Raw genomic sequence first — 57,671 nt, 5'->3', positions numbered from 1 at the left:
GGCACCGAGTCCACGTCCAGCAGCGTCTCCAGCGACGCCAGCTCGCGCGCCGCCTCGATGGGCTGACCCGACAAGGTGTGCTCCACCGCTCGGAAGAGCAGCTCATCCTTCACCGTGCGCATGGCCCCGCGGCTCCTTTCCCCAAGACACCGTCGACTCAACGTAGCGGTGCCCTCCAGGGGCCTCCACCCACGCGGCCCGGCCGTCCGCGTGCTTCGTGAGGAGCCACACACGCGGGAGGGACAAACGGGCAGACCACCGTCTTCGTGTGCACGCCTCTCTTGGACCTTTCGCATAGACATCCGCGCGCGGAGTAGGTGAGGCTGCCCCCCGCATGAGAGCGCACCGGCCGGGTGACAGTTCTCCGCGCCTCCGGTGTTGAAGGATTCCCATGCGTTTTGAGCGCAGCTCCCTCCTGCCACTGCTCATCCTGGTGGCAGTGCCCTTCCTCGCACCGGCACAGGGCCTGCCCGTCCCCACCGCCGAGTCCCGCACCCTCGAAGTCGAGCTCCAATCCACCGACGGCGGCACCACCGTGTCCGCCGAGGACGCCACCCGGCTGGGACTCGCCACCGACGGAGGCGAAGCCACGTTGGTGCCTCCCACGCTGGTGGCGGACTCACCCGCGGCGTGGCCCTCGGGCCTGGAGGGCACGCCCGGGGAGGTGACGTTGGAGTTGCGGGTGGACGAACAGGGCGCCGTGGCCGAGGTGAAGGTCATCACCGCCCCCGGCGAGCCCCGCCTCACCGAGGCCGCGCTCCAGGCGGCACCCGGCCTGCGCTTCACCCCCGCGACACTCGCCGGCGTGCCCGTGTCGGTGCGCCTGCCGTTCATCTACCGCTTCGAGCCGCCCGCCGCGCCCGTCCCCGTCGCCACCGCGCGCCTCACCGGCGAGGTGCGCGCGCGAGGCACGCGCCGGCCCCTCGCCGACGCCACCCTCTTCGTCGACGGCGCCACCGAGCCCTCCGGCACCGTGGATGCGCAAGGTCGCTTCGCCCTGGAGCTGCGCCCCGGCACCCACCGCGTGGAGGCACGCGCGCCAGGACACCAGCCGAGCACCTTCGAGGAGACGCTCTCCGAAGGCCAGTCGCTCCAGGTCATCTACCGGCTCCAGCCCGGCCGCGTGAATCCCTACGAGACGGTGGTGCGCGATGACCGGCCTCGCACGGAGGTGACACGCATCACCCTGCACGAGCAGGAGCTCCGCGAGGTGCCCGGCACGCTGGGCGACCCGTTCCGCGTCGTCATGCTGCTGCCGGGCGTGGGAAGCCTCGCCTCGGGCATCAGCTATCCGGTGGTGCGCGGCAGCCAGCCCGCCGCCACCGGCTTCTTCCTCGACGGCGTGCGCATCCCCATGCTGTACCACCTGATGCTCGGGCCCGCGGTGATTCACCCGGACTTCATCGACACCGTGGACTTCTTCCCGGGCTCGCCGCCGGTGCAGTACGGACGGCTCCTGGGTGGCGCGGTGGAGGGACGGCTGAGCCGACCGCGCGAGGACCGGCTGCACGTCACCGCCTACGCGGACCTGCTCAACAGCGGCGGCTTCATCGAGTACCCCTTCGAGAGCACCGGCACCTCCGTCAGCATCGCGGGCCGCATCAGCTACTCCGCGCTGCTCATCTCCCTCGGCTCCAAGCTGCTCAGTGACGCCGACGCGGAGGGAGTCCACGCCAACTTCTGGGACTATCAGGCGCGCATCGAACAGAAGGTGGGTGAGGGCCGCGTGCGCCTGTTCGCCCTGGGCAGCTCGGACGACGTGGGCTCCACTCCGGCCACCGACTACGCCGGCTCCAGCGGCGGCGCCATCGTGTCCCGCTTCCATCGGGTGGACCTGCGCGGCACCCATCCGCTCGCGGGTGGTGAGGCGGAGGTGGGCCTCACGGTGGGCTCGGACGCGCTCGGCCTCACCGGTCAGGAGTCGGAGCAGTTGCCGAGCGGCGCCATGAACATCCGCGACGTGGGCGAGTACGCGCTGCGCCAGACGACCTTCGCGATGCGGGCCGGCTGGAAGCGCCGCCTCGACGAGACGCTGGAGCTGGCCGTGGGCGGCGACGTGGAGCACCGGCGCGCCGCCACCGACATCACCGGCACCGGCATCCCTCCGGGCACCACGCCCGAGGACCCGACGGACCCCATCAAGAGCCCCTCCTCGCTGGCGACCTTCTCCGGCGCCTACGCGGCGGTGACCTGGGCGCCCACCGAGAAGTGGGTGCTCCAGCCGGGCGTGCGCGTGGACAACTACCACCTGTCTCCGGGCATCAATCACACGGCGGTGGAGCCTCGGCTCACCGTCCGCCACCAACTCCACGACACGCTCGTGCTCAAGGGCGGCGCGGGCGTCTTCCACCAGTCGCCCACCGTGCTGGTGCACCTGCCCGCCGTGGACACCGCCAGCCTCCGCTACGGACTCCAGGAGGGCCTCCAGTTCGACGTGGGCGCGGAGTGGAAGGCCCTGGAGGGCCTGGAGCTGAGCGGCGACGCCTTCTACAACCCGCTCACTCGCGCGGTGGAGCTGGACCTCCAGCAGGTGGTGGAGAACCGCCGCCGCCGGGGACTCGCCGCCCCGGACCCTTCCGCGAGCGGCTACGCGTATGGCTTCGAGCTGATGGCCCGACACCCGCTGGGCCGCGACTGGTTCGGCTGGGTCTCCTACAGCTTCCTCCAGAGCAAGCGCCGCGTGCGCTTCGACCGCTACAGCGACGAGGACCGCGTGGTGAGCACGGAGGAAGGCACGCTGCCCTTCGCCTTCGAGCAGGCCCACGTCATCAACGCCGCGCTCAGCTACAAGTTCGGAAACAACTGGACGGTGGGCACCGTGGTGCACTTCAACACCGGCCGCCCCGAGTCCGGCGAAATCACCACCCTCACCCAGCGCCTGGTGACGACGCCGGAGGGACGCCAGGAATGGGTGCGACAGGACCGGGACAAGGCCGGGCAACTGGACGCGTTCTTCCGCGTGGACCTGCGCGTCGCGAAGTCGTGGGCGATGGAGGACTTCACGCTCGACGCCTACCTGGACATCCTCAACGTCTCCGCCCGGCAGGAAGTGATTGCCTATGAGTATGGCTTTGACCGGCAAGGCAACGCGGAGCGCAAGCCCATGAGCCTGCCCATCATCCTCCCGCTCCTCGGCGTGAAGGGGACCTACTGACATGCGCCACCTGCTCCGCCCCCTCGCCCTGCTCGCGCTCCTCTCGACGGGCTGCGAGCGCAGACCCGAGGACCCCATCTTCGTCCATGGCCGGCTGAAGCACCTGGACGGCTCGCCGAGCGTCGACACGCCGCTGACGCTGGAGCGCAAGGTGCACCTGCGCGCGGGCAACGTCGACCCGGCCGCGGAGGGTCCTTTCGAGCCCTACCTGGAGAGCCGCAGCGGACGCGGAGGGGACTTCACGCTGGAGGTCCTCTACGGCGACGCCATCGACGAGCGCTCCTCCGACTTCGTCCAGTATCGCTTCCGCGTCACCGCGCCGCTGGAGGACGGCCATGGCGTCTTCAGCTCGTTCGTCTTCTACGACGACGCGGAGCTCCCCACGCTGCGACCCTGGGCGCCCCACCTCGCGCTGACCCAGGGCGCGGAGGGCCCCGAGCTGTCCTTCGACGCCGCGCCGCCTCCGCCGCCGCTGCCACCCTCCGCGAAGCTCCCGGAAATCTACTACCCAGACAGTGGCCCGAAATACATCGAGCCCCTCACTCCGCACCCGGTGGTGCAGCTCCATGGACCCGGCGGCCGCGTGTGGGAGGCGCATGACCCCGCGTCGCCCTGGAGGCCCCATCCGTATCTCCTGGAGGACTTCCCGGGCGTGGAGGCCCAGGTGCGCGCGGTGACGCTGGGCTCGTGGAACTTCTATCCGCTCGCCGCGAACAGCAGCAACGTGTCGTACCGCGTGGAGTGGCGGGGCCCTCGCCTGCCCGTTCCCACCGGGACGCTGCGCCCCGTCAGCCGTGGCACCTCCTGCGGGCCGTCTCCCACCGGAGCGCCGTGTCCGTATACGGATGGCTCGCTCCTCCTCGTGCGGACGTCCCCTGAACACGACAACACCGGCGTGAGCGACGTGACACTCGAATGGGAGACCCCCATCCGTCCCCGGCGCGCGGTCATCCGCGATTTGCAGGTGCTGGAGGGCTACGCGCCCGTCATGAACCTCCGCGTGGAGGGCAGCCTGGATGGTGCCGACTGGTCGACGCTCGCGGAGGTTCCCTATCGGAACTTCGACCCGGAAGACCCCCACGGGCCCGTGTTCTTCACCGCGATTGAATCGACGGAGGCGGACAGTCCCTACGGAGACGGACCGTTGGATGTGTTGCGCAAGGCGCGCTTCCTCGACGTGCCGCTCTCGGGGGACGCGCCCGCTCGCCTGGTGCGATTGCAGGTGAAGTCGGAGGACGGGAGTTCCGCCCTCTTCATCTATGCGCTCTCCGAGTTGTCTGTCTTCGAATAGCGCGCGCGTCCCAATCGCCCTGGAGAGCAGGTTGCCGCGTGGGGGACACGTGCTGACGTTCCGCGAGGAAAGCCACACTGCCTTGAAGGAGCAGGCCCTTGCGTACGATTCCCTCGAAGAAGATGTCCCTGTTGTCGGAGACCGAAGCCCGGCTCGTGTTGTCCAGCGCGCCCCGCAACGTCACCGAGCTGTCCACCCGCGAGCTGCGCGGTCGCATCCAACGCGCGCGGCGACTGATGACCAAGTACGAGGACCAGGCGCGCCGTCAGCAGCGTGAGGCCATGGGCCGGCGGCAGCCGACCCGCTCCCGCCGCGCCATGGGCAATGCCAACACCATGCGCAAGGCCACGTACTTCCGTCAGGCCATGATGCGCTTCGAGAAGCGCCTGGCCATGATGGAGCGCCGTGAGGCGATGGAGGCCAAGCGCACCCGTACCATGCGCAAGATGGGCACCGCGCGGAGGGCGACTCGCAAGACGACGTCGGTCCGTCGGGCCACGCGAGTCGTTGGGGGGCGCAAGCCCGTGCGCCGCGCGCGCACCGCTGGCCGCACCGCCACCGCGTCCGTGCGCGCGACGAGGGCCCAGCGCGCCAAAGGGGGTGCGCGCAAGCAGCGGCGCTTTGGCGCCGTCCGTCGCACCGCGCACACCACCTCTCGCAATCGTCGCACCCAGGCCCGGAGCGACAGCCGGCGCTGAAGCCCGCGCGGTCTACGTCAGAGGGGTGGCGGAGATGCTCGCCCACTTCTCACACATCGCATGGTGAGGAGTCAGCGGGCCCACGCGCCGAATGGACCGTCTCCATTCGGGAGTCTGGAGTGAGGCACCGAGCGTCCGCGGCTCGGTGCCTGCCTCATGATGCGCCGGGCCTTCTGAGTCGAGGCCCGCGTGTCAGGCCCGGCGACGCCGCGTCAGCGCGGTGAGCCCCGCGAGCCCCAGCATCAACCACACCGCCATCGCGCCAGGGCCCGAGGCACTGCACCCGCCGCCACTGACGAGCGGCGTCTCCGGGTTCCCCGCATCCGGCACAAAAGGACCGGCATCCGGCTCACCCGTCCCCGCGTCCGGCGTACCCGGTCCCGCATCCGGCGGCTTGGACAACGTGCTCTCCTCCAGGTACGCGCCGCACGCCGGGTCCGCCGTGCCGTCCGCGCGATGCGCCAGCGCGAGCGCATACGCCCCGGCGCCGAAGCCCACCATCGGCACGTTGAACTTGTAGGTGCCGTTCAGCTCGTCGTACGTCTCCGACACCGCCAGGTAGTTCTTCAGCGACTGGTCCGTCACCCACTTCATCACCCGCTCCGCGCGCTCCGGGTTGCCCGCCATCCGGTGCGCCATCGCGCCCCGCAGGCTGACGATGACCCACTCCGCGCTGTCGTACTCGCTGCCCCACGGGCTCATGTCCGCGCCGCCCGTGTGGTCATAGCGGTCATCGTTGCGAGACCAGCCCGCGCCCGCCGGCGACGACAGCCGCAGGTCCAACCCGCGAATCGTCTCCCGCGCAATCTTCCCCGCCGGGTCGAACAGCTCGAACGCGAACGCGTCGAACACCGCCGAGTCCCAGTACCCCCGGCCCGACTTCAGCTCCTCCAGGTTGGAGGCCAGCGCGAAGTTGCCGTCCGTCAGCTTCTCCGCCATGGCCCGGCGGATGGACTCGCCCGCGGCGCGGTAGCGCGTCGCACGCTCGGCGTCGCCCACGCGCTCGGCCAGCACCGCCGCGTCACACAGGCCGCGCGCCGCCGTCAGGCTCGTGTACGCCCAGGCGCGCTGCCGCCCGTTCCAGTGCGTCTCCCAGATGGACGAGTCCGGACGGATGAGCCCCGTCTCCGGGTCGATGAGGGCCACCAGCGCGTCGCCCACCTTCGTCGACACCGTCGGCCAGTACTCGTTTACCAGCGTGAGGTCCCCCGTGGTGCGCTCGTAGTGCCGCAGCGCCCAGAGGAAGAGGCCGAAGCCGTCGAACTCGAGGTTGGGCCCCGCCTCGTTGAAGTCCGTCTCCTCCACGCCGAAGCCGTGGTAGCGCGTGAGCGTGATGATGTACGGCGGCATCGAGTACGGCTGCAGCTCGCGCCAGCTCTGGAACCGGCCGCTGTCCGCGTTCAGGTAGTACGCCAGCGCCTCGCGCGCGTCGCTCCGCATGCCCAGCGTGGCCATCGCCGCCGCCGCGTAGGCGCCGTCCCGAATCCACGCGTAGGTCCACTGGCCCGGAGGAAGGCTCGCCAGCACCGCGCCCTTGCCCGCGTGCTTCACCATGCCCGGCAGCGTCGCCGGCGCGCCATTGGGCGCCTTGAAGCGCGTCAGGCGCGTCTCGCCATCCCGGGTCAGGAACTCGCGCATGAACGTCTCGGACTCGCGGACCTGCGCCATGTGCATCACCACCGCCGACTGGCGCACCAGCGACTCCTCGTTCTCCGCCGTGCCCGTCGGCACCTTCACCGTGTCCGTCTGGAAGGTCGCCCAGCGCGCGACTTCCGCCTCCACCAGCGCCTTCGCATCCAGCGCGCCCACGTAGTCCGACAGCCACTGCCGCGCCGTGGACGTGCCCTCGGGATTGCCGAAGTGCACGAAGGCCACGCCCGCCCACTTCTCCGCGCCCGCCGCGATGTCCCCCAGGTTGAACTGGTACGCCGAGGCCCAGCCCGTCCCCGCCGCCGGCGGCGCCGTGAACTCCTGCAGGTCCTGCTGCCCTCCGCCCTGCACCACGTTGAAGGCGTTGCCCGCGCCCGTCGCCGCCGACAGCCACGCCGCCTTCCGAGTCACCGCCCCCAACGGCCGTCCCACCACCACGCCCGCGAAGCCCTTCTCCACGAAGTCGTTGCCGCTGACCTCCACCGTCTCGCCATTCTCATCCAGGTCCGCCATCACTCCGGGCCGACCGAAGCCGACATGGAAGTTGTGGAGCGAGAACACGCTCACCCCCGTGGACGCCGCCGCGCCCGTGTTGCGCACGCGCACCGCCATCACGAACGAGGCATGCGGAACGGACTGGGGCGCGAAGACATACGTCGTCACCTCCAGCGTCCCCACCCGCTGCACCATCGTCGCCAGGCCCGTGCCGCCCGTCTTCCCAGCCCCCCACGCCGCATAGCCGCTGGCGTCCAGGTCCGCGTCCTGCGTGCTCAGCCAGCGCTGCGTCCCGCCCGAGCGCAGGCCGAAGAACGCGTCGAACAACACGTCGCGCGCGTGCACCACCTGCGGCTGGCTTCGCACGAAGACGTCGTTGCCCAGCGCGTCGATGACGGGCTCCTCCGTCGCGAAGAGGTGCTCGCGGAAGTGCGACACCTTCTTCTGCTCCAAATCCAGCATCACCGCGCCGTGCCCGTTCGACGACGGCAGCTTCAGGAAGGTGCGCTTGACGGCGACCTCGGCGCGCGCATCCGACGTCAGGCCACACAGCAGGGAGGTCAGGAAGAGGGCCACGGCACGCACGACGCTCGAAGTCGCACGGCCAGGGCCATGACACGGGAGGGGGAGACGCTTCATGCGGCGGATTCTGGAGTGCTTCCCGCCCGGGGCCAACCTGGGACCTCCCATCCGGTGCGAACCAAGGGTTCCCGAGGACCCTTCGCACCCGGCCGCGACCCGAGTCAGCCACTCGTGTTACAGGTTCGCGTTTGTCAGAATAAACAGACTTAACAGATTTAGCGGAAATCTCCATCCAGGGCGAGCCTGAGGGTTCGCACAGGAGGTCGCATGTCCCGTGTCCGAGGGTTGCTGCTCTCGTTGTTGCCGTGTCTCGTGCTGGTGACGAGCCCCGCTGGGGCGCAGTCGCCCGGCGCTTTCGTGAACTGGGAGCATCCGCACGTCCACCCGTTGGAGCTGACGCCGGATGGCACGCGCCTGCTCGCGGTGAATACGGCGGACAACCGGCTCCTGGTGTTCTCCGTGGCGAGCGGCACGCCCGTGCTCACCGCCTCCATCCCCGTGGGCCTGGACCCCGTCTCCGTGCGAGCCCGCAGCAACACCGAGGCGTGGGTCGTCAACCACGTCTCCGACAGCGTCAGCATCGTCGACCTCACCACGCTCAACGTGAAGACCACCGTGCCCACGGATGACGAGCCCGCGGACGTCATCTTCGCGGGCTCGCCGCAGCGCGCGTTCATCTCCTGCTCGCAGGTCAACCGCGTGCTGGTGGTGGACACGGCCAATCCGCTCGCGGCGCCCACGCGGCTTGCGTTGCAGGGTGAGGAGCCTCGCGCGCTCGCCGTCAACGCGGCGGGCACGCAGGTCTATGTGGCGTTCTTCGAGTCTGGCAATCGCAGCACGGTGCTCGGGGGTGGCAACGCGATGGGGGGCGGAGGTTTTCCTCCCAACGTGGTGAGCAGCAGCGTGGGGCCCTATGGGGGTGTCAATCCGCCGCCCAACTCGGGCAGCGCATTCAATCCGCCCAGGAAGAGCGGCAATCCGGCGCCTCCTCCCGTGGCCCTCATCGTGAAGAAGAACGCCGGTGGCCAGTGGATGGACGACAACAGCCGTGATTGGACGAGCGTCGTCTCCGGGAGCAACGCGGCGGCTTCGGGGCGCCGCCCGGGCTGGGATTTGCCGGACCGGGACGTGGCCATCATCAACGCGTCCACCCTGGCCGTGACGTATGCGAGCGGGTTGATGAACCTGGACATGGCGCTGGCCGTTCACCCGGGTGGCCATGTCGTCGTGGTGGGCACGGACGCGGTGAATGAGGTCCGCTTCGAGCCCAACATCAATGGCCGCTTCCTGCGCGTCCTGGCCGCGTCATTCGACCCGGCGCTTCCGTCCGTCGTCTCCCGCTTCGACCTCAATCCGCACCTTACGTACACCACGGGCACGGTGCCGCAGGCGACGCGGCAGCTCGCGCTCGGAGACCCTCGGGGGCTCGCGTGGAACGCGGACGGGAGCCGCGTCTACATCACGGGCATGGGCTCCAACAACGTCGCCGTGATGAACGACTCGGGCGGCCGGATTACGCAGGTGATGGTGGGCGAGGGGCCCACGGGCGTGGTGATTTCAGGGACGCGGCTCTACGTGCTCAACAAGTTCGCGGCGAGCGTGTCCGTGGTGGATACGGTTTCGAATACCGAGGTGGCTCGGGTGCCGTTCTTCGACCCGTCTCCGGGTGCCATCAAGGTCGGCCGCAGGCACCTGTATGACACGCACAAGGGCTCTGGCCTGGGGCACGTGTCGTGCGCGTCGTGCCACATCGATGGGCGGTTGGACAGGCTCGCGTGGGATTTGGGAGACCCGGCCGGGGACATGAAGGCCGTGACGGGACAGAACCTGGGCATGAACATCCCCGGGCTGAACACGGGCTTCCAGCCGTGGCACTCGATGAAGGGGCCCATGACGACGCAGACGCTCCAGGACATCATCGGCAAGGAGCCACTGCACTGGCGGGGAGACCGCGCGGGCATCGAGGAGTTCAACGGCGCCTTCCTCAGCCTCCAGGGGGATGACACGCAACTCACCGTCATCGAGATGCAGCAGTTCGAGGACTTCCTCGCCACGCTGACGTATGCCCCGAATCCGTTCCGGAACATCGACAACACACTGCCCACGAGCCTGCCGCTTCCAGGGCATGTCACGACGGGGCGGTTCGGCACGGCGGGGCTGCCGCTGCCCAATGGGAACGCGGTGAACGGGCTGAACATGTATCGGCCGCCGCGGCTGTTGGACTCGGGGGCGTTCGCCTGCTCGACGTGTCACACGCTGCCCACGGGACTGGGCGCGGATGTGCGGTGGACGGGGAGCCAGTTCATTCCCGTCTCCGCGGGCCCGAGCGGCGAGCGTCACACGGGACTCGTGTCCGTGGATGGGTTCACGAACGTGACGATGAAGATTTCGCAGTTGAGGAATCTCTACGAGAAGGTGGGCATGGACTTCACGCAGACGTCGAACATCGCGGGCTTCGGGTTCTCGCACGACGGCAGCGTGGACTCGATTGCGCGCTTCATCACCGAGCCGGTGTTCACGCTCCAGAGCAACCAGGAGGTGGCGGACATGGTGGCGTTCATGCTGGCGTTCTCGGGCTCGGACCTGCCCAAGGGCACGGCGACCACGGTGCTGGAGCCGCCGGGTCCGGACAGCAAGGACACGCACGCGGCGGTGGGGCGGCAGGTGACGCTGACAACCGCGAGCCCCACTCCCGCGCAGGTGAGCACCTTGTCCACGTTCCTCGCGCTGGCGGACAGCGGGAAGGTGGGCCTGGTGGTGAAGGGGAACCAGGGTGGAATTGCTCGCGGGGCCACTTACATGGGTGGAGGCATGTTCCAGACGGACCGGGCGCTGGAGACCGTCGCCGCGTCACTGCTCCAGACGCTGGCGGTTGCTGGGAGTGAGTTGACGTACACGGTGGTGCCGAAGGGCTCGGAGGTGCGGATTGGCATCGACCGGGACTTGGACGGTGCGCTGGACCGTGACGAGTTGGACCGCGGCACCCGACCGGATGATGCGACGAGCAGGTAGGACAGGGTGAGGTGTGCCGTGGACCTGGGGTGATTGGGTCCACGGCGCTGCTTCTCCTGGAGGTCGCTGGGACCCGGCTATCCTTCTTGCGCGGGACGGTGCCAACATCGTTGGCGCTGTGAATCCGCGCAGGGGGGGACATGCAGCGACCGGCAGAAGATGAAAGCGTCGAGGCGGCCGAGGACGCAGGGCCGTTCATGGTCCAATTCCAGGACATGGATACCGGCGCGGTGACGGAGATGCGGCCCGTCTCCAACGACCTCGCCTCACTGCTCGGACGCGCCGTGCTGATTTCCATGGCCCAAGGGTCATCTTCCAATGACCCATCCTCGGGCCAGGCCCACCTGTCCTTCTCGTCGGTCATGGGCGCCATTGGCAGTTCGCGCGACCCAATCTCTGACTGGGTGACGCAGGAGATCGCGCAGTCCGGCACGGACCTGAATCATGTCTTGTCTTCCATACAGCTCTCGACTGAGCAAATCGAGCGCTTCAGATCCATGTCGTCTTCCGCAAGGAAATTGGAGACGCCTCTCACCTGGACGGTCTCGATACGCGAGGCAGTGCAGAAGGCCGAAGATTTCTTTATCAGTACGTCCGTCCCAGCATCTCAGGCCCTGGACGTACGCCACCTCGTCGCGGCGTTTCTGTGGTTGCCCCATTTTCACGACGGCGACTTCCGCGAGATGCGGCTGGACCGTCGGCAACTCCAAGAGCCTTTCGTCCAGTTGGTGTCCTCGCTCTATCCCGAAGAGGCTGAGTACTGGCGGGAGCATCTTCCTCGCGGAAGCCCCACGGAACACACGCAGGCATCCACGCAGCCGACACCACCTCCAGTGTCAGCGTCTCACTTGAGCTGGCTGGACAATGACACACAGCGCACCCTCTATTCTCCTCGCTACGACGCGGATGGTCGAGAGGACGAAGACCTCTTGGACATCGACCGCGACGTCGATGCGCTCAGCGCGTTGATTGCCTCGCGCACCATGGCTCCGCCTCTGTCTCTCGGTGTGTTCGGAGAGTGGGGCTCGGGCAAGTCGTTCTTCATGCACCACCTGCGCAAGCGTGTGGAAGAACTGGCGGACCGGGCAGTGAAGTCCCAGCGTCCCCAGCGGGAAGTCGCCTTCTACAAGAACATCATCCAGATTGAGTTCAACGCCTGGCACTACGCAGAAGGCAACCTGTGGGCCAGCCTCGTCGAGCACATCTTCCGCAACCTCCGAAAGCGACACGACGAGTCCGAGACGGACATCGGCAAGCGACGCGATGACCTGCTCGCACGACTCGCGAAGCGGGAAGCGGAGTTGCTCGCGAAACAGGCCGCAGTCACCGCGAAGGAAGCCGAGGTCGCGCTGGCGCAGCAGAAGGTCGGTGAGCTGGAACAACAGAAGGAATCGAAGCGCGTCGAGTTGGAGCAAGCCCTCTCCGAGAAGCGCACCCTGCTCGAGCTGATGCCCGCCACATTGAAGCTCGAGGAGGGTGTCCAGAAGAGGGCCACCGCATGGCTGGATGAAACCGGCTTCAGCTCGCTGGGACGTACGGCCTTCGAGTTGCGGGATGCTCTCGGCAATGCTCAGGCCGAGCTGCGACGGACTGGCGGATTCATTGCATCCCTCTTGGACACACGAAGCGCGAACAAGCGGCTGCGTCCTCCCGCCATCATCCTGCTCGGCTCCCTCGCCTTGAGCCTGGTGCTTCCGTTCGTGCTCGACTGGTTCGGCAAGCAGAACCTCGCGGGCCTGACTGCCGGACTCACGACGCTGACCGGTCTCGTGACCTCCGGGACCATCTGGCTCCAGCGGCAGACCGCGTGGCTTCGGGAGCGAAGAGAACAGAACGAAGCACGACTGCGCGAAGTCGAGCAGGCCATCGAGACCGAACTCCAGAAGCGACTCAAGCCACTCGATGAGGCCGTACAGGCCGCTCGCGAGCAGGTCGCCTCACTGACCCAGGCGGAGGAACAGCAGCGAGCGTCCATGGCCAAGGCCCAGGACGAAGTCCTCCAACTGAAGCAGGCCATCGCCGAGCTCTCCAGCGCGCGACTGTTGGACAAGTTCATCGAGAACCGCACCGGCAGCGACGACTACCGCAAGCACCTGGGACTCGTCGCGCTCATCCGCAGGGACTTCGAGGAGCTGTCCCGGCTGATGGAGGCGGTGAACCGCGATGAACAGACGGACCCGAACGTCCCCGCCATCAATCGCATCGTCCTCTACATCGATGACCTGGACCGCTGCTCGGAGGACACCGTGGTGAAGGTGCTCCAGGCCGTGCACCTGCTCCTCGCATTCCCGCTGTTCGTCGTCGTGGTGGGCGTGGACTCGCGCTGGGTGGCCCGCTGCCTGAACCACACCTTCAAGGACCTGCTGAAGCAGGAGGATGCGAAGGCGCTGCCCCTGGATGCGATGACGCCGGGAGCAACGGCCTACGACTACCTGGAGAAGATCTTCCAGATTCCCATCTGGCTGCGACCCGTGAGCAACGACCACCGCACGAGTATGGTGCGCGGGTTGCTTGCCCGTCCTTCCTCCGAGGAACACTCGCAGCAGGCCAAGGTCCTGGAGCTGAAGCCCGGGCTCGTCGCGGACAATCGCGGCACCATCGAGGCCCACGCAGCGCGAGACGACAGCACCCAGGGCGCACAGTTCCCGGCGAAGACCGCGCAGGACTCGGGCACCGCGCCACAAGCCGCGTCTGGACACGGCAAGCCGAAGTCCTCCACATCATCCAGCGACACGCGAGACACCTCGAACGAGCAGGAGGACCTCAATCCGCCCAGCCTCATCATCAGTGAGAAGGAGCTGGCCTTCATCGACTGTCTGGGCCCCCTGCTGAGCCCCACGCCTCGTGTGCTCAAGCGCTTCGCGAACACCTATCGACTCATCAAGGCATGTGTTCCGAGTGACGGACAAGCCGAGTTCATGGGCGAGGGACATGAGGGAACCTCTCCGTCCCAGGTGTGCCTGTTGCTGCTGACGCTCGTCACCTCGAAGCCGGAGCTCGCCGAGGAGTTCTTCGCGCTGCTCAAGCTCCACGAACGCGAAAAGGAACGGCTCATGACGCTCGGAGATCTCAGCACCCTTTCCACTGAGCAGGAGCCCATCATCCCGGAGCTGTTCGCCTGGCTCGGCACCATGTCCCCCGCGTTCCAGAGCACTCCGCTCGCTCTGGTCCGGAAGCTCGTCCCCTGGGTCACCCGCTTCAGCTTCAGGTAGGCCCGGGCCTCGCGCACGGAGGCGACTCCGTGCCACAGCGATGTGACACGGCCGGAGTCTCCGTGCGTCATGGGTTTTCCGTACCGAGCCCCCACTGCTCGAATTACCCCGCGCCGCGAATCCAGCGGCCCGTGCGCTGGATTTCGACACGGCCTCCACCCCTGGCTGCGACACCGTGCGTCGCCCGCATCGAGAGGTGTCAACTCCCGGACTCTCCTGGGGTTTCTCCTCGGAGCCCATCGCTGACGACTGCATCCGCGTTCAGCCCGGCGCCACCCCGTGGCGTCAGGACACAAGCGGTTGTCGCCCACGATGTTTCAAGACATGGGACTCATGACGTTCTGTCACATGAACAGCCCTCGGTCGCCCAGGCCGAAGCACGGGGGGGAACCACATGATGTCGCTCGCCAGGTCCACGACGAGTCTCTGGAAGACGCTGAGCTGCTTCCTCCGAGTCCTCATGACGCAGGTGCTCTACGTCGCACCGCTCTTCTGGTTCATGGAGCTGTCCCAGAACGTGGCCTGGCGCTGGATGAACAAGGACTGGGGCTGGTACTACCCCGAGTCCCCGTACCACTGGTTCTCCTTCGGCAGCATGATGCTCTGGGCGGGCTGCGTCGGACTGCTGTGGACCCTGCACTACTTCTGGTTCTACCCGCGCCGCGTCAAGGTGTGGACCCGCGTGGTCGTCGGCGCCATGGTCTGCTGGATGGGCGAGTGGTTCGGCGGCTACATGGCCGCCAACGTCTTCAACCACCCGCTGCAAGTGTGGCCCGGCTCGCCGCTCGTCTACGTCCACTACGCCGCCATCTTCTTCTGGGTCAGCAACGTCATCGTCTACCACCTCGTCACGGTGAACGTGGTCGACCTGACGCCCACCTATGACGCGCCCCCGGACACCGGCGCGCAGGTGGCCTGAGTCTCCGGCAACCCGGCCCTCCAGGGCCATGCGTCGCCGTGGAGTGAACACATGACATGGAGTCCGCGCGAACACCGTGAGGCTGGTGTCTGGCCCCGGTCCGCGCGAGGCAAGGTGAGCGTGGTTCCACGCAACCTGGAGTAGGCCCCATGTTCAACAAGCTGTTCCTGTCCGCCGTGGTGATGTCGGTGAGCGTGCTGGGCGTCCTCGCCACGCAAGACAACGAGGCCGAGCGCATGGAAGGGGAAGAGCCCCTCTGTGTCGCCCTGGCCTCGGCCCCGGCGCTCACGCGTCTGGGCCCCACCGCCGTCTGTCGCCCAGCCTGCGAGAGCGGCCGGCAAGGGTGTCTCGACGCGTGTTCGGGCACCCCCGGGTGCGACTACGCCTGCTACGAGCTCTACGCCAGTTGTTGCGAACGTCCGTAGCGAGGGGGCCTGACTCCAGCCCGGTGGCACCCGTGAAGACGGTGTGCCGCCCGCCCCTGGCTCAGCCCGTGGCCGCCACCGCGGCGCTCCCGCCGTGAGCTTCCAGCGGCAGCTTCAGTCGTGCCCGGCAACCACGTCCCTCGGGACGGTTCTCCAGGCGCAGCGTGCCACCATGCGCCTCCGCAATCTGCCGGCATAGCGCGAGGCCAATGCCGCTGCCCTGCGGCTTCGTGGTGAAGAAGGGCACGAAGAGGTTGCCCGTGTCCGCGAGGCCCGGGCCCTCGTCTTCCACCCAGACCTCCACCGCGCCCGGCGTCAGCACCGCCCACGACACCCAGACCCGTGCGCCCGGGGCCTCGCCCAGCACCGCGTCCACCGCGTTGCGCACCAGGTTGATGAGCAATTGCTCCAACTGGTCCGAGTCCCCACGCACCGCCAGGGCCGGCCCCGCCCGCACCGCCACCGGCCGCCGATGCTCCAGCGCCGCCACCCGCCGCACCCAGCCGTCCACCTCCACCCCCGCCAACACCGGGGGCGGCAGGCGCGCCAGTCGCGCATACGCGGACATGAAGCGCGCCAGCGCCTCGGAGCGCCTCGCGACGATGCCCAGGCCGCTCTTCGCGTCGTCCTCCCAATCCGAGGGACGCGGCTCCATCAACAGCGTGTCGCGCAGCGCCTCCGCGATGGATTGAATTGGCGCCAACGAGTTGTTGATTTCATGACTCAGCACGCGCACCAGCCGGCGCCACGCCTCGCGCTCCTGCTCGCGCAACGCCAGCCGCAGGTCCGCCAGCACCACCAGGTGATGCGGCAGTCCTCCCTGACGGAAGCCACCGCGCCGCAGCTCGTACGGCCCGCCCTCCTCCGCGAAGGAGCGCGACAACCTCCGAGGCGCCGGGCCTTCCAACAGGTCCGACACCCCCAGCGAGCCGGCACCCTTGCCCATCAACTGCGAGCGTGACTGGCCCAGCAACTTCTCACCCGCGCGATTCACCAGCCGCAGCGTGCCCGCGACATCGAAGGCCAGCACCGTGACGTCGATCTCCTCCATCACCTGCTCGAGCAGCGCTCCCGCCTCCAGCGCCCCCAGCCGCTGCTCACGCAAGGTGTCGCCCAGGGCGTTCACCTCCAGGAGCACCTCGCCCAGCGCATCGCCCACCCGCGCGCCACGTCCGCGCGTCGAGTAGTCGCCCTCGCGCAGCGCCGCCAACAGGTTCGCCAGCGCGTGCAGGGGCCGCATCACCCGCTCGCGGACGAGGAGCCCCACGCCCAGGAAGACGCCCACCACCAGCGTCGTCAACGTCCAGCGGACCTTGGACGAGAAGTCTCCCGTCCACACCAGCGCGAGCGAGGCCACTCCCCCGGGCAGGCCCGCCAGCCACGTCAGGGCCAGCACCTGCAGGTCATGTGGCCAGGGCTTGCGCGTACGTCTCACCGGGCTCCCTTGATTCCGTAGTACTGGAGCCGACGGTACAGCGCGCTGCGCGACAGGCCCAGCCCCTTCGCGGCCTCGCTCACGTTGCCCTCGTGCCGCGCCAGCGCGCGCTCGATGAGGTAGCGCTCCACCTCCTCCAGCGTCATCTCCTCCAGCCGCGACATGCCCTCACGCCCCGCCCTGCGCAGGAGCAGGTCCTCCGCCGACACCTCGTCCCCCGCCGCCATCAGCAGCGAGCGCTCCACCGCGTGCTCCAGCTCGCGCACGTTGCCCGGCCACGGATAGGCCAGGAGCGCCTCCAGCGCCCCGGACGTCAGCCGCGCCGCGTTGCGCCCGTAGCGCCTGCCGTGCTCGGCCAGGAAGTGCGACGCGAGCAGGGGGATATCCTCACGACGCTCGCGCAGCGGCGGCAGCGGGACTTCCACCGTGTTGAGGCGGTACAGCAAATCCTCACGGAAGCGGCCCTCGGTCACCGCCTTGGACAGGTCCACGTTGGTGGCGCTCACCACCCGCACGTCCACCCGCCGCGTCTTGGACGAGCCCACCGGATGCAACTCACCCGTCTGGAGCACGCGCAAGAGCTTCGCCTGCTGCGACAGCGGCATGTTCCCAATCTCATCCAGGAACAGCGTGCCACCGTCCGCCAGCTCGAAGCAGCCGATGCGGTCCGCCTTCGCGTCGGTGAACGCGCCCTTCACGTGGCCGAACAGCTCGCTCTCGAAGACGCCCTCGGACAGTCCACCGGAGTTGACCGCCACGAAGGCCCGGTCCGCGCGCGTCGAGGACGCATGAAGCAGCCTCGCCACCACCTCCTTGCCCGTGCCGTGCTCGCCCGTCACCAGCACGTTCGCCCCGGACGGCGCCACGCGCTCAATCATCCGGCGCACCGGCATCATGGCGCGCGACTCGGACACCATGGTGGGCAGGCCACCCTGTCCTCGCCGCAGGTGCTGGTTCTCTTCTTCCAGCCGGCGGCTGCGCTTGAGCGCGCGTCCCAGCTCCAGCTGCGTGCGCAGCGTGGCGAGCAGGCGCGTGTTGTCCCACGGCTTCTGCACGTAGTCGCGCGCGCCACCGCGCATCGCCTCCACCGCGCCCTCTACGCTGCTCCACGCCGTCATCACCACGACGGGCAGCGAGGCGTCCTGCGCGCGGATGCGGCCAAGCAGGTCCATGCCCTCCCGCCCGGACGTGGTGTCCCGCGCGTAGTTCAAGTCCATCAGCACCAGGTCCACGTCCTCGGCTTCCAACGTGGCGAGCGCTCCCGCGGGCGACTGCGCGGTGACGACTGTGTGGCCGTCCCGCTTCAGCAGCAGGCGCAGGGCCTCCAGCACGTCAGCCTGGTCATCCGCGATGAGGATGCGCGAGGGACGCGCGGCGGCGACGGGCGGGGAGACAGGAGCAGGGTTGATGACAGCGACAGCAAGAGGTTCGGACACGGAGGACATCCCGGAAGAAAGAGTGCCAGAAATGAAGAGGCTCAGCCGCGCCGCAGGACGGAGGCGGGGTCCACGCTGGCCGCCCTGCGCGCCGGAAGCCAGCTCGCCAGCCAGGCGGTGCCCAATAGCAGCAGCGAGACAGAAGCCAAGACCGAAACATCCAACGCGCCCATCCCATAGAGCAGGCCCTCCATGATGCGGTGGGCCGCCAGCGCCCCGAGCAGGCCCAGCACCAGCCCCAGGCCCACCCGCCGCAGCGCCTGTCCCACCACCAGTCGCAGGACGTCCGCCGCGCGTGCGCCCAGCGCCATCCGGATGCTCATCTCCTGCGCGCGCTGGGTCACCGAGTAGGACATCACGCCGTAGATGCCCACCGCGGCCAGCACCAGCGCCAGCACGCCGAAGGCCCCCAGCAACACCGCCCGGAAGCGCGGCTGCCCCAGGTCCATGGACAGCCGCTCCTCCAGCGTGGCCGCCTGCGCGAGCGCCACCTGCGAGTCCACCGCGCGCAGCTCCGCGCGCACCACCGTCTCCAGCGCCTGGGGCACGAGGCCCGCCGCCGCCCGCACCGCGAGCTGCCCACCCCCGTACGGCTCCTGCGCCATGGGCCTGTACACCGTGGGCTCATGGCCCGCCTCGATGCCCGCGTATGCGACGTCGCCCACCACGCCCACCACGGTGACCCAGAGCGGGTTGCCGTCCGCGTCGTCACCGCCGAAGGAGACCCGTCGGCCCACCGCGTCCTGGCCGGGGAAGACGTCCCGCGCGAAGCGCTCGCTCACCACCATGACGAGCGGCGCGTTCAGCCCGTCCGAGTCCGCCAGCCCGCGGCCCGCGAGCAGCGGCACACGCAGCGCCTCCAGGAAGCCCGGCGTGGCGGTGTTGACCAGCGCGTTGGGGCGAACCGGCGGGTCCTCGGTCCCCTCCAGCCAGTACCCCGAGCGGCGGATGTCGCCTCCCGCCGGAAGGCTCTGCCCCACGCCCACCGCGGCGACCTCGGGACGCGCGGCCAGACGCCTCGTCAGCTCGCGATGGAAGTTCGCCGCCCGCTCGGTGTCGCCGTAGCGCTCCGTCCCCAGCGACAGCCGCGCCACGAAGACGCCCGATGCATCCACGCCCGGGTCCGCCTGGTGCATCCGCCAGAAGCTCTTGAGCATCAACCCCGCGCCGGTGACGAGCATCAGCGCCAGCGCCACCTCGGCCACCACCAGCACCGCGTGCGTGCGCCCCCGCGACGCCTCCGTCGCGCCCCGTCCCAACACCACGCCCGGAGACAACTGGCTGCGTTGCAGCGCGGGCACCAGCCCCACGCCCACACCCGTCGTCAGCGTCACTCCCAGCGCGAAGAGCAGGACGCGGCCGTGCACCACCACCTCATCCGAGCGCGGCAGCCGGTTGCCTCCGAGCATCAACACCAGGTCCGTGGCCCACAGCGCCAGCAGCACGCCCGCCACGCCGCCCAGGAGCGCCAGCAACACGCTCTCCGTGAGCAACTGCCGCACCAGCCGGCCCCGTCCGGCGCCCAGCGCCACGCGGATGCCCAGCTCCCGCTGACGCGCCGCCGAACGCGCGAGCTGGAGGTGCGCCACGTTGGCCGCCGCCAGCATCAACACCAGCGTCACCGCGCCCAGGAGCACCCACAACAGCAGGCTCACGTTCGACGTGAGCTGCTCGCCATAAGTCACCAGCCACAGCGACAGGTTGCGGTCCAACGCGAGCATCTCCTCGCTCATGGCCTTCAGCTCGTGCCGCGCGGACTCCAGCGTGGCCCCGGGCGCCAGCCGGCCCGCCACGATGAAGGCCCGGTCGCCCCGTTCCAGACGCTCCTCCGACAGCGCCGCGCCCGGCTGACTGTCGAACGGGGCCCAGACCTCCGTGGTGAAGCCGAACGTGGTGAAGGACGGCGGCATCACCCCAATCACCGTGTAGGGCTGTCCATCCAGCGTCAGCGTCTGACCGAGCACGCCAGGACTCCCTCCGGTCTTCTGCCACCGCGCATGGGAGAGCACCACCACGCGGGCCTCACGCTCCTCAGGAGCGAAGGTCCTTCCGAGCACGGGCTTCGTCCCGAAGGCGCCGAAGAAGTCTCCCACCACCCACGCGCCTCGCACCTGCTGCGCGTCCCCTTCGCCGGTGAGGTTGAAGAGGTGGCCCGTGTACGCGCTCAACGAGCGAACCTGCGTCATCCGCTTCGCGAGGTCCTCGTAGCTGGGCAGGCTGTAGCGCGGCGGCACCCGCCGGGGCTGCTCCGAGGACATCACCACCAGTCGCTCCGGCTCCGGGAAGGGCAGCGGACGCAGGAGCACCCCGTCCACCACGCTGAACAGCGCCGTCGTCACCCCGATGCCCAGGGCCAGCACCAGCACCGCCGCCACGGTGAAGACGGGCGACTGGCGCATCGTCCGCAGGGCGTACCGCACGTCCATCGACACGTCGCTCAGCATGGTGTCCCTCCCCTCGCCCTGCTCAGGTCTTCTGGAGCCAGCCGTCCGCGAGCTGGATGATGCGGTGGCCGAAGGCCGCGTTGGCCTCCGAGTGCGTCACCTGGATGATGGTGGTGCCCGCTTTGTTGAGCGTCTGGAACACCTCCATGATGTGCTTCGCCTGCTGTGAGTGGAGGTTGCCCGTCGGCTCGTCCGCCAGCAGGATTTTTGGCGAGGCGATGAGCGCGCGGGCGATTCCCACCAACTGCTGCTGTCCACCGGAGAGCTGCGAGGGGAACAGGTCCTTCTTCCCCACCAACTGGAAGCGGTCCAGCATGTCCCCCACCAGCGCTTCGCGCTCGCCGCGCTTGAGGTTGCGGTAGGACAGCGGCACCTCCAGGTTCTCCGCCACCGTGAGGTTGTCGAGCAGGTGGTACTGCTGGAAGACGAAGCCGATGGTGCGCCGGGACAGCTCGCCGCGCTCCTTCGGCTTCATCGCGTGCACGGCCTGACCGTCCAGCACGTACTCGCCCTTCCACTCGGCGTCGAGCATGCCCAGCACGGCCAGCAGCGTGGACTTGCCCGCGCCGGACGGGCCCATCAGCGTGACGAACTCGCCCGGTTGGATATCCAGGTCGATGTTGCGCAGCACCCAGCTGCGGCCCCCGGCCAGCGGGTAGGACTTCTCGACCTGACGCAAGGAGATGAGAGGTGAGGACATGAGAGGTGCTTTCGTGCTCACTCGGAGCGCAAGGAAACGATGGGGTCCACGCGAGAGGCTCGCCGCGCCGGCAGCCACGTCGCCAGCAACGTCACTCCGCCCAGGAGCACCGCCACCGCCGTGAAGGTCCACGGGTCATACGCCGTCACGCCGTACAACATGCTGCCCAGGAAGCGGGCCAGGCCCAGCGACATCACCAGCCCCACCGCCACGCCCAGCCCCGCCAGCTTCAAGCCCTGTCGCAACACCATCACCAACACGTCGGAGCTGGCCGCCCCCAGCGCCATGCGGATGCCCATCTCCCGCGTGCGCCGCGTCACCGAGTAGCCCACGACGCCGGCGATGCCCAGCGCGGCCAGCAACAGCGCCGTGCCAGCGAACAATCCCATCAACAGGGCCGACAGGCTGCGCGAGCTGATGGACTCGTCCACCAACTGCGTCAGCGGCGCCACGTTGAACAGGGGCACGTCCGCGTCCACCCCGCGCAGCTCCGCTTCGATGGACGCGCGCAGCGCCTCCGGGTCCCCAGCCTCCGCCCGGACCACCAGGCTCAGGTACGACGCGGGCGCCGCGGGCAGCGACCAGTAGGCCGCGGGCCGCGCGGGCGAGGACAGGCCCCACTCGCGCATGTCCTCGACGATTCCCACCACCGTCGACCATTGCTTCATCGGCTCCAGCGACAGCCGCTGGCCCAGCGCGTTGCCCTTCGGCCAGTAAACGTCCGCGAAGCGCCTGTTGATGACGACCTCTGGAATCCCGCCCACCTCGCCGAGGCCCTGGTGCAGGCGGCCCTGGTACAGCTTCACGCCCAGCGTGCTCAGGTAGCCCGGGCTCGCCAGCCGGAACTCCACCGCGGGCAACAGCTCGCCCTTCACCTCGGGCCGGCTCTCGAACTCCAGGCCGCTCGTGGAGATGCCTCCCAGGGGCAGGAGATTCGTGAGCCCCACCGACTCCACGCCGGGCAGGGCCTCCAGGCGCTCCAGCAAGTCCCGCTGGAACGCCAGCTTGCGCGCGGGCTCCGAATAGCGCGCGTCCGGCAGCACCAATTGACCGGTGAGCACCCCCACCGGCTTGAAGCCCGCGTCGACGCCGCGCAGCGCGAGCAGGCTCTTCATGAACAGGCCCGCGCCCACCAGCAGCATCAGCGCGAAGGCCACCTGCGCCACCACCAGCCCCGAGCGCAGCCGCCCTGAGCGCCCGCCCTCCGTGCCGCGCGAGCCCTCGCGCATCGTCGCGTTCAGGTCCACGTGGCTCGACTGGAGCGCGGGCACCAGGCCGAACACCAGGCCGGTGAACACGGAGACGCCCATCGTGAAGAGCACCGACGTCACGTCCAGCTTCACGTGCGACATGCGCGGCAGCCCGTCTCCCATGAAGGCCAGGAGCGCATCCGTGCCCCACAGCGCCAGGAGCAACCCCAGCGCTCCGCCCACCAGCGACAGCACCAGGCTCTCGGTGAGGAACTGCGCCACCAGCCGGCCTCGGCTCGCGCCCAGCGCCGCGCGGATGGACACCTCGCGCTCACGGGCCGCCGCTCGGGCCAGCAGGAGGTTCGCCACGCTGCCGCACGCCACCAGCAGCACGCAGCCCACCGCGCCCAGCAGGAGCCACAGCGTGCCGCGCACGTTGCCCACCAGCTTGTCCTCCAGCGAGGTGACGCGGATGGACCAGCCGATGCCGCTGTAGCGAGGCTCCACCGCCTGCATGTCGCGGGCGACTCGCGCCATGTCCGCGCGCGCCTGCTCCAGCGTCACACCCGGCTTCATCCGCGCCAGAGAGAACAGGTATCGCATGGTGCGCTGCGAGGCATGCTCCGGCGGCGGAGTGAAGGGCACGTAGAGGTCAGTGCTCTCTGGATGCGCCACGCCTCGGGGCAGCACGCCCACCACCGTGTAGGGCTTGCCGTCGAGCTGCATCGTCTTGCCCAGCACCCCCGGGTCCTCCGCGAAGTTCGCGCGCCACACCTTGTGCGTCAGCACCACCACCGGGTCCCCACCGGGTGAGGCCTCCGCCTCGGTGAAGCCTCGCCCCAGCATCGGTGTCACGCCGAGCGTGGTGAACAACGTGGCGGTGCCATGCACCACGCCGAAGCGCTGCGCGGCGCCGCCACCCGTCAGCGTCATGTCCCGCCAGGTGTACGCCGCCACCGAGCTGAAGACGCTCGGCAGGGTGCTGAAGTCCCGGTACTCGGGCGTGGAGATGGAGATGCCCTCCAGGTCCGCCGCCTGGATGTCATTGGACAGGGTGACCAGGCGCTCGGGCTCCGCGAGCGGGGGCGGCGTGAGCAGCACGCCGTTCACCACGCTGAACACCGCGCTGTTGGCGCCGATGCCCAGCGCGAGCGCCAGCACCGCCACCAGCGTGAAGCCCGGGCTCGCGCGCAGCGAGCGCAGGGTGAAGCGAAGGTCTCGAAGGAGCGTTTCCATCCCGTGCCTAGTCCGCCCGGAGGGCGATGATGGGGTCCACGCGCGTCGCACGTCGCGCCGGCAGCCACGTCGCCAGCAACGCCACCGCGCTCAGCAGCGCCGCCACTCCCGCGAAGGTCCACGGGTCATACGCCGTCACGCCGTACAGCAGCGTCCGCAACAGGTGCGCGAGTCCCAGCGACAGCCCCAGGCCCAGCAGCACGCCCAGCCCCGCCAGCTTCACGCCCTGGCGCAGCACCAGCACCAGCACGTCCGACTTCGCCGCGCCCAGCGCCATGCGGATGCCCATCTCCCGCGTGCGCTGCGCCACCGAGTAGCCGATGACGCCCGCCAGCCCGAGCGACGCCAGGAGCAGCGCCGTGCCCCCGAACAGGCCCATCAGCAACGCGGCCAGCCGTCGCGAGCCGATGGACTCGTCCACCAGTCGCGTCAGCGGCGCGACACCGAACAGCGGAACGTTCCGGTCCACCTCGCGCAGCGCCGCCTCGACACCGCCGCGCAGCGACTCCGGGTTGCCCGCCTTGGAGCGGATGGCGAGCGCCAGGTTCGCGCCACCGAGCTGCGCGAGCGAGTAATACGCCATGGGCACCATCGGCTTGTCCAAGGACCACTCGCGCGCGTCCTCGACGATGCCCACCACCGTGGCCCACTGCGCATCGGGACGGTTCAGTCGCAGTCGCTGCCCCAGCGCGTTGCCCTGGGGCCAGTACCCGTCCGCGAAGGTCTTGTTGATGACCACCGCCCACGCCGCGCCCGGACCGTCCGTCTCCTCCAGCAGGCGTCCCTCGCGCAGCTTCAGGCCCAGCGTGCGCGGGTAGTCGGGGCTGACGGTGCGCAGTTGCACCGCGGGCCACACCTCGTCGGGCTCCTTCGTGCGGCCGTCGATGGCGAAGCCGAACGTCATCGAGCGCCCCAGGGGTAGGAGATTCGTGAGGCCCACGGACTCCACGCCGGGCAATGCCTGGAGCCGCCCCAGCAGCTCGCGCTGGAAGGTGCCCTGGCGCTCGGGCGTGTCGTAGCTCGTGCCCGGCAGCGAGAGCTGCGCGGTGAGCACACCCTCCGGCCTGAAGCCCGGGTCCACCGACAGCAGCACCAACAGGCTCCTGCCGAAGAGGCCCGCGCCCACCAGCAGCACCAGCGCGAAGGCCACCTGCCCCACCACCAGCCCCGAGCGAAGCCGTCCCGAGCGCCCCCCCGCCGTGCCTCGAGAATTCCCGCGCATGGCCGCGTTCAGGTCCGCGCGGCTCGCCTGGAGCGCTGGCACCAGCCCGAAGAGCAACCCCGACAACAGACTCACCCCACCGGTGAACAGCAACGAGCGCGTGTCCAGGCTGACGTCCGCCGCGCGCGGCAGGCTCTCTCCCACCAGGGCCAGCAACACGTCCGTGCCCCACATCGCCAGCAGCAACCCGAGCGCGCCACCCACCAGGGACAGCAACAGGCTCTCGGTGAGGAACTGCGCCACCAACCGTCCACGGCCCGCGCCCAGCGCCGCGCGGATGGACACCTCGCGTTCACGGGCCGCCGCGCGCGCCAGCAGGAGGTTGGCCACGCTGCCACACGCCACCAGCAGCACGAAACCCACCGCGCCCAGGAGGAGCCACAGCGTGCCGCGCACGTCGCCCACCACCTCGTCCTCCAGCGACTTCAGGCCGATGGTGCGCTTGCCCTGTGCGTACTTTGGATGCGTCCGCGCCAGCGCCTGGGACACACGGGCCAGATCCGTCGCCGCGGTCTCCATCGTCATGCCGGGCTTCAGCCGCGCGATGACCTCCAGGAAGCGCGTGTCGCGCTTGTCCTCGGAGGCCAGGTCCGCCGAGGGCGCGAAGGGCTTGTAGAGGTCCGTACCCGCCGGGTACGTCACGCCGCGAGGCAGCACGCCCACCACCGTGTACGGCTCGCCGTCAAGCTGGAGCGTGCGCCCCAGCACGCCCGGGTCTTGCGAGAAGTGGGTGCGCCACGTCTGGTGCGTGAGCATCACCACCCTGTCGTTGCCAGCCGTCTCCTCGTCCCGCGTGAAGTCGCGCCCCAGCGCGGGCAGCACGCCCAGCGTCGGGAAGAAGGTCGCGGTGGCCTCCACCACGCGCAGGTGCTGCGGTGTGTCCACGCCCGTCAACGTCACGTCGTCATCGGCGAAGGCGGCGACCGAGGAGAAGACGCTCGGCAGCTCCGCGTACTCCCGGTACTCCACCACCGAGGACGACAGTCCCTTGCGCCCCGCCCGGCCGAAGTCGTTCGACACGTCCATCAGCCGGTCCGGCTCGGCGAAGGGCGGCGGCCTCAAGAGGACGCCATTCACCACGCTGAAGACCGCGCTGTTCGCGCCGATGCCCAGTGCCAGCGCAAGCACCGCCACCAGCGTGAAGCCAGGGCTCTTGCCCAACGTGCGCAGCGCGTACCGCAGGTCCTGAAGGAAGGTCTCCATCGACGCGCGCTCCTACTCGGCCTTCAAGGCGATGATGGGGTCCACCCGCGTCGCGCGGTGCGCTGGCAGCCACGTCGCCCCCAGGGCCACGCCGCCCAACAACGTCGCCACTCCCACGAAGGTCCAGGGGTCGTACACCGTCACGCCGTACAGCAGGGTGCTCAACAGCCGCGCCAGCCCCAGCGAGAGCAGCAGGCCCACCACCACGCCCAGCCCCGCCAGCCGCACGCCCTGGCCCAGGACCAGCGCCAGCACATTCCGCCGCGTCGCGCCCAGCGCCATCCGGATGCCCATCTCCCGCGTGCGCTGCGCCACCGCGTAGCCGATGACGCCGGAAATCCCCAAGGCCGCCAACAGCAGCGCGGTGCCCGCGAACAGCCCCATCAACAGCGCCGACAGTCGCCGCGAGCTGATGGAGTCATCCACCAGCTTCATCATCGGCGTCACGTTGAACAGCGGGAGGTTGCCGTCGAGCGCGCGCACCTCGGACTCGAGCGCCGTGCGAAGCGACTCCGCGTGGATGTCCTTCGCGCGCACCACCAGGTTGATGTTGTTGAGGGACACCTGCGCCGCCGAATAGTACGCCGTCGGGCGCGCGGGCTTGTCCAGGCCCCACTCGCGCACGTCATCCACGACGCCCACCACCGTGGTCCACTGGGAGTTTGTCCGCCGCAATTTCAGGCGTTGCCCCAGCGCCCCTCCTCGCGGCCAGTAGAGGTCCGCGAAGGTCTTGTTGATGACCACCGCCCACGGCGCCTCGGAGCTGTCCGTCGCCTGCAACATGCGCCCATCTCGCAGCCGCACTCGCAACGTGCGCAGGTAGTCCTCGCTGACGAAGCGGGTCTCCACGGCGGGCCACACCGTGTCCGGCGCCCGCGTGCGTCCCTCGATGTCGAAGCCGATGTCCGTCCGGCCGCCCAGGGGCAGCTTGTTCGTCACTCCCGCGGACTCCACGCCGGGCAGCGCGTGGATGCGGCCCAGCAGCTCGCGCGTGAAGGTCTCGCTCCGGCGTGACTCCGAGTAGGTCTCCCGAGGCAGGGCGATGCTCGCGGTGAGCGCTCCTTCCGGCGTGAAGCCCGCCTCCACGTCGCTCAGCGCCAGGAAGCTCTTGCCGAAGAGGCCCGCGCCCACGAGCAACACCAGCGCGAAGGCCACCTGGCCCACCACCAGCCCCGAGCGAAGCCGTCCCGAGCTTCTCCCCGCCGTGCCTCGCGAGCCCTCGCGCATCGTCGCGTTCAGGTCCGCGCGGCTCGCCTGGAGCGCGGGCACCAGTCCGAAGAGCAGTCCCGACAGCAGGCTCACCCCACCGGTGAACACCAGCGAGCGCGCATCCAGGCTGACGTCCGCCGCGCGCGGCAGGCTCTCACCCACCAACGCCAGCAACACGTCCATGCCCCACATCGCCAGCAGCAGCCCGAGCGCGCCGCCCGCCAGGGACAGCAGCAGGCTCTCCGTGAGGAACTGCGCCACCAACCGTCCACGGCCCGCGCCCAGCGCCGCGCGGATGGACACCTCGCGCTCTCGGGCCGCCGCTCGGGCCAACAGGAGATTCGCCACGCTGCCACACGCCACCAAGAGCACGAAGCCCACCGCGCCCAGCAGGAGCCACAGCGTGCCGCGCACGTTGCCCACCACCTCGTCCTCCAGCGACTTCACGGTGATGGCCCAGCCTCCGCCCTGGTAGTCCTTCGCGTGCAAGGCCTCCATCTCCCGAGCCACCCGCGCCAGGTCCGCGCGCGCCGTCTCCAGCGAGATGCCTGGCTTCAGCCGCGCCACCACGCCAAGGAAGTGATTGGCGCGCGCCGCCTGCGAGGACTGCTCCGCGTTCGGAGGAAAGGGCACGTACACATCCGTGCCCACCGGGTACTCCACGCCGGGCGGCAGCACGCCCACCACCGTGTACGCGTGGCCGTCGAGCCGAAGCTCGCGGCCCAACACCTTCGGGTCCCGCGCGTAGCGCGTGCGCCACGTCTTGTCCGTCAGCACCACCACCCGCTCCTGGCCCGGCGTCTCCTCGTCCTGGGTGAAGGCGCGACCGAGCACCGGCGACACGCCCAGCGTGGAGAAGAGCGAGGCCGTGGAGAGCGTCATGTGGAGCCGCTCCGGCACATCGCCCCCGGTGAGCGTGACGTCGTCCTCGACGTAGGCCCCCACCGATGCGAAGACCTTCGGCATCTCGCGGTAGTCCAGGTACTCGGGCACGGACACCGGGATGTCCTTCGCATCCGCCATGAGGTAGTTGCCCCACACATGGACCAGGCGGTCCGGCTCGGCGAAGGGCGGTGGCCTCAACAGCACGCCGTTCACCACGCTGAAGACCGCGCTGTTCGCGCCGATACCCAGCGCGAGCGCCAGCACCGCCACCAGCGTGAAGCCGGGGCTCTTGCCCAGCGTGCGCAGCGCGTACCGCAGGTCCTGAAGGAAGGTCTCCATCGACGCGCGCTCCTACTCGGCCTTCAAGGCGATGATGGGGTCCACCCGCGTCGCGCGGTGCGCCGGCAGCCACGTCGCCCCCAGGGCCACCGCGCTCAACAGCGCCGCCACTCCCGCGAAGGTCCACGGGTCATACGCCGTCACGCCGTACAACATCGTGCTCAGGAGCCGCGCCAGCACCAGCGACAACACCAGGCCCAGACCCACGCCCAACGCCGCCAGCTTCACGCCCTGGCGCAGCACCAGCACCAGCACGTCCGACTTCGCCGCGCCCAGCGCCATCCGGATGCCCATCTCCCGCGTGCGCTGCGCCACCGAGTAGCCAATGACGCCCGAGATTCCGAGCGCCGCCAGGAGCAGCGCCGTGCCCGCGAACAGGCCCATCAACAGCGCCGTCAGCCTGCGCGAGACGATGGACTCGTCCACCAACCGCACCATGGACGTCACCTTGAACAGGGGCAGATTGCCGTCGAGCGCGCGCACCTCGGACTCAATCGCCGTGCGCAAGGACTCCGGCTCGCCCGCCTTCACGCGCACCGCCAGGTAGATGTGGGTGAGGGGCACCTGCAGCGCCGAGTAGTACGCCGTCGGGCGCGCGGGCGTGTCCAGGCCCCACTCGCGCAGGTCGTCGACGATGCCCACCACCGTGGTCCACTGGGCGTCGGACTGATGCAGCTTCACTCGCTGGCCCAGCGCGTCCCCCTTCGGCCAGTAGAGGTCCGCGAACGTCTGATTGATGACCACCGCCCACGCCGCGTCCGGTCCGTCCGTCTCCTGGAGCATGCGCCCGTCGCGCAGCCGCACCTTGAGCGTGCGCAGGTAGTCAGCACTGGCGAAGCGCGACTCCACCGCGGGCCACATCTCCCCCGCCGCCCGCGTCCGCCCCTCCACGTCGAAGCTGATGTTCGTCTTGCCGCCCAGCGGCAACAGGTTCGTCACTCCCGCGGACTCCACGCCGGGCAGCGCCTGGACGCGGCGGAGCAGCTCCTGCTGGAAGGCCCGCTGGTCCTCCGGCTTCGCGTAGCTCGTGGCCGGCAACGCGAGCCGGCCGGTGAGCACTCCCTCCGGCACGAAGCCCGCCTCCACATGGGTCAGCGCCTGGAAGCTCCGGAGGAAGAGACCCGCGCCCACCAGCAGCACCAGCGCGAACGCCACCTGCCCCACCACCAACCCCGCGCGCAGCCGGCCCGCCTTGCCACCCTCCGTCCCGCGAGAGCCCTCGCGCATCGTCGAGCTCAGGTCCACGCGGCTCGCCTGGAGCGCCGGCACGAGCCCGAAGCCGATGCCCGTGAGCACGGAGAGTCCCGCGGTGAAGAGCACCGAGGAGACGTCCAGTCCCACCGCCGCCGCGCGAGGCAGCCCGTCTCCCACCATCGCCACCAGCGCGTCCGTGCCCCAGATGGCCAGGAGCAACCCCAGCCCACCGCCCGCTGCCGCCAGCACCAGGCTCTCGGCGAGGAACTGCGCCACCAGTTGTCCCCGCCCCGCGCCCAGCGCCGCGCGGATGGACACCTCACGCTGACGCGCCGTCGCCCGGGCCAGGAGCAGGTTCGCCACGCTGCTGCACGCCACCAGCAACACGAAGCCCACCGCGCCCAGGAGGAGCCACAGCGTCCCGCGCACCCGGCCCACCACCTCGTCCTCCAGCGACTTCACGGAGATGGTCCAGCCGTAGCCCTTGTAATACTCCTCGTACAGGGTCTCCATCTCCCGCCCCAACCGGTCCATGTCCGCCTGCGCCGCCTCCAGCGTCAGGCCTGGCTTCAGCCGCCCCACCACGCTGAGGAAGCGGTAGCCGCGAGAGACCGCCGACGCCCGCTCCTGAGTGGGCGCCAGGGGCGCGTACAGGTCCGTGTCCGCCGGGTACTCGACGCCGGGCGGCAGCACGCCCACCACCGTGTACGTGTCCCCGTCGAGCCGCAGTTCACGGCCCAGCACGCCCGGGTCCTGCGCGAAGCGCGTGCGCCACGTCTTGTGCGTCAACACGAGCACCTTGTCGCGCCCCAGCGTCTCCTCCTCCTCGGTGAAGCCGCGGCCCAGCACCGGCGCCACGCCCAGCGTGGGGAACAGAGAGGCCGTGGAGAGCGTCATCTGGAGCCGCTCCGGCGCGTCGCCCCCGGTGAGCGTGACGTTGCTCGCATCGAAGGCCGCCAGCGAGCTGAAGGCCCTGGGCATCGTGAGGTAGTCCCGGTACTCGGGCACCGACACGACGATGTCCTTGATGTTCGCCTTGGCGTAGTTGCCCCAGAGGTGGACCAGTCGCTCCGGCTGGGCGAAGGGCGGCGGCTTGAGCAGCACGCCATTCACCACGCTGAAGACCGCGCTGTTCGCGCCGATGCCCAGCGCCAGCGCCAGCACCGCCATCAGCGTGAAGCCCGGGCTCTTGCGCAACGAGCGCACCGCGTAGCGGACATTCTGGAGGAAGGTTTCCACGACGACTCCGGTGATTCAGGACGCACGCCTCCCGAGGGCCGCCCCGCCAGGAGCGACCCGGGCGAGGCCCGCGAGAGGAGAAGGGTTAGCGGCGCTGCTCGTCCTGGACGACTCGACCGTCGAAGAGGCTCACCGTGCGCGTGGCGACTCGCGCGTGCGCCGGGTCGTGCGTCACCATGCAGATGGTGGCCCCGGCCTTGTGCAGCTCGGACAGCAACTGCATCACCGCCTCGCCGTTCTTCGAATCCAGGTTACCGGTGGGCTCGTCCGCCAGGAGGATGAGCGGGTCTCCCGCGACGGCGCGCGCCACGGCGACACGCTGCTGCTGACCGCCGGAGAGCTGCCCCGGCATGTGCCGCGCGCGGTGCGCCATGCCCACCTTGTCCAGCGCCTTCTCCACCCGCTGCTTGCGCTCGGCGGCGGGCATGCCCCGGTACGTCAGGGGCAGCTCCACGTTCTCGAACACCGTCAAATCGCCGATGAGGTTGAAGCTCTGGAAGATGAAGCCGATGTGCCGGTTGCGCACCAGCGCGCGGTCCGACGCGGACAAGTCCAGCACGCTCTTGCCGTCGAGCAGGTACGTGCCCCGCGTCGTCGTGTCGAGCAACCCCAGCACGGCGAGCAGCGTGGACTTGCCGGAGCCCGAGGGACCGACAATCGCCACCCACTCACCCTGGCGGATGTTGAGGTGGATGTTGGAGAGCGCGTGCGTCTCCACCTCCTCCGTCTCGAAGACCTTCGTCAATCCTTCCAGCGTGATGAGGGACTTGCCCGTCTCCACCTTGGCCGCACCCGCCAACACCGCCGCGTCCTCGGAAGCAGGCGTCTCCGCATTGTTGTTCGTCGTCATCATCGCAGCCTCACCCGCTCGACCGCATCCCACGCGGCCATGTCCGACAGCACCACCTGGTCACCTTCCGCGAGGCCCTGCAGCACCTCCACGGCATTCACCGAGCCCCGGCCCAACTGCACCGGCACCCGGACCGCCTCGTCACTGCCCGGCATCAACCGGAAGAGCGACATCGTCCCGTTGGGCTGCGCACCGGCCGGGCGCCCCACCGACAGCACGTTGCCCAACCGCTCAAGCTCCACGGTGCCCTCCACCGTGAGGTCGGGCCGCGCGCCCTTGGGCAGCTCGTCGGGGAGCGACACCTCCACCCGCACCGTGCCCTGGCTCGCCGCCGGCGCCACGCGCGCCACCGTGCCCTCCACCACCCCGTTGCGTGTGTCCACCAGCGCCTTCTGGCCCTGGACGATGTCGCGCGCCTGCGTCTCGGCGATGCGCAGCTCCGCCTTGAGCCGCTCCGGCTTGACGACTTTCGCCAGCAGCACGCCCGGCGTCACCCACTGACCCAGCTCCAGCGGAAGCTCCTGCAGCACTCCATCCTCCCCGGCGAGCACCTTCATGGACTCCACCTGGGTACGACGGAAGCGGGCCACCGCTTTCAAACGTTCCACCTGTCCCTGCAAAGCGACGAGCTGGTCCTTCATGCTGGCGGCGACGACGGACAGCTTCTTGCGCTCCAGCTCCAGCCGGCGCGTCATCTCGCCCGCCCGCTCGCCCGCCTGCCGCGCATCGAGCGCGGGGATGAGGTCCTTCTCGACGAGGGAGGCGTCGGCGGTGGCGCGGCGCTCGGCGTTGGAGGACTCGGCGACGAGGGTGGCGACTGCGGCCTCCTGCGCCAGCCGCTGCGTCTCCAGCGTCATCCGCATCTGGATGTACTCCGCCTCGGCGCTGGCGAGCTGCCGCTCCGCCTCCAGCATCTGGAGCTGCACGTCCGGGTTGGCCAGCTCCATCAGGAGCGTGTCCGCCTTCACCGTCGCGCCCGGCCGCACGTGGATGCGCTCCACCCGGCCCGCCGTGTCCGCCGTCAGCCAGCGGATGTACTCGGGAACCAGCGTGCCCGCGCCCTTCACCTGGCGCACCATGGGGCCGCGCTTCACCGTGTCCAGCCACACCGAGGCCCGGTCCACCGAAGGCGCCGCCGGCCGCAGCCGACCCAGACCCACGGTGACGAGGATGAGCGCGAACGCACCACCAATGGCGAGCAACCAGGGCTTGCGGCGAGGCTTTTTTGCTTTGGGAATGTCCACGGGCCACCTCTAGAGCGAGCCGCGTGCCAACCGTTTCACGCGACCCAACCCCAGGGAATTGCTCGGAACACCCCTACCCCCTCCCCTGGGTGTGCCCGGTTCCGCGAAGTGATGTCCCAGAAGCGGACAACGCTCCGGCCGAGCGGATCAACCCGCCCGGCCTCCAGGCGCCCAGGCCGGGTTCACCGTCAGGGGAACGCGTAGCCCAACAGCTGCTCCGTCACCTGGCCCTCGCAGTTCGACGCGGGGGAGACGAAGTGGTCCTTCCCCTGGCCCAGGTTGCACCGGTACAGCGGCACCGTGCCCGCCACCTGCGTCGTGTGGATGTAGCCCACCGGCCCCAGGGGCAGGAGGCCCTCACAGCCCACGTCCGGGCTGAGCAGGTTGTGGTTGCCCACGCGGCACTCGTACAGCATCCGCGTGCCCGGCACGGCGTCACGCCACAGCCGCCACGAGGACTCCTGCCGGAAGCCCGGAGGCAACAGCCGCGACGACGCCCAGTGGCCTCGCGTGGCGTGGTAGCCCCGGCGAAGCCGCGTGTACGGCAGTTCCTCGAAGCCGCAGGAGAGCTGGGGCGGATTCAAGTCATCGCGGTTGGCCAGCGCCCACGTGCTCCATGACGGCTTCGCGCTTCCATCGACCCGGCGCAGTCCGAGCGCCAGTCCGCCCTCCGCCGCGTTGTCGTGCATGCGGTGGTAGATGTAGCTCTCGATGCCGGGCGTCCCCAGCACGTTGCGGAACGAGTCGCACACGGCCGTCTGCTGCGCGGCCTCCGACGACTGCGGCGTGCCGGAGTGGATGCCGCTCTCCGTGAGCTGGATTTCCCACGCGTGCGGCCGGGTGGGGAACGTCTTGCGCAGCCAGCCCGCCAGCACGCCCAGGTTGCCGTACGTCACGCGCGGATAGTCATCCGCGGAGAACTGGGGACGGAACAAGTCCGGCGCATAGGGATGGTACGCCACGCGCCACGCCCGCGAGCCCACGCGCGCCGCGAAGCCGTTCAAGAAGGTCGTGGCGGACAACGTCGGACTGCTCGCGCCGGGCGCGTCCAGCTCCACGCCGAAGTGGTGCGTCAGCGAGATGAGCACCTTCGCCGCCGACTGCCACGCCATCACCTGGTCATAGGCCGCGTTGTAGCTGGCCGCGTACGTGTCCAGCCACGCCGCCGTGTTGCACGCGCCCGCGCCCTGGCCACAGCCGATGTCGAACCAGTCGTTGGAGTTGACCTCGTTGTGGATGACGAAGTCGGCGACGCGGCCATGGCCGTTGAGCCCGTTGTAGCGCTGCGCGAGCAGGCCCACGAAGCGGCCGTAGTCCGCGGCGTTGTTGGGCGCGCAGAAGATGTCGAAGCCCGCCGCCGCCGGTGTGCACGTGCGCCCCGCGCGCGCCCACGCGGGCACGCCGTACACCACCGCCGTCACCACCACGCCGCGCGCCGTCCACTCGCGGATGGCCGCGTCCACGCTCGCATCCACCGCGAAGCAGTGCCCCGCATACTCCACGCGCCCTCCGGTACACGGCGGCGCCTGCACCGACGGCTCCCACGAGGCCCACACCAGGTTCATCGCCACGCCGCCGGTGTTGTTTCCCGCGAGCTCGTCGTAGCTGGGCCAGAAGTCCGGCTGCACACCCTTCAGGCGATACGCGGTGCGCGTCGGATACGGCAGGTTCGCCTCCGCGAGCGCTGGCGACAACAGCCCCGCCACCAGCAGCGCCACGGCCAATGCCGGCCCCAACGTCCAACGTCCACCACACAGTCCTTCACGCAAGTGACACCTCCCGTGCGCGTCGAGCCTTCCGAGGACCCACTCCCTGTCTCGCGTCCTCAGGCCAACTCAACGAGTTAGTCAGACTATGCAGTTAAAGCCACTCTTTGCCGTCAAAATTGACTCACAGCTTGTCCAGTTTGGAAGTGAGGGAAGTAGTCTGCGCGGCTCATGTCTTCGTCCCTCCTCGAAACCTTCCTGGACCACGCCCACGGCGCGCCGGGGCGGCCGTTCCTCACGTTCGAGCGTGAATCGACTTCCTACGGCGAGCTGGCCGAGCACATCGCGGCCTTCGCGAAGGGCATGCGTCAGCGCGGCCTGCAGCCGGGCGAGCGCGTGGCGCTCTTCCTGGAGAACAGCCCGCGGTTCATCGTCGCCTACCTGGGTGTGCAGCACGCGGGCTGCGTCGTGGTGCTCGTCAACACGGCGTATCGCCAGGTGGAGCTGGCCCACATCCTCGCGGACGCGGAGGTCCACACCTGCGTCACCGGCGCGTCGGGGGTGGCGGAGCTGATTCCGCTCAAGGACCAGCTCCCGTCGCTGCAATGGCTCGTCACCGTGGAGCCGACCACCGTCACGCCGCCGGCCTCGTTGGAGGTCATCGACTTCGACGTGCTGCTGGAGGAGGGCGCGACGTCACCGGTGGCGCTCGCGCTGCCGCGTCCGGAGGACCTGGCGGTGCTGGGCTACACGTCCGGGACGACGGGCCGCTCCAAGGGCGCCATGCTGCTGCACCGCAACCTGCTGGCCAACGTGAAGGCCGTCACCGAGGCGTGGCGCTGGACGGCGGCGGACCGGCTGCTGCTCGCCCTGCCGTTGTTCCACACGCACGGCCTCATGGTGGGCCTGCACGGCACGCTGTACACCGGCTCGAGCCTGGAGCTGCACCGACGCTTCGTGGCCACGGACGCGCTGGCGACGTTGCGCGATGACGCCTCGCTGACGATGTTCTTCGGGGTGCCTACCATGTACGGCAGACTGCTGGAGGAGTCGCGGCGCACGGGCGTGAAGCCCCGCGAGCTGCGCCTGTGGGTCTCCGGCTCCGCGCCCTTGAGTCCCCAGCTCTTCCACGACATCGAGAAGGACTTCGGCACGCGCATCCTCGAGCGCTACGGGATGACGGAGACCATCATGAACACCACCAACCCGTATGACGGCGAGCGCCGTCCGGGCACGGTGGGCTTCCCCTTCCCGGGCCAGGAGGCGCGCGTCGTCGACGTGCGCACGCGCCGCCACCTGCCCCAGGGCGAGATGGGGGAAATCGAGGTCCGCGGCCCCCACGTCTTCGCGGGCTACTGGCGAAGGCCCGATGCCACGTCGGAGTCCTTCGACTCGGAGGGTTGGTTCCGCACCGGAGATTTGGGCGAGCTGGACGCGGACGGCTACCTGCGCATCACCGGGCGGGCGCGCGAGCTCATCATCAGCGGCGGCTTCAACGTGTACCCGCGCGAGGTGGAGGAGGTGCTCGCCACGCACCCGGGCGTGGCCGAGGTCGCCGTGCTGGGCCTTCCGGACGCGGACTATGGCGAGCAGGTGGTGGCCGTCGTGGTACCCCCACCCGGCATGCACGCCCCGGATGCGCAGGCCCTGGTGGATTGGTGTAAGGACAGGCTCGCCAGCTTCAAGAAACCCCGTCGCGTCGTCTTCATGGACTCGCTGCCTCGCAACGCGCTGGGCAAGGTCCAGAAACACCTGCTGAGAGCCCGACTGCGGTGAGACTCCTGGTCCGCAACATTCCGAACACACCGCGCTCAATTCCGTGGCTTGCGCCGGCCCGTGTCCTACCGTCCCGCCCTGGGATGGCGGCAGCCGGAATGGCCCGGCTGAGCAAGACCCCGGGTGGTGACCGTGGACGAAGAGAGGGCGTGAGTCGATGAAGCGGCTGCTCATCGTCGATGACGAGCTGGCCATCGTCGAGGCACTCCAGGACATCCTCTCCGTGGAGGGCTACGGCATCCTCACGGCCTTCAACGGCTCGGAGGGCCTGCAACGGATGGCGGAGGTGCGTCCCGACCTGGTGCTGTTGGACTTGATGATGCCGGTGATGGACGGCCGGGAGATGCTGCGCCGCATGCGCGATGACCCGGCGCTGCGCACCATCCCCGTCGTCGTGATGAGCGCGGGCCGCATCTCCGAGGAGGAGCGCCGCTCCAGCGCGCGCTTCCTGGCCAAGCCCTTCGAACTCGACCTGCTGCTGGAGACCATCTCCGAGCTGCTCGGGGGCCCCAACGGGCCCACGCCGAGCAGCACCGGGACCGCGGGCTGAAAGCCACGCCGTCGGGCTGGAGACTCAGCCCGGCGTCGCGCGGAACAGGGTGTCGCGGTAGTACTGCAGCTCGTTGATGCTGGAGCGCAGGTCCGCGAGCGCGGTGTGCCCGCTGGGCGGCTTTCGCGGCTCCACCAGGTTCGGGTACCAGGCGCGCGTGAGGACCTTGAGGCTCGTCACGTCCACCATGCGGTAGTGCAGGTAGCGCTCCAGCAGCGGCATGTACTGGAACAGGAAGCGGCGGTCGGTGTGGATGGAGTTGCCCGCCAGCACGCCCTCTCCCATCGGACAGTGCTCGGCCACCAGCGCCGTCACCTCCCGCTCCGCCACCCGCAGCGACGTGCTGGAGGCGCGCACCTTCTCGAGCAGGCCGTTGCGCGTGTGCATCTCCCGCACCACGGGCTCCATGCGCAGGAGCACTTCCTCCGGCTGCCAGATGACGCGTTCAATCTCCGCAATCGGGCGCAAATCCGGCCCGGTGATGATGACGCCAATCTCGATGATGGCGCAGGACTCGGGGTCCAACCCGGTCATCTCCAGGTCCAGCCAGACAAAGCGGGGTTCACGCGAGCGCATGCCGATGCCTATACCAGCCCGCGCGCCCATGCGGGGCCTCAATACTCCGCTTCAGACCTCCACTTCGCATTCGGTGGTCCACCGTCCGTCCGCGCTCCGGCGCACCGTCGGTCCGGTCGGCCCGGGCTCCGGGCTCATTCGCGGGCCTCCAGTCGAGGCGCCTCCAGGTGGCGGGTGAACCAGTCCGCCGCGCGGCGCGCCACCTCCTCCAGCGTGCCGGGCTCCTCGAACAGGTGCGTGGCCCCGGGGATGACGATGAGGGACTTGGCGGAGGAAAGCTCGTCGAACGCGTCCTGGTTCAGCTCCAGCACGTCCACGTCCAGGCTGCCCACGAGCAGCAGCGTGGGCGCTCGCACCCGGGCCAGCGCGGGCCCGGCCAGGTCCGGTCTGCCGCCGCGGGACACCACCGACCGCACCGACTCTGGATGCAGCGCCGCCGCCAGCAGCGCCGCCGCCGCGCCCGTGCTGGAGCCGAAGTAGCCCAGCCCCAGCCCGGACAGCTCCGGCTGGGCCTGCGCCCACCGCGTCACCGCGATGAGCCGCCGCGCGAGGAATGGGATATCGAAGCGCAGCTCGCCGGTGCCCGCGTCCATCGCCTCCTCGTCCGCGCCGAGCAAATCGAACAGCAGCGTGCCCAGGCCGGCTTCACGCAGGCCGCGCGCGACGGCGCGGTTGCGCGGACTGAAGCGACTGCTGCCGCTGCCATGCGCGAAGATGACCAGCCCGCGCGCGCCTGGAGGAAGGGCCAGGCTGCCGCCCAGCTCCGCGCGTCCGGAGCGCACCATCACCTCGCGGACCTCCAGGTCCTTCGGGTCGTCCTGACTCATGGGCCGCTCTCCTCGTGTCACGGGTGCACGTCGTCACAACGAAACGGCTTCACGGCCTCACATCCAGGTCCCACCCGAGTCCGCGGACTCCACCACCTCCTGCGAGCGCCAGGGCGGCTCACGGGAGCGCTCGACCAGGCTCCGCAGCTCCACGTCGGGGAACGCGCGGAAGTCGTCATAGGCCTCGGCCACCGTGCGCATCCCCGGCTCGGTCACCACGCAGGCCACCGTGTCCGCCTCGGGCCGCAGCACCGCCAGCCCCTCGGGCGTGGCGACCGGGGTGCCCATCACCAGCCGGGCCGGGTGGAACAGCCGCAGGGCCCTCAGCGCGGCGGCGGCGGAGGCGCCCGTCAGCACGCCGTCATCCACCAGCACCACGGTGCGGCCGCCGAGCCCGGAAAGAGGATGTCCGCGCAGCCGCCGTACCTGCTCGTCCACCACGCTGGCCTCTTCACGGATGAGCGAGTCCACCTCGCCTTTCGGCAGGGGCGCCAGTCGCAGCGCATCCGAGAGGAGGTACTGGCCTCCGCCCTCGGACACCGCGCCCATCGTCAGCACCCGCCCTGGGATGCTCAGGCGCCTGGACACCCAGACGTCCAGCGGGACTTCCAGCGCGCGGGCCACCTCGTACGCCACCCTCAACCCTCCCCGGGCCAGCCCCAGCACGCGGACCTCCGAGCCCCGGTAGGGCAGGAGCACCGCCGCCAGCCGGCGCCCGGCGTCTGCTCTGTCGCGAAAGCGCATCGTCACTCTCCTTGTCCCAAGGGAAAGCACGGCCGGGCCCGCTGGCGGCGAAGGGGCGGGCAACGGCTCTCCCGGAGGCATGTCAGCGGGGGAGGCAGCGAGCGCCGCACCCCCGGGCCACCGGGCGCGCTAGGGTTGGGAGATGGACCCCATCCTCCTCATCGGCACCGCCAGTCCCCGCCTGGGACGGGAGCTCGCCCAGGCCCTGGGTATTGCGCCCACCGATTGCCACTTCGAGCGGTTCCCCGACGGAGAGATGCACCTGGAGGTCCCCGCCTCCGTGCGCGGCCGCACCGTGGTGCTGCTGCAGTCCCTGACACCCCCTGCCGGAGAGCACCTGCTGGAGCTGCTGCTGATGGCGGACGCGTGCTGGCGGGCAGGCGCCGCGCGGCTGGAGGCCGTGGTGCCATACCTGGGCTACGCGCGGCAGGACCGGCGCGCGCGGCCGGGCGAGCCCCTGGGTGGCCGGCTGGTGGCGGACATGCTGTCCCAGGGCCGCTTCGCGCGGGTGATGGTGGTGGACCTGCACAGCCCCGCGCTGGAGGGGTGCTTCGGCGCGCCGCTGGAGCACCTCACGGCGTTGCCGGTGCTGGCGGAGGCGCTGCGGCCGCAGGTGACTGACACGTCGGTGGTGGTGGCGCCGGACCTGGGCGCGGTGAAGCGCGCGGAGGCGCTGGCGCGGCTGTTGGGCCGTCCGTGGGCGGTGATTCACAAGGTGCGGCTGAGCGGCGACGAGGTGCACGCCAGCGGCCTCATGGGCGAGGTGCGCGGCAAGCGGCCCATCCTGGTGGACGACATGGTGTCCACGGGCGGCACCCTCGTCGCGGCGGCCAACACGCTGCTCGCGGCGGGCTGCGCGGAGGACCTGACGGTGGTGACGACGCACGCGCTGCTGGTGGGGCCCGCGGTGGAGCGGCTGGGGGCGCTGCCGGTGCGGCTGCTCGTCGGCACCGACAGCGTGGAGCCTCCCTCGGGGCTGCCGTTCGAGCACCGGGTGGTGACGCTCGCGCCGCTGGTGGCCCGCGCGCTGCGGCCGTGAGCCGGTGGACGAGGTAGGGCGGGTGGGCACACGAGGGCCCGGAGCGGATGCAAGTTGAGTCCTCGTCCGGGGGTGACTCGGTCTAGGCTTGGCCCATGTCCGACACGTTGCTGACGAAGCGGGAAGCGGGGGTCCTCACCCTCACCTTCAACCGACCCGAGAAGAAGAACGCCTTCACGCATGCGATGTACGAGGCGGCCACCGCCGCGCTCAAGCAGGCGGCGACGGACGCCGAGGTCCGCGTGGTGCTGCTCACCGGCGCGGGCAACGTCTTCACCGCGGGCAATGACATCGGCGACTTCATGGAGCACCCGCCCGCGGGCGAGGACAGCGCGGTGTTCCTCTTCCTCAAGGCGCTGGTGGACGCGCCCAAGCCGGTGCTGGCGGCCGTGGACGGCCCCGCGGTGGGCATCGGCACGACGATGCTGCTGCACTGTGACTACGTCGTGGCCAGCGAGCGCGTGCGCTTCCACATGCCCTTCGTCCAGCTCGGCCTGTGCGCGGAAGGCGCCAGCAGCCTGCTGATTCCGCGCATGGCCGGCTACGCGCTGGCCAGCGAGCTGCTCCTCTTCGGAGAGCCGTTCGACGCGGCGACCGCGCTGCGCGCCGGCATCATCAACAAGGTGGTGCCCGCCGAGAGCCTCCAGGAGGTGGCCGCCGAGCGCGCCCGCACCCTGGCCTCCCGTCCCACCGAGGCCGTGCGCGTGACGAAGGAGCTGATTCGCGGACCGCGCCGCGAGGAGACGCACGCCACGCTGGCGCGCGAGGGCGCGAAGTTCATCGAGCGCCTGGGCTCCGAGGAAGCGCAGGAGGCCTTCATGGCCTTCATGTCGCGCGGCAGCAAGAAGTAGCCCCCCGAATCACGCGGGCGGGCCCGGAGCCATCACGGCCCCGGGCTCCCACTTCCGGACGTTCGAGCTTCCGGACGTCCGGGCTTCAGGGACCGGTCAGCGCGTCGTCGGGGCCTGCGGCGGACGCGGCGAGGCGCGGCCGGTGAGGAACGACTCGATGCTGGCCGCCTGCGCCGCCTTCAGCGCGACGCACTGGTCCATCGACTCCAGGAGCTGCGTCAGCATGCGAGGCCCGCCCGGCGCATTCGCGTTGCGCGGCGTGAAGAACTCCTCCACCTCCTTGCGCCGCTCCGGGCTGCAGAAGCCGCCGCCCACGAAGGCCAGCCGGCCCGCCGCGTCCTTCGGCAGGAGCGCCTCGGGCGAGTCACCCACCAGCCGGTCGTAGTTCTCCTTCACGAAGTCGAACGCCACGCCCTGCGTGCGCACGTTCTGCGTGGCGCCGAAGACCATCCACATCGACTCGCGCGGGTCCAACGCCTTGTCGAACACCAGCGGCAGGCCCTGCTTCACCAGCTCCGGGTCCGTGAAGCTGCTCAGCGCCCCGAGCAGGCGCTGACGGATGCCGCGGTCCTTCTCCGTGCGCACCGCCGCGATGAGCTTCTGGTGGAAGGCCGAGTCACCATGCGCCGCGGCGACGGAGAGCACCGCGTCCACCATCTCCGGTTCAATGGCCTGCTTGTTCGCAAGCCACTTGTCCGCGAGCGTCCGGGCCTCCGCGACAATCTTCGGGTCCGCGCCGTCGCGGCCCGCCACCCGCACCACGCGCGGACGAAGCAGGCGCGTGTCCTCGCTCTCGCCCTTGCGCGAGGTGAAGCCCAGCTCCCGGGCGCGGGGCCCGTACGTCTCACGCAGGAAGCGCTCCCTGTCCTTCAGCCGCGCCTCCGGCAGCAGCCGCGCGCTCGACAGCTCCAGCATGTCCATGGAGGTCTCGACGATGACCCGGTCCGGGTCCTGGGCCATGCGGGCCGCCAGCGTCAGCGCCTCGGAGGCCGGCAGCGCTCCGGCCAGGGCCAGCGCCTTCACGTCGCCCAGCAGCGCCACGCGCTCCGAGCGCGACAGCTTCGCCACGCCCGTCTTCAGGAGCTTCGTCGCCGCGTCCCCCGTCAACTGCATGCGGAAGAAGCCCGCGCCCTCCGCGTTGGGGAACACCCAGGCCGGGCACGTCTTCGCCTCCGTCAAGGCCACCTCGGCGCTCTCATTCTCCAGCACCGTGCAGGCGCGTGCGTCCTTGTTGCCCGCCGCGTACTCCACGCACACGGGCACCTTCCACGTCTGCGGCACCGTCGACTGCGAGCCCAGGCGCGGGTAGCGCTTCTGGGTGAGGACCACCTTGGGCTGCCCCGCGCCACACTCCAGCGTCGCGGTGACGAGCGGCGCGCCGCCCTGGTCCAGGAACGTGCCCAGCACGCCCGTCACGTCCTGGCCCGCCTCGGCGGACAGCGCGTCCAGGAAGTCCTTCGCCGTGGCGTTGCCGTGCGCGTGCTTGCGCATGTAGCGCTGGATGCCCTTGCGGAACACCTCACGTCCCAGCCACTCCTCCGTCATGGAGAGGACCGCGGAGCCCTTGCCGTAGGTGATGCCGTCGAAGGCGTTGTGGATGTCGTTGGCCGTGTCGATGGGCTGACGGATGCGGCGCGCGGACAGGAGGCTGTCGGAGTCCAGCGAGCGGCTGCGGTCCTGCACGCGCTCCACCGGCGCGTCCCACGTCGGCTGCCACGTCTCGACGATGCGCGGGGTGACCCAGGACGCGAAGGACTCGTTGAGCCACAAGTCATCCCACCACGCCAGCGTGACGAGGTTGCCGAACCACTGGTGCCCCAGCTCGTGCACCTGCGTCTCCGAGAACCTGCGCTGCCGGTTGAGCGAGTCCTCCGCGGGCCTCGCCAGCATCGTCCGCGAGTTGAACGTCACCAGACCCGGGTGCTCCATGGCGCCACCGAGCAGCGGCACCGCGATGACGTCCAGCTTCTCGTACGCGTAGGGGATGCCGAAGTAGTCCTCCAGCGCGGCGAGGATTTCGGGCGTCACCTTCGCGGCATAGGCGCCTTCGGCGGCGCGGCCCCGCGGGGTGATGATGCGCGTCTTCACCTTGTTCTGACCGGAGTCGGCGGCGGCGAGGAAGTCGAACGGGCCCACGCCGAAGGCGATGAGGTAGCTGGGCAGCGGCTTGGTGCGTGCGAAGCGATAGGTGCGGCCACCGTCCGGACGGGCCTCCTCGGCGAGCTGCGGCGTGTTGGTGACGGCCACGTTGCCAGCGGGCACGTGGAACGTCAGCTGCCAGGGCACCTTGAACTCGGGCTCGTCGAAGCAGGGGAAGACGCGCCGCGCGTCGATGGGCTCGAACTGCGTGTAGATGTACCAGTCACCGCCCTCGTTGACGCGGAAGGCGCCATCCGTCTCCTTCTCGGAGGCGGCGCCCTCGTACACCACGCGCAGCTTCGCGGTGCCCACGGCCAGCGGCTTCGCCAGCGAGAAGCCGAGGAAGTCGCCCTTCTCGCTCTTCAGCGGCGTCACTTCGATGGTGCTGCCCGCCTGCATCAGCGAGGTGTGCTTCACGGTGAGGTTCTTTCCGTGCAGCCACACGATGGAGGTGGGCTTCGCCACGTCGAGCCCGATGTCCGCCGTGCCCTGGAAGGCGGAGGTCTTCGGGTCCAGCGTCAGCTCCACCGCGTAGCCATTGGGACGCACGTCCTTGGGCAGACGCAGCGTGGGCGGCGTGGGAGCGGCCGGGGCCGCCGCGGAAGATGAAGCGGGAGGAGTCGCTGCGGGCTCGGCGGCCGGAGGGTTCTGCCGGGCACCGCACGCGGAGAGCAGGGCTACGGTGGCAATCACCACCGGTCGGAGCAGGTTGGGCATGGCGCGCATAGTGGCCCATGAAGAGCAGCCAGGGTAGCGCCGAGCATGAGTGTGTTCTTGCCGTAATCTTCACTTCGGGGTGGAGTGCCGCCGTGTCCTCGCCCGCTCCCATTTCCGACCAGTCCGTCCCGCAAGCGAACGCCGCGAAGCTGCCCCCCGAGCATCTGCGCCGCATCATCGGCACGCCGCCTGGCCCGGTGGTGAAGTTCGTGACGCGCTTCGTCTTCGCGTTCATCACGTGGCTGTCGCCCGCGTCACGTGACGCCATCGCTCGCTTCGTGGGCAATCTCGCGTACACGCTGGGCATCCGACGCCGCGTCGTGTTGGACAACCTGGCGCACGCGCTGCCGGAGAAGACCGACGCGGAGCGGCGGGACATCGCGCGCGGCGCGTACATCAACATGTCGCGCGTGGTGCTGGAGTCGCTGCCCTCGGGAGACCGGCTGCCGGCCGACTGGGCCGAGCAGGGCATCGAGGGCACGGAGGCCTGGGAGGCGCTGAAGGCGCGCGTGGCCTCGGGCAAGGGCGCGCTGATAGTGACGGCGCACTTCGGCAACTGGGAGCTCCTGGGAGACATGGTGGTGCGACGGGGCGTGCCGATTGATGCGCTGGTGCGTCCGTTGAAGGGCGCGCTCAACACGCGCATCGCGGAGAACCGGTTGCGCCTTCCCGCGGGGCTCATCTACCCGCGCGGCGCCATCCAGGAGCTCGCGGAAGCGGTGGAGCGCGGCGAGTCGCCCTTCATGCTGCTGGACCAGGCGCTGCCGGCGAAGGCCGCGGTGTTCGTGCCGTTCTTCGGGAGGCTCGCGTCCACGACGCCCGCCATGGCGGTGACCGCGCAGCGCACGGGCGCGCCGGTGTTCGTGGTGATGGGCGTGCGCAACGGCAAGCTGGGCGCGCGCCTGCGGATGGAAGTGGAAGGCCCCATCCTCCCGCCCGCGCCGGGCGAGTGCGAGGACCCGATTACGGAGCACACCGCGCGCGTCACCGCTGCGCTGGAGCGCTGCATCCGCAAGTACCCGCACCAGTGGATGTGGCTGCACCGCCGCTGGAAGGTGCAGCCCCCCAGCGCGGCGGACGCGAAGCGCTGAGAGCCCCTACTCCACCACCACGCGGCGCAGGTGCGTGCCCAGGCGCGCGACAATCTCGTAGTGCAGCGTCTGCGCCCAGCCGGCGAGCGCCTCGGCGCTGACGGACTCGTCTCCGTCGCGCCCCATCAGCGTGGCGGTCACCGGGCGCTCGTCATGCGTGGCGCGCGTCACGTCGACGATGAGGTGGTTCATCATCACCCGCCCCAGCACCGCGCACCGCCGCCCGTTCACCAGCACGTGCGCCTTGCCCGACGCCAGCCTCGGATACCCGTCGTAGTAGCCCACCGGCAGCACGGCGATGCGCGTGGGCTCCGACGTCCGGTACGTGCAGCCGTAGCCCACGTAGCTGTCCGCGGGCAGCCACTTCACCACCTGGCTGCGGCACCGCCAGGACAGCACCGGCTTGAGCACCGGCACCTCGCCCAGCACCAGCCGCGCCGACAGCCGCGTCTCCGCCGAAGGCCACAGCCCATACAGCGAAATCCCCACCCGCTGCGCCTCGTAGCGCGCCCGGGGAAGCACCAGCGTCGCGGCGCTCGCGGCGATGTGCCGCTGCAAGCGCCCCTGCCCCAGCTGTCCCTCCAAGAGGCGCAGCCCCGTCTCGAACGCGTCCACCTGCGCGAGCGCGTAGCCCTGCTCCGTCACGTCCTCCGTGTTGGCGAAGTGGCTCAGCGCGCCCACCACCTCCAGTACGTCCCGCGCGTCGACGAGGAACTGTGTCTCACGCGGAATCTGCTCCAGCGTGAAGCCCTCGCGCCCCAGGCCCGTGTCGATGTGGACGTGCACCCGCAGGGGCCGCTCCAGCTTCGCCGCGCGCAGCACCGGCACCGCGTCCTCCCAGCCACGGTCCGGCACCACCACCTCCACGCCCTCGCGCGCCAGCACCACCGCCTCGTGCGGCGCCACCGCGCCCAGCACCACCACCTGCCGGGGTGACAGGCCCTGGGCCCGCTCGTGCTCGCGCACCTTCAGCGCATCCTGCGGCGCGATGAAGTAGAGGATGTCCACCAGCCCGTGGACCAGCGGCAGCACCTGCGCCAGCCCGTGCCCGTAGGCGTTGCCCTTGAGCACCACGCCCAGCGGAGGCGACGTCCCGTCCCGCCCCTCCAGCACCCGGAACACCTCCACGTTGTGCCGCAGCGCACCCGCGCTCAGCTCCAACCACGAGGTATGGGCCGCATCCCCGGGCCCGCCGCCAATGGACTCCACGTTCACCTCCGACAACACGTCGACTCCCGCCCCATACCAGCAATGGCCGGGCCATGGATTTCGCGGCCCACGAGACACGGGCGTCCGTGGACGGAGCAGGCGCACCAGGCGCCCGGGCCCGCCCCTTGCCACACCTGTCGTCCCGAAAGCCCTCCTCCATCAGCGAACCGAGGGAGACAAGAGTTCACTTCGGAAATGGTTGAATCCGGATTACGCGAGGGGGGTGCTATCGTCCCACGGCGTGTCCCCCCCGGACGTTTCCCTGGCCCAGGCCTTCATCGCGGCGCGTGGCGTCTCCTCCGCGCCGGAGCCGTCGCTGCCCCTGCTTCAGGAGCGGCTGGCGCGCGCTCTCTCCACCGGGCGCTCGGCCTGGCCCGGAGTGGAGCTGGACGGCGTGCGCTTCGTCGGCCATCTCGCGAGGCTGCTTCCCACCCAGGCGCCCTCCGAGGACGTGGAGAAGCTCCACCTCGCGGACGTGTACCTGGCCCGCGCCGCCGCGGACCAACTGCCCTCCGCGCTGAACGCCTTCGAGTCGAGCTTCCTCCCCGAGGTGAACGCGGCCGTCGCGCGGCTGAAGCTGCCGCCCACGGGGCTCGACGAGGTCCGTCAGCTGCTGCGCCAGCGCATGCTCGTGGGAACCCAGGACGCGCCCGCCCGGTTGGCCGCCTACCCGGGCACGGGTCCACTCAGCGGGTGGGTGCGGGCCGCGGCGCTGTGGCTCGCGCTCGACTGGCAGCGCCAGCGCAGCGGACATCCCCAGGCGGATGACGGGGACCTGTCGATGCTCGTGGCGCCGGGGGACGACCCGGAGCTGCTGTACCTCAAGAACACGTACCGCGCGGAGTTCAGCACCTCGTTCTCCGCGGCGCTCGGCATCCTCGAGCCTCGTCAGCGCAACTTCCTGCGCCTGAAGTACCTGGACGGGCTGAGCATCGACCAGCTCGGCGCGCTCTACGGCGTGCACCGCTCCACCGCGGCGCGCTGGGTGGTGTCCGCGCAGGACTCGCTCCTCCAGGAGACCCGGCGGCTGCTCACCGAGCGACTGCGCCTCACCGGCTCCCAGCTCGACAGCGTGCTGCGCCTCATCTCCAGCCAGCTCGACGTGAATCTCAGTCGCCTGCTGCGCTCGAAGGCGGACTGACGCGCGGGCCCCGCACCTCCCTGGAGGTGGAGGCGGGCAGAGGGGAGCCCCTTTCGAGAGGATTCCCCGGAGCGTCGAAGCGAATTAAAGAAGAGGCGGGATGCGAACGCTCTTCATCGGAGACGTCCACGGCTGCGCGGACGAGTTGCACGCGCTGCTGGCCGCATGTGGCTGGCGGCCGGACGACCGCGTGGTGCTGGTGGGCGACCTGGTGGCGAAGGGGCCGGACTCGGCGGGCGTGGTGCGGTGCGCTCGCGAGAAGGGGCTGCTCGCGGTGAGGGGCAACCACGACGCGCACGTGCTGCGCTGGCATGCGGGCCGGGCCCCCGAGGGCAAGAAGCTGGGCAAGGAGCATCGCCAGGTGCTGGAGACGCTGACGCCCGAGGACTGGACATATCTGGAGGCGCAGCCGCTGTACCGCCGCTTCCCGGACCTGAATGCCCTCGCGGTGCATGGCGGACTGGTGCCCGGTGTCCCCTTGGAAGCGCAGCGCACGGACGAGCTGCTCAACCTGCGCAGCATCGCCCCGGACGGGACGCCGTCGAAGCGCGTGGATGGCGGCGTGCCCTGGGCGAGCTGCTGGAAGGGCCCGGAGCTGGTCATCTTCGGCCACGACGCCATGCGCGGCGTGCAGCGGCATCCGCATGCGGTGGGCCTGGACTCGGGCTGCGTGTACGGCGGGCGACTCACGGCCTATGTGATGCCGGAGGGCCGCCTCGTCTCCGTGCCGGCCCTCCGCGCGTACGTGGATGTGAATGCGTCACCGTGAAGCCGTGACGCGCAATCGCTTGCTCAGATGATTCCGCCGTTGGCGCGCAGCACCTGACCGTTGACCCAGCCCGCGTCGGGACTGGCGAGGAAGGCGACGGTGGCGGCGATGTCGACGGGCTGCCCCAGCCGCTCCAGGGGCGAGAGCTTCGCCATGCGGTCCACCACTTCCTGGGGTTTGCCCTTGAGGAACAGGTCCGTGGCGGTGGGGCCGGGGGCGACGGCGTTGACGGTGATGTTCTTGCCGCGCAGCTCCTTGGCCAGCACGCTCGTCATCGCCTCCACCGCGGCCTTGGTGCCCGCATACACGCCGTAGGTCGGCTGGAGCAGGCCCACCACGCTGGAGGAGAGGTTGATGATGCGGCCGCCGTCACGCAGTCGGCGGGAGGCCTCGCGCAGGGTGTTGAAGGTGCCCTGGAGGTTGACGGCGATTTGCCGTTCGAAGGTGGCGTCGTCGGTGTCCGCCAGCGTGGCGAGGCTCATGATGCCGGCGTTGTTGACGAGCACATCCACGCCGCCGAAGGCCGTCTCGGCCGCGTCGAACAGGCGCCGCACCTCCGCGCTCTTGCTGACATCGGCCTTGGCGGCCAGCGCCTTGCCGCCCGCCTGCTCAATCTTCCGGACGAGCGCCTCCGCGGGCCCGGCCGACTCCGCGTAGTTCACGATGACGGCGAAGCCGTCCTGGGCGAGCCGCTCCGCGATGGCGGCACCGATGCCGCGAGCAGCGCCGGTGACGAGCGCCACCTTCTGCGTCTGTGCGTTCATGTCGTTCCTCCTGGCCGGCGGTTCGTCACCGGCATGGGAGAACAGTGTGCTTTCGCGCGGCCGAAATAATGGCCCGGAAATGGGCATCACTGTTCCTACTGAACGAACAGTCGGACCAGGCGGAGGCCCTGGAGTGCCCCTCCCGTCCAAGCGAGGGGCACTCGGGGGACAGCTAGAAGTCCCGGGCCTGGGCGCGGCGCTGCTGCCTCAGGAGGCTCGTCAGCCCGTCGCGAATCTCCCACGCGTACTCGGGGCTCTCGTAGTGGAGCGTGAGCAGTCGCTCCCGGGGGAACTGGTAGCCCACGAGGCGGACGGTCGTCCCCGGCGCCTTCCAGTTGGCGACGACCACGAGGCCGCGACGGGCGATGTTCACCTCGGGCTCGGAGATGGGGCCGAACAGAGGGGCCTCCTCCTCCGATTCGGAGACACTCGCGTCGGGCGCCGAGGCCACCGCCGTGTCCCGCGAGCCGTCCTCGTCCAGCGAGTCTCCATCCGGGCGCGCCTCGACCAGCGGAGGCTGTCCTTCGGACACCTGGGCTTCGGACCGCGCGGGTGCGGGGAACTCATTGGGCGCACCGTCGGGCGGAGCCCCCGCGACCTGGGCACCACCGGACTGCGTGACAGCACCCTCGGGCGGAGCACCTTCGGCGACCTGGGCTCCCGACTCCGTCGACGCGGAGGCGCTCATGGACTCCTCGTCCCGAGAGTCCGTGGCGGCGGGGAAGTTCGTGGGCGCGAGAGGCGCGCTCTGGTTGAGCAACCATGCGAGGTCGAGCGACTCGCGGTACTTGTGCACGCGCCGTGACGTGCCCCGCTTCGAAGCGCGGCCGTACTTGGCGGTCAGCAGCGCCACCACCTCCTGGTGGTCGACGCGGACGTTCGCCGGCGTCGCGAAGCGCACGAAGACGGAGCCCAGGCGCCCACCCGCGAAGAGGAAGAACACCTGGGCCGGGTGTTCCGCGAGCTTCGTGGTGAGGACCAGGTCCCCGTGGGAGGTCTCCTCCGTCCCCGGGTACATCGCCCGGACCTGGTCGCGCGTCATGCCCCAGGACGTGGACTGGAAGCCGTCGCCCGAGCCGTACTTCTCCGCGTGCGAGGCGCGGATGGCGGCGCGGCGCTCGTGCACCTTCGCACCGTGGTGCTGCGAACCGCAGCCGACGAGCACGAACAACACCAACGACCAACACCCATTGCGAAGCATCGAGGCCATCTTTCCGTTTCCTGCGGAAGGATGGCGTCCGGGACATCGGCCCGCGGCAATCCCCCCGAGGAATCCATGTTCGACCACCGGCACCCTGCTCCGCAGCGTATGGCAGATGGCCTGGAAAGGGCTACGCGTCCGGACGGGCCTCGTACCGGCGCCCGGCCCATTCGTTCAACACCGGAGGCGAGCGCCCGCCCGCCTCCGGTGAAGGACTTCCGCCTACCGGCTACAGCTCCTCGAAGATGAGCAGGCCGCGCGAGGTGTCGATGACATAGACATGGCCGTCGTCCGGGACGCGCATGCCGATGGCGCCGTCATGGAACAAGGTGCCGCGAGCCCGGTCCGTGCCCCGCCAGGTGTTGAAGTGGGCGACCTCGCGCATCTGTGAGGGACGGGACACGTCCACCACGCGCACCCCGTGCTGATAGTGGGCGAGATAGAGCAGGTTGCCCTTCAGCTCCATGTTGTGGATGGAGACGCCCGGAGACAGGCGGTACTCGCCGATGAGCACGGGGTTCTCCAGATCCGTCATGTCGAGGGCGCGGACATGTGCCCCCCAGTCCTCGCCGCCCTCGAAGACGATGAGCCGGTTGTTCACGTAGTGCCAGCGGTTGGTGTGGCTGGTGGCGCGTGGATAGACATACTCGCCCTTCTTCACCACGTTCGTCGGGTCGCTCACGTCGAGCACCAGCAACCCCGCGGCCCAGTGATTGAGGAAGAGGCGCGGCCCCCACGACGTGGCGTCATGCGGGAAGGAGGCGACCAGGGGATTCACGCTCGGGTCCGCGTAGCGGCCGAGCAGCACCGGCTCGCGCTCGTTCTTCACGTCGAAGATGAGCGTCTCCGGCGTGGGCGAGGCGGACATGACATAGAGCCGGTTGTTGTCGCCGTGGACGGTGTGCGCGTTGATGGAGCGGCCATCGGGCAGCGAGCGCAGGAGCTTCGGGTTGGCCGGCTCGGAGATGTCGAAGACGAGCAGTCCCCGGGCCGCGCTCGCGACATAGAGCGCATCGCCCTTGGCCCACACGCCATTCCAATAGCTGTCGCCCGGATAGGTGATGGTGCTCACGAGCCGGGGCGCGGTGCGGTCACTCAAGTCGAAGACGTACAGGCCGCCAGGCCCCGCGACCGCATGCTCCAACGAGACGACATACGCATGCCCCTTGGCGACGAAGACATCCGCGACGATGCCCTGGGGCACCACGCCCTCTCCCACGAGGGTGAGCCCCGAGGCCTCCTCCTCTCCCGCGCGCCGCTGGACCTTCTCCGCCTCGAAGGTGGCCTCGTAGAGGGGCTTCCCCGCCACACACGACACGTAGCACCCCGTCACCCGGCTGGGGCTCGGTGCCTTGCACCCCATGAAGGATGAGCGGAACGTGCGTCCATCCGGGAGCGTGCCGTAGTGGGTGATGAAGAACGTGCTCCCCTCCACGCGGGCCTCGCGCAGGGGGACGCCGCCGGAGAGCACCTGTCCCCCCGACACGAAGTTCAGCGCGCCGGTGAGATGGTTGTTGGGGAGCTCGCTGAGGTGCTTTTCAAGAACATGCACGGTGAAGTGGCCATTGGCATCCAGGCCCGTCAGCGAGCCGAGCTCACACGCCGACACGTCAAAGGACTCCGGGGTACCGCACTCGGCGGCGGCGCCGTCACTGGGCAGCAGGGAACAGGCGGCCAGGGGCTCCGGGGCCCAGTCTCCATGGTCCTCGAGTACCTGCGAGGGTCCCAGGTTGACGGGCACTTCCACCACTTCGGCGACTTCTCGGGAACAACCACTGCCGATACCCAGGCACAACGAGGCAACGAGCGCACCTCTCACGACATTCGTCATGATGCTCCATCCAGCGGTGTTGGCCCCGGCCCCTCACCAACGTGGTGGAAGTCAGGCCATATCGTTGGCGGGTGCGGATATTTCCGGACGTCGCCGCGTCAGCAGCGCCACGTCGAGCCCCACGCCCAGGAGCACGCCGACGGAGTAGCAGACGAGGTCACTCCAGAGAAACCCCGCGCCCAGCACGAGTCGGCCCGGCAGCGTGCGGCGCGCGGCATCCAGCCAGGGCGCGTGAAGGTCCTGGCTGAACTCGATGCCGAAGGAGAATGCGAGCGCGACGGCGGCCACCGCGAGCGTGGAGCGGCGTGGGGCGAGGAAGCGCAGGAGCAGGAACACGAGCAGCGCCCACAGCGTGTCCCCCGCATAGGTGGCGAAGAAGGCGGGCCATGGCAGCGACTTCCTGCGCGACGCGAGCCCCAGCGGTATCACCAACACCGCCAGCCCCAGCGAGAGCAGACGGGTGCGAGGCACGGAGGAGGAGCCAGGGGAGGAGCGCGGAGTGGACGTCACGCGCCCCAGCCTACCCGAGCCGCGACATGGAGCCTCAGGGCTGGGCGGCGTAGAGCTGCCCGCGCATCTCGCCGTAGTAGGTATGCGCCTTGGTGTGGAGGTTGAAGTAGAGCACGCCCTTGCGCGCGAGCGACTCCAGGCTGGCGAGCGTCTTCGTCTGCGCCAGGAAGCCCAGCTCCGCGGGACAGCTCTCCGGCAGCCCTGGCTTCATGCCCTTCATGTCCTTGATGAAGACGACATTGGCGTTGGTCAGCTCCACCGACAGCTTTCCCTCCGAGAGCGTCTTCGACAGGTTGCCCAGCTCCCCGAAGTCCACCACCACGGGGCCCAGCACTCCGGGCGGGCCGCAGTGGATGTGGAACATGAGGATGTCGGCGGGGTTGACGCCCTTCATCTCGAACTCGACGTAGGCCCGCGTCAGGTCCTTGGTGAACTTGAGCGCGCCATGGCCCCGGGACTTGCGCGCCTCGCGAGGCGTGGAGGGCGCGGTGGCGCCCAGGCTCTTCTCCAGCAGCTTCGGCGTCTCGGACTCCTCGCCGGGCTCCTGCGCGGGGCTGAGGAAGGCCTCGTAGACGGTGAAGGTCGTCGCGCCGAGCGCCGGGTCCTTCGCGTGAGCGGACAGCGTCAGCAGCGTGGTGGTGGCGAGGGTGAAGAGCAGCGGCGTTCGCATGGCGGGCTCCGGCGCGGAAGAACGCCTTCATCCGTAGCGTGGATGCTTCAGCCCGGGGATGGCCGAAGATGGACACCCGGTGGCCGGATTCGCCCCGCCCGCCTCGACTCACAGGGGCGCGAGGAAGCCTCGGATGTGTGCGAGCACCTGCTTGATTTTGGGAATCTCACTGAGGGCCTCGGGGACGCTCAGGCGCAGGGGACGCTCGCGGCCCACCACGTCGGGGAGCACCGGCACCAGCGCGCCCTCCTCTTCGCCCGGGTCCGCGAGGGCCACGCTGGGAATCAGGCCGATGCCCTGTCCCGCCAGACAGCAGACCCGGATGAAGTGGATGTCCGTCGACACGAGCGCGGGCTCCACCTGGAACGAAGGTCCACGGAGCTGGGGCCACAGGGACGCGTCATCGCCCGGAGCCTGCCAGGAGAACAGCTCATGGCCCTTGAGGTCCTCCACCGAGCCCGGCGTGCCGCGTTGGCGCAGGTAGTCCTCGCTGGCCAGGAGCCCCTCGCGCACCCGCATCACCACCTGCGACACCCAGGAGCCACGGGGTAGCTCCTCTCCGAAGTGCGCCACCACGTCCACGTCGTCGAGCGGCTCCGCCAGGGGATTGTCACTGAAGCTCGCGTGCACGCGCAGCAGCGGATACGAGGTCCGCTGTCGTCCCTTCTAGAGCACCAGTAATTTCAAGAGCTTGCTAGGCTCTCGTAGTGCGCATCATGTGGCATGTGCCCCCTATGTGCCCCTTCGGTGGCTGTACCCGAAGCGACAAGGAGAAGGGGACTCGGCTGGTCAAGTTGCTGCACCGCGTTCGCCCGTGTTTCCGGTGAGAGGTGGGCGTAACGCTCCGTCTCGCTCATGTCGGCATGCCCCATCAGTTCCTGGATGGCCTTCATCGGCACGCCCCTCATGGCAAGGTGGCTGCCGTAGGTGTGGCGCAGGTCATGCCAGCCAATGAGGCCCACCTCCCGACTGATGCCCGCTCTTTTCAACGAGCGAATCAGCGGACTCCTCATCTTCCCGGCCGTAAGCGGCTGGCCGTCGTCCTGGCAGAACACGTAAGGCCCACGCAGGTGACGATGCCCCTTGAGGGCTTCGACCGCCGATGCAGGGAGGTCCACGGCACGTTCGCGTCCCCCTTTCGGAGGGCCGGACACGCCGCGCCAAATAGCACGACGGACATGCAGCTTGCTCCCCTTCAAGTCCAGGTCGTTCCACTGGAGCCCGATCAACTCGCCTTGCCGAAGCCCTGTCTTGATGGCGACGAGAAGTAGTGGCCTCCATTCGGGCTCGGTCGCTGCGATGAGGCGCTCCGCTTCCTCAAAGCTGAGGAAGTCGAAAGGGGGCTTCTTCGTCTTGAGACGTTTGACGCGGGGGACATGCGCGATGACGCCCTGCTCCTGCGCCAAGGCCAGCAACTTGCGCAACGCAGCGAGAACGTTGTTGATGGTCCTGGGGGATAGCGGCGCGGGACTGACGCTCTTCCTCCGAAGAAGGGAGCCCTTCGTTGGATTCTCCTTCCGTGCATGGGCACTGGATAGCTTCTTTCGCATCAGCGCCTTGAAGTCCTCGATCTCTGCCGGCCCGATGACATTCAGAGCCATTGCTCCGAAAAATGGGGTGATGTGATCATCCAAGACTTGGCGCTTGCTAATGACAGTGGAGTGCTTGTTGTTGTTCTCGCTGTAGGTGAGGAAGCGCGGGGTGAACTCCTCCAACGTGGGGATGCGCTTCTCCTGTGTTTTCTCCTTTCCGAAGGTGCCAGTAAGGAGGGCGTGACGGACCTGACGCTCGTACTCTTCGGCACCGCGACGGGTGTTTAGTGGAGACGCCTTGCGGATGCGCTCTACACGCCCGTCGGGGTGCTGGTACTTCACGTCTACCCACCACGCCTCTTGCACCTTGCCCTCTTTCGTCTTCCACTTCCGCAGCCTGACGCTCATCGCTTCTCTCCGAGCGCAGGACCGCTGTTACCCGTGGGCCACGTTACCAGTGCGTCCCGCCGAATGCGGAGTGCTTTCCCGATGCGCGCGACCCCCGGCACCTGTCCGAGCCGAATGGCCTCGTAGAGCGTCTTTCGGTTCACTCGTAGCAAGGTGGCGGCCTCGTCTACGGTGAGGAAGGCGGGGTGCATTTCCGGGCCGTTGGAGATGGGCTCGGACATGGCTACCTCGGGAAGACGCGGCGGGGTGCGAGGCGACCGAGGGCATGAAGCCCGATGCCGACGGCGTCCCAGACGTTGTGGTGGAGGGTGGCGGCGATGGGCAGCTCGACGCGAAGATGCTCGGCGGCGTCGAGGCGCTGTTTGATGCGCTCGATGAACGCGTCCGCGTCGACGGTGCCCTTCCAGTCGCGCGGGTACACGCTGCGACGACTGGCGACGTTCGGCAGGAAGCCACCGAGCATGCCGACGACGCCCGCCAGTTGGATGAGGTCGTTCTGGTCGCCCTTCTGGTGCGCAGCGGCGTAGACGCGAGGCGTCTCGATGATGAGCTGGATGGGCTCGTCACCCACGCGGGGTCGGAGCCACTCACGGACCGCGAAGGCCATGGATGCCCACGAGGCCAGTGACAGCTCTCCGTCCTGGCGCTCGGAGATCTTCGGCAGCCCAGCGGCCAGGAGTGACGCGCGTTCATGCACCGGCACGTCGAACACAGCGACACCGCAATGCCGGAGGCCAGGGTCGATAGAAACGAGCTTCGCGGCTCGGTGCTCGGGGGGATTTTGGGAAGGAAGTGTTGTGCTCACACCTTCCTTAATGGGGACGCTTTCCTCAAGTGGTTCAGAAGCGACCTACGGAGATGACTGCCCTTCGCGACTTGGAAATAGGGCATCGCTTGGCCAGTCTTTGGGCACCTCCACTGCTGTGGCACGAGGTCGAGCAAACGACGGGGCGAAGGGATATTGCCTCAAGATGCTCAAGGCAGATACTGTAATAAATGAAGCCAGAACAGGAGAAACGGATTTGGATTTCCCATTCACATGCCTCAAGTGCAACACAGGCAACCCTCAGCCATATGTTGATGACGGGAAGTACTCATTCCAATGCACATGTGGGACGAAGAATGCAGCCGTGCTCCGAAAGGAAAAATTTGAAGTGCTTTTTGACTTTGGTGCGCTAGCTTTTTTGGATGGCTATCATCGCGAGGCGGTTGCAAATTTCGCGGCGGCCTTTGAGCGCTTTCTTGAGTTTTTTGTCCGAACCATCTGGAGCGAGAAGGGGCTTGATGATGCAGCTATAGAGCGTACTTGGAAGTTGATGGCGAGTCAGTCTGAGCGCCAGATTGGAGCGTTTTCTGCCGTGTATGTTTCTTTTTTCGGGGAGTCGCCAGACTTCCTAAAAAACGAGTCACTTAGGGTTGACTTTAGAAATGCAGTTATTCACAAAGGAAAAATCCCTACGCGTGAGGAGGTTGAGAAATATGCCGCGAACCTGTTTGAAATTATCAAAGCCCAACTGATGAAGCTTGGTGCGGAGGCTGGGAGGAGTCTCGGAAGGAATGCGAGCGTTCTTGCACGCGAGCATGGAGCATGGGCCGATAAAAATGGGCATGAGTTCTGCGTCTATGCCTTCGACGGCCTTCTGGGGGTCGCACGCTTCCTGCCTTCTTCGCTTGAAACAGAGAGAGAGGGAGAGAGAATGGGCGGCAATCAAAGGCGTATCGAAATCTACAGCACGAAGCTGGGCTTTTCTGCCAGCCTTGCCGCAAGGAGGATGTTTCTGGAGGCATGTTTTGCTCGTCCTGCAATAGCGCCCCCATCTAAGTAGCTTTGCTGTTCTCGGATTGAGTCCATATTGATAGCCGCCCCATGCTGTCCCTCACCGTGGCAGCGTCCTTCGAGAGCACGCGCGAGAGTGCGGGCTCGGCCTCGATGGCACCCGCGAGGTCCGGCGTCACCTCGCGCATCGCTTGCCGCATGAGTTCCGCCATGCGCTCGGCGGCATCGTGGAGCCGGTTGGGGGAGTCCGCGCGCAGCTCCGCCACCAACTCGTCATGCACCATGAGGACGAGGCGCGAGCCCCAAAGAGGGGAGCGGCGGTCCGCGTACATCTCCCGGGACACGCGCCAGGTTGCCAGCTTCGCGCCCACGGCACCGAGCCCCTGGAAGGGCGTGTTGAGCCACTGGGTATAGCCGCAGCTGCCCCGGAGGATGTTGGCGCCCGGAATCATGACGTCCACGAACTGGCCGTTGCGGGTGTACGCGCTGGCGCGGCCGAAGAGGACGCGTTGCTCGGGCCACGCGTCGAGCCACCTGTCTCCGTAGCGGCGCGACACCTCGACGCACGCGGCGCAGACC

42 protein-coding genes and 1 pseudogene (2 of these 43 cut by a window edge) are annotated in these 57,671 nt (G+C 69.2%); 15 read left to right on the top strand and 28 right to left on the bottom strand.

From position 1 onward, the window contains the following. On the bottom strand, positions 1-122 hold the 5' end (the start) of the coding sequence (locus G4D83_RS18775; RefSeq protein ID WP_163866144.1) for a GRAS family protein. 994 nt of this gene lie to the left of the window's left edge; 122 of the gene's 1,116 nt are visible here — the first part of the coding sequence; the start codon lies at positions 120-122; its stop codon lies beyond the left edge, outside the window. A 269-nt stretch (positions 123-391) separates the two neighbouring features. Here G4D83_RS18775 and G4D83_RS18770 point away from each other — a divergent pair, with 269 nt between their 5' ends. The 3 genes from G4D83_RS18770 (at position 392) to G4D83_RS18760 (ending at position 5,143) form a co-directional block, all read left to right on the top strand. Continuing rightward, complete coding sequence (locus G4D83_RS18770; RefSeq protein WP_163866143.1) at positions 392-3,154, top strand: TonB-dependent receptor domain-containing protein; 2,763 nt, start codon at positions 392-394, stop codon at positions 3,152-3,154. A gap of 1 nt (position 3,155) precedes the next feature. Then, the gene (locus G4D83_RS18765; protein ID WP_163866142.1) at positions 3,156-4,445 is read left to right on the top strand and encodes a hypothetical protein; all 1,290 of its coding nucleotides are present in this window, start codon (positions 3,156-3,158) and stop codon (positions 4,443-4,445) included. Positions 4,446-4,543: 98 nt separating this feature from the next. Beyond that, positions 4,544-5,143 (top strand): hypothetical protein, encoded by a 600-nt coding sequence (locus G4D83_RS18760; RefSeq protein ID WP_163866141.1) that lies wholly within the window; start codon positions 4,544-4,546, stop codon positions 5,141-5,143. Positions 5,144-5,335: 192 nt separating this feature from the next. Here G4D83_RS18760 and G4D83_RS18755 read toward each other — a convergent pair whose 3' ends face one another. Then, a complete protein-coding gene (locus G4D83_RS18755) occupies positions 5,336-7,864 on the bottom strand; it encodes a glycoside hydrolase family 15 protein (protein WP_240356410.1) in 2,529 nt (842 codons plus the stop codon). 273 nt (positions 7,865-8,137) lie between these two features. Here G4D83_RS18755 and G4D83_RS18750 point away from each other — a divergent pair, with 273 nt between their 5' ends. The 4 genes from G4D83_RS18750 to G4D83_RS18735 all read left to right on the top strand — a co-directional run bounded on the left by G4D83_RS18750 (position 8,138) and on the right by G4D83_RS18735 (position 15,438). Beyond that, a complete protein-coding gene (locus G4D83_RS18750) occupies positions 8,138-10,882 on the top strand; it encodes a YncE family protein (protein WP_163866139.1) in 2,745 nt (914 codons plus the stop codon). An 848-nt stretch (positions 10,883-11,730) separates the two neighbouring features. Beyond that, positions 11,731-14,094 carry a P-loop NTPase fold protein gene (locus G4D83_RS18745; protein ID WP_163866138.1) on the top strand — a complete coding sequence of 788 codons (2,364 nt, stop codon included), beginning with the start codon at positions 11,731-11,733 and terminating at the stop codon, positions 14,092-14,094. A 394-nt stretch (positions 14,095-14,488) separates the two neighbouring features. After that, positions 14,489-15,013 carry a hypothetical protein gene (locus G4D83_RS18740; RefSeq protein WP_163866137.1) on the top strand — a complete coding sequence of 175 codons (525 nt, stop codon included), beginning with the start codon at positions 14,489-14,491 and terminating at the stop codon, positions 15,011-15,013. A gap of 149 nt (positions 15,014-15,162) precedes the next feature. Beyond that, complete coding sequence (locus G4D83_RS18735) at positions 15,163-15,438, top strand: hypothetical protein (protein WP_163866136.1); 276 nt, start codon at positions 15,163-15,165, stop codon at positions 15,436-15,438. 61 nt (positions 15,439-15,499) lie between these two features. Here G4D83_RS18735 and G4D83_RS18730 read toward each other — a convergent pair whose 3' ends face one another. The 11 genes from G4D83_RS18730 to G4D83_RS18680 form a co-directional block, all read right to left on the bottom strand. After that, positions 15,500-16,873 (bottom strand): sensor histidine kinase, encoded by a 1,374-nt coding sequence (locus G4D83_RS18730; protein ID WP_163866135.1) that lies wholly within the window; start codon positions 16,871-16,873, stop codon positions 15,500-15,502. Beyond that, positions 16,870-18,318 (bottom strand): sigma-54-dependent transcriptional regulator, encoded by a 1,449-nt coding sequence (locus G4D83_RS18725; RefSeq protein ID WP_163866134.1) that lies wholly within the window; start codon positions 18,316-18,318, stop codon positions 16,870-16,872. Before G4D83_RS18725 ends, G4D83_RS18730 begins: the two co-directional genes overlap by 4 nt. 32 nt (positions 18,319-18,350) lie before the next feature. Further along, on the bottom strand, positions 18,351-20,753 hold the full coding sequence (locus G4D83_RS18720; RefSeq protein ID WP_163866133.1) for an ABC transporter permease: 2,403 nt from the start codon (positions 20,751-20,753) through the stop codon (positions 18,351-18,353). A gap of 22 nt (positions 20,754-20,775) precedes the next feature. Then, positions 20,776-21,453 (bottom strand): ABC transporter ATP-binding protein, encoded by a 678-nt coding sequence (locus G4D83_RS18715; protein WP_163866132.1) that lies wholly within the window; start codon positions 21,451-21,453, stop codon positions 20,776-20,778. Between the two features lie 17 nt (positions 21,454-21,470). Further along, a complete protein-coding gene (locus G4D83_RS18710; protein ID WP_163866131.1) occupies positions 21,471-23,879 on the bottom strand; it encodes an ABC transporter permease in 2,409 nt (802 codons plus the stop codon). Between the two features lie 7 nt (positions 23,880-23,886). Continuing rightward, entirely contained in the window at positions 23,887-26,304 is a 2,418-nt protein-coding gene (locus G4D83_RS18705; protein ID WP_163866130.1) for an ABC transporter permease, read from the bottom strand. Positions 26,305-26,316: 12 nt separating this feature from the next. Next, positions 26,317-28,737, bottom strand: coding sequence for an ABC transporter permease (locus tag G4D83_RS18700; RefSeq protein WP_163866129.1), 2,421 nt, complete (start codon positions 28,735-28,737; stop codon positions 26,317-26,319). A 12-nt stretch (positions 28,738-28,749) separates the two neighbouring features. Beyond that, positions 28,750-31,170 (bottom strand): ABC transporter permease, encoded by a 2,421-nt coding sequence (locus G4D83_RS18695; protein WP_163866128.1) that lies wholly within the window; start codon positions 31,168-31,170, stop codon positions 28,750-28,752. An 85-nt stretch (positions 31,171-31,255) separates the two neighbouring features. Further along, a complete protein-coding gene (locus tag G4D83_RS18690; protein WP_163866127.1) occupies positions 31,256-32,023 on the bottom strand; it encodes an ABC transporter ATP-binding protein in 768 nt (255 codons plus the stop codon). Continuing rightward, the gene (locus G4D83_RS18685; RefSeq protein ID WP_163866126.1) at positions 32,020-33,264 is read right to left on the bottom strand and encodes an HlyD family secretion protein; all 1,245 of its coding nucleotides are present in this window, start codon (positions 33,262-33,264) and stop codon (positions 32,020-32,022) included. The genes G4D83_RS18690 and G4D83_RS18685 overlap by 4 nt, the downstream gene beginning before the upstream one ends. 188 nt (positions 33,265-33,452) lie before the next feature. After that, positions 33,453-35,033, bottom strand: coding sequence for a DUF5722 domain-containing protein (locus G4D83_RS18680; protein ID WP_240356409.1), 1,581 nt, complete (start codon positions 35,031-35,033; stop codon positions 33,453-33,455). A 168-nt stretch (positions 35,034-35,201) separates the two neighbouring features. Between G4D83_RS18680 and G4D83_RS18675 the strand changes: the two genes are divergently transcribed. Together G4D83_RS18675 and G4D83_RS18670 are read left to right on the top strand one after the other, a co-directional pair. Further along, positions 35,202-36,746: an AMP-binding protein gene (locus G4D83_RS18675; protein WP_163866125.1), complete on the top strand. Its 1,545-nt coding sequence runs from the start codon at positions 35,202-35,204 to the stop codon at positions 36,744-36,746. Positions 36,747-36,903: 157 nt separating this feature from the next. Further along, the gene (locus tag G4D83_RS18670; protein ID WP_163866124.1) at positions 36,904-37,296 is read left to right on the top strand and encodes a response regulator; all 393 of its coding nucleotides are present in this window, start codon (positions 36,904-36,906) and stop codon (positions 37,294-37,296) included. Positions 37,297-37,320: 24 nt separating this feature from the next. Here the strand turns inward: G4D83_RS18670 and orn are convergent, their stop codons facing one another. From orn to G4D83_RS18655, 3 genes are all read right to left on the bottom strand, one after another. After that, complete coding sequence (gene orn, locus G4D83_RS18665) at positions 37,321-37,872, bottom strand: oligoribonuclease (protein ID WP_163866123.1); 552 nt, start codon at positions 37,870-37,872, stop codon at positions 37,321-37,323. A 134-nt stretch (positions 37,873-38,006) separates the two neighbouring features. Then, positions 38,007-38,699, bottom strand: a complete 693-nt coding sequence (locus G4D83_RS18660; RefSeq protein WP_163866122.1) for a dienelactone hydrolase family protein — start codon at positions 38,697-38,699, stop codon at positions 38,007-38,009. A 57-nt stretch (positions 38,700-38,756) separates the two neighbouring features. Next, the gene (locus G4D83_RS18655; protein ID WP_163866121.1) at positions 38,757-39,443 is read right to left on the bottom strand and encodes a phosphoribosyltransferase; all 687 of its coding nucleotides are present in this window, start codon (positions 39,441-39,443) and stop codon (positions 38,757-38,759) included. 142 nt (positions 39,444-39,585) lie between these two features. Between G4D83_RS18655 and G4D83_RS18650 the strand changes: the two genes are divergently transcribed. Then, the gene (locus tag G4D83_RS18650) at positions 39,586-40,482 is read left to right on the top strand and encodes a ribose-phosphate diphosphokinase (protein ID WP_163866120.1); all 897 of its coding nucleotides are present in this window, start codon (positions 39,586-39,588) and stop codon (positions 40,480-40,482) included. Between the two features lie 95 nt (positions 40,483-40,577). Further along, positions 40,578-41,333: an enoyl-CoA hydratase gene (locus tag G4D83_RS18645; protein WP_163866119.1), complete on the top strand. Its 756-nt coding sequence runs from the start codon at positions 40,578-40,580 to the stop codon at positions 41,331-41,333. A gap of 96 nt (positions 41,334-41,429) precedes the next feature. Here G4D83_RS18645 and G4D83_RS18640 read toward each other — a convergent pair whose 3' ends face one another. Continuing rightward, positions 41,430-44,189: a M1 family metallopeptidase gene (locus G4D83_RS18640; RefSeq protein WP_163866118.1), complete on the bottom strand. Its 2,760-nt coding sequence runs from the start codon at positions 44,187-44,189 to the stop codon at positions 41,430-41,432. A gap of 92 nt (positions 44,190-44,281) precedes the next feature. Here G4D83_RS18640 and G4D83_RS18635 point away from each other — a divergent pair, with 92 nt between their 5' ends. After that, the gene (locus G4D83_RS18635) at positions 44,282-45,280 is read left to right on the top strand and encodes a lysophospholipid acyltransferase family protein (RefSeq protein ID WP_240356408.1); all 999 of its coding nucleotides are present in this window, start codon (positions 44,282-44,284) and stop codon (positions 45,278-45,280) included. Between the two features lie 6 nt (positions 45,281-45,286). Here the strand turns inward: G4D83_RS18635 and alr are convergent, their stop codons facing one another. Beyond that, entirely contained in the window at positions 45,287-46,504 is a 1,218-nt protein-coding gene (alr, locus tag G4D83_RS18630) for an alanine racemase (RefSeq protein ID WP_163866243.1), read from the bottom strand. Between the two features lie 226 nt (positions 46,505-46,730). Between alr and G4D83_RS18625 the strand changes: the two genes are divergently transcribed. Both G4D83_RS18625 and G4D83_RS18620 read left to right on the top strand, forming a co-directional pair. After that, positions 46,731-47,630, top strand: coding sequence for a transcriptional regulator (locus G4D83_RS18625; protein WP_240356407.1), 900 nt, complete (start codon positions 46,731-46,733; stop codon positions 47,628-47,630). A gap of 100 nt (positions 47,631-47,730) precedes the next feature. Then, a complete protein-coding gene (locus G4D83_RS18620; RefSeq protein WP_163866116.1) occupies positions 47,731-48,399 on the top strand; it encodes a metallophosphoesterase in 669 nt (222 codons plus the stop codon). A 23-nt stretch (positions 48,400-48,422) separates the two neighbouring features. Here the strand turns inward: G4D83_RS18620 and G4D83_RS18615 are convergent, their stop codons facing one another. The 9 genes and pseudogenes from G4D83_RS18615 to G4D83_RS18575 all read right to left on the bottom strand — a co-directional run bounded on the left by G4D83_RS18615 (position 48,423) and on the right by G4D83_RS18575 (position 56,018). Further along, positions 48,423-49,163, bottom strand: a complete 741-nt coding sequence (locus tag G4D83_RS18615) for an SDR family oxidoreductase (protein ID WP_163866115.1) — start codon at positions 49,161-49,163, stop codon at positions 48,423-48,425. A gap of 172 nt (positions 49,164-49,335) precedes the next feature. Continuing rightward, a complete protein-coding gene (locus G4D83_RS18610; RefSeq protein ID WP_163866114.1) occupies positions 49,336-50,373 on the bottom strand; it encodes a hypothetical protein in 1,038 nt (345 codons plus the stop codon). A 220-nt stretch (positions 50,374-50,593) separates the two neighbouring features. After that, complete coding sequence (locus G4D83_RS18605) at positions 50,594-52,195, bottom strand: LVIVD repeat-containing protein (protein ID WP_163866113.1); 1,602 nt, start codon at positions 52,193-52,195, stop codon at positions 50,594-50,596. A 51-nt stretch (positions 52,196-52,246) separates the two neighbouring features. Further along, positions 52,247-52,666 (bottom strand): ribosomal maturation YjgA family protein, encoded by a 420-nt coding sequence (locus G4D83_RS18600; protein WP_163866112.1) that lies wholly within the window; start codon positions 52,664-52,666, stop codon positions 52,247-52,249. Positions 52,667-52,739: 73 nt separating this feature from the next. Then, positions 52,740-53,375 carry a CHRD domain-containing protein gene (locus G4D83_RS18595; RefSeq protein ID WP_163866111.1) on the bottom strand — a complete coding sequence of 212 codons (636 nt, stop codon included), beginning with the start codon at positions 53,373-53,375 and terminating at the stop codon, positions 52,740-52,742. 108 nt (positions 53,376-53,483) lie between these two features. Next, positions 53,484-54,017, bottom strand: a pseudogene (locus G4D83_RS18590) (LysR substrate-binding domain-containing protein); the annotation flags it as partial. A gap of 41 nt (positions 54,018-54,058) precedes the next feature. Next, positions 54,059-55,315 carry a tyrosine-type recombinase/integrase gene (locus tag G4D83_RS18585; RefSeq protein WP_163866109.1) on the bottom strand — a complete coding sequence of 419 codons (1,257 nt, stop codon included), beginning with the start codon at positions 55,313-55,315 and terminating at the stop codon, positions 54,059-54,061. After that, on the bottom strand, positions 55,312-55,506 hold the full coding sequence (locus G4D83_RS18580; protein WP_338041930.1) for a helix-turn-helix domain-containing protein: 195 nt from the start codon (positions 55,504-55,506) through the stop codon (positions 55,312-55,314). Before G4D83_RS18580 ends, G4D83_RS18585 begins: the two co-directional genes overlap by 4 nt. Positions 55,507-55,538: 32 nt before the next feature. Next, on the bottom strand, positions 55,539-56,018 hold the full coding sequence (locus G4D83_RS18575) for a hypothetical protein (protein ID WP_240356406.1): 480 nt from the start codon (positions 56,016-56,018) through the stop codon (positions 55,539-55,541). A 268-nt stretch (positions 56,019-56,286) separates the two neighbouring features. Here G4D83_RS18575 and G4D83_RS18570 point away from each other — a divergent pair, with 268 nt between their 5' ends. Then, the gene (locus tag G4D83_RS18570; protein ID WP_163866106.1) at positions 56,287-57,141 is read left to right on the top strand and encodes a hypothetical protein; all 855 of its coding nucleotides are present in this window, start codon (positions 56,287-56,289) and stop codon (positions 57,139-57,141) included. Here the strand turns inward: G4D83_RS18570 and G4D83_RS18565 are convergent. Then, positions 57,134-57,671, bottom strand: partial view of a DNA polymerase gene (locus G4D83_RS18565; protein ID WP_163866105.1) — the 3' portion only. Its footprint extends 1,478 nt past the window's final position; 538 of the gene's 2,016 nt are visible here — the last part of the coding sequence; its start codon lies off the right edge, out of view — the gene reads right to left on this strand; it ends in the stop codon at positions 57,134-57,136. The two genes, G4D83_RS18570 and G4D83_RS18565, sit on opposite strands and share 8 nt — an antisense overlap.

It is taken from the genome of Myxococcus eversor (assembly GCF_010894455.1).
In the GTDB taxonomy this organism is placed as follows: domain Bacteria; phylum Myxococcota; class Myxococcia; order Myxococcales; family Myxococcaceae; genus Myxococcus; species Myxococcus eversor.
Note: the sequence above shows the minus strand (reverse complement) of the source record. Positions and strands in the feature narration are given on the sequence as shown.

Excerpts from the sequence above, each read along its gene's own strand:
- G4D83_RS18690 (WP_163866127.1), bottom strand. The coding sequence starts at position 32,023 with ATGATGACGACGAACAACAATGCGGAGACGCCTGCTTCCGAGGACGCG.
- G4D83_RS18645 (WP_163866119.1), top strand. The coding sequence starts at position 40,578 with ATGTCCGACACGTTGCTGACGAAGCGGGAAGCGGGGGTCCTCACCCTC.
- G4D83_RS18585 (WP_163866109.1), bottom strand. The coding sequence starts at position 55,315 with ATGAGCGTCAGGCTGCGGAAGTGGAAGACGAAAGAGGGCAAGGTGCAA.
- G4D83_RS18765 (WP_163866142.1), top strand. The coding sequence starts at position 3,156 with ATGCGCCACCTGCTCCGCCCCCTCGCCCTGCTCGCGCTCCTCTCGACG.
- G4D83_RS18655 (WP_163866121.1), bottom strand. The coding sequence starts at position 39,443 with ATGCGCTTTCGCGACAGAGCAGACGCCGGGCGCCGGCTGGCGGCGGTG.
- G4D83_RS18705 (WP_163866130.1), bottom strand. The coding sequence starts at position 26,304 with ATGGAGACCTTCCTTCAGGACCTGCGGTACGCGCTGCGCACGTTGGGC.
- G4D83_RS18675 (WP_163866125.1), top strand. The coding sequence starts at position 35,202 with ATGTCTTCGTCCCTCCTCGAAACCTTCCTGGACCACGCCCACGGCGCG.
- G4D83_RS18720 (WP_163866133.1), bottom strand. The coding sequence starts at position 20,753 with ATGCTGAGCGACGTGTCGATGGACGTGCGGTACGCCCTGCGGACGATG.
- G4D83_RS18735 (WP_163866136.1), top strand. The coding sequence starts at position 15,163 with ATGTTCAACAAGCTGTTCCTGTCCGCCGTGGTGATGTCGGTGAGCGTG.
- G4D83_RS18650 (WP_163866120.1), top strand. The coding sequence starts at position 39,586 with ATGGACCCCATCCTCCTCATCGGCACCGCCAGTCCCCGCCTGGGACGG.
- G4D83_RS18710 (WP_163866131.1), bottom strand. The coding sequence starts at position 23,879 with ATGGAAACGCTCCTTCGAGACCTTCGCTTCACCCTGCGCTCGCTGCGC.
- G4D83_RS18610 (WP_163866114.1), bottom strand. The coding sequence starts at position 50,373 with ATGGCCTCGATGCTTCGCAATGGGTGTTGGTCGTTGGTGTTGTTCGTG.
- G4D83_RS18570 (WP_163866106.1), top strand. The coding sequence starts at position 56,287 with ATGCTCAAGGCAGATACTGTAATAAATGAAGCCAGAACAGGAGAAACG.
- G4D83_RS18605 (WP_163866113.1), bottom strand. The coding sequence starts at position 52,195 with ATGACGAATGTCGTGAGAGGTGCGCTCGTTGCCTCGTTGTGCCTGGGT.
- G4D83_RS18700 (WP_163866129.1), bottom strand. The coding sequence starts at position 28,737 with ATGGAGACCTTCCTTCAGGACCTGCGGTACGCGCTGCGCACGCTGGGC.
- G4D83_RS18750 (WP_163866139.1), top strand. The coding sequence starts at position 8,138 with ATGTCCCGTGTCCGAGGGTTGCTGCTCTCGTTGTTGCCGTGTCTCGTG.
- G4D83_RS18640 (WP_163866118.1), bottom strand. The coding sequence starts at position 44,189 with ATGCCCAACCTGCTCCGACCGGTGGTGATTGCCACCGTAGCCCTGCTC.
- G4D83_RS18660 (WP_163866122.1), bottom strand. The coding sequence starts at position 38,699 with ATGAGTCAGGACGACCCGAAGGACCTGGAGGTCCGCGAGGTGATGGTG.
- G4D83_RS18715 (WP_163866132.1), bottom strand. The coding sequence starts at position 21,453 with ATGTCCTCACCTCTCATCTCCTTGCGTCAGGTCGAGAAGTCCTACCCG.
- G4D83_RS18740 (WP_163866137.1), top strand. The coding sequence starts at position 14,489 with ATGATGTCGCTCGCCAGGTCCACGACGAGTCTCTGGAAGACGCTGAGC.
- orn (WP_163866123.1), bottom strand. The coding sequence starts at position 37,872 with ATGCGCTCGCGTGAACCCCGCTTTGTCTGGCTGGACCTGGAGATGACC.
- G4D83_RS18580 (WP_338041930.1), bottom strand. The coding sequence starts at position 55,506 with ATGCACCCCGCCTTCCTCACCGTAGACGAGGCCGCCACCTTGCTACGA.
- G4D83_RS18770 (WP_163866143.1), top strand. The coding sequence starts at position 392 with ATGCGTTTTGAGCGCAGCTCCCTCCTGCCACTGCTCATCCTGGTGGCA.
- G4D83_RS18670 (WP_163866124.1), top strand. The coding sequence starts at position 36,904 with ATGAAGCGGCTGCTCATCGTCGATGACGAGCTGGCCATCGTCGAGGCA.
- G4D83_RS18615 (WP_163866115.1), bottom strand. The coding sequence starts at position 49,163 with ATGAACGCACAGACGCAGAAGGTGGCGCTCGTCACCGGCGCTGCTCGC.
- G4D83_RS18595 (WP_163866111.1), bottom strand. The coding sequence starts at position 53,375 with ATGCGAACGCCGCTGCTCTTCACCCTCGCCACCACCACGCTGCTGACG.
- G4D83_RS18725 (WP_163866134.1), bottom strand. The coding sequence starts at position 18,318 with ATGTCCTCCGTGTCCGAACCTCTTGCTGTCGCTGTCATCAACCCTGCT.
- G4D83_RS18620 (WP_163866116.1), top strand. The coding sequence starts at position 47,731 with ATGCGAACGCTCTTCATCGGAGACGTCCACGGCTGCGCGGACGAGTTG.